Origin of the sequence: Chryseomicrobium palamuruense (assembly GCF_042649045.1) — a bacterium.
Lineage (GTDB): Bacteria > Bacillota > Bacilli > Bacillales_A > Planococcaceae > Chryseomicrobium > Chryseomicrobium palamuruense.
In genome coordinates this window covers 1-57671 of the sequence record NZ_JBHSEF010000025.1, presented here as the reverse complement: position 1 = coordinate 57671, position 57671 = coordinate 1, and the positions used below count along the sequence as shown (strand labels likewise).

Here is a 57671-nt window from a genome sequence, read left to right as displayed (position 1 = left end):
AGCTCTATCAATTCAATCAATGAAACTGATATCTAGCAGTTTGGTGATAGCCGTTAAACAAGGTGAAAACATAGATGCGAGAGCTGACATGTTGATGGCGAGTACGATAGCAGCAATGGCTTTTAACTCCACCAGACTCGGCCTTGCTCATGCTTTAGCAATTCCATTAGGAGCTCATTTCAAAATTCCTCATGGAGTTGTTAACGCTATGTTATTGCCGAGTGTTATGAAATTTAATCTTGTTGGTAATATCGATAAATTTATTGAAGTTGCAAAGATATTCGGAGAGAACTTAGACGGTTTATCTAAGAGAGACGCAGCTGAGCGTTCTGTAAAGGTCATAAAAAGACTAAATGAAGATATTGGTATTCATTATAGGCTTTCAGATTTTGGAGTCGAGGAAAAACATCTTGAAATGATTGCTCAGGAAGCTATGGAATCTGGGAATGTTCCAATAAATCCGGTGAAGCCGACTATTGAAGATTTAAAAAATCTATGTCGTGAAGTGTTGTAAGCGCTTTAAACATATAAGGAGGAAATAATGTGACTCAGAATGAATCCAAAATGCTTGCTTGGTTAAAAAATAACGCAGGTGAAAACTACGGGAATTTTATCAATGGACAATGGTCAAATTCATTAAGTAAAGAAACATATCCCATTTACGCAGTAGCCAACAAAGAATTACTTCTAGGTAATTTTCCAAAATCAAATGAAGCAGATGTAGAAAATGCAGTATTGAGTGCGCAAAAAGCATTTAACATTTGGTCAAATACTGAGGCATCCACTAGATCAGAAATTCTTTATAAATTTGCAAATCTATTGGAAAAAAATGTTGAAGAACTTTCGTTTATGCTCTCAGCAGAACAAGGGAAAATTATAAATGAGTCAAAGGGTGAGATATATCGCGCTGTAAAAGAGGTTCGCTTCTGTGCAGGAGAAGCCCTTCGTGCTCAAGGCCTGACATTGCCGAGTGAGAAAAGTAAGATGTGGACCTCAACAATAAGAAAACCAATTGGCGTAATAGCAGCAATTGCACCTTGGAATTTCCCTGCAGTTACTCCTATTAGAAAAATTGCACCAGCACTAGCATATGGATGCACGGTTGTTTATAAACCAGCTTCTATAACTCCATGGACTTCAGTAAGAATCATGGATTTATTAAAACAAGCTGGGCTACCTGATGGTGTAGTTAATATGGTTATTGGATCAGGGAGTCAGGTCGGAGAACCGCTAATAAATCATAAATTGGTTAAGGGCATCAGTTTCACAGGTTCCACCGAAATGGGCAAACATATAAATGTCGTCGCAGCTAAACGACTTATAAAAACACAGTTAGAGTTAGGTGGTAAAAACCCTGCAATAGTGCTTGAGGCAGACAAAGTCTCAAACATTGCAAATCAGATAGTGAGTGCTGCTTTTAATACTAGCGGACAGCGATGTACTTCCATAAGTAGAGTAATTGTTTTAGAGAACATTAAAGAACAATTAGTTGAAGAAATAATTCGAGAAATGAAAAAAATCAAAGTAGGTCCTGCATGGGATGAGACGGCCACAATGGGTCCTCTAGTAAATGTTGAACACTTAGAAAGTATTCAAAAGTATATTGAGATTGGTAAAAAAGAAGGAGCTAGATTGTTATACGGAGGTGAGGTCTTATCAGATGGATTCTATTCTGAGGGACCGTACATGAACCCAGCTGTATTTGATCAAGTGACTTCAGATATGAGAATAGCAAGAGAAGAAATATTTGGACCTGTTCTTTCAATAATTGAAGTTCCTACAATTTCAGATGCTTTAGAAATAGCGAACGACAGTGAATATGGATTAGCATCATCTTTATTTTCAAGTAATTTATCTATTGCATACGAATATGCAGAAGGATTAGAAGTCGGTATGGTCCATATTAATCATGGCACTGCAAGTGCAGCCCATGTACCGTTCGGTGGAGCTAAAAGTTCAGGATTTGGAGCATTTTCAATAGGGTATTCTAATTTGGAATTTTTTACAGAATTAAAGGCGGTTTATGTCCAGTTTTAAAAGGTAAGAAATTTCCTTTTAAATAAAAATAAATAAGGGGTGGAGAAATTGAAAAAAGTATTATTTTTATTTCTTTGTTTGGTAGGAATAGCTGTCTTTGCCGTAGGATGTTCATCTAATGATACTTCCAACCAGTCAGCTAATAATCAAGGAAACGATGGTCAATCTAATGATACCAATGGGGAAGCAGTAGTATTAAAATTGGGCCATGTTTGGCCAAGTTCAGAAATTCATACACAATCTGCTGAAAAATTTGCTGAAGAGGTCGAAGAATTATCAGACGGTAAATTGAAAATCGAAATATATGGTGACAGTACTCTCGGAGCCGACAAAGATTTATTAGAGGGTCTTAAAATTGGTACTGCAGATATCTGGGCTGGTGGAGCAGGTGTACTTTCCGGAGCTTCTGATACGGCAAATATCTTTACAGTTCCATTCTTATTTGATACACAAGAGCATTTCGATAAAGTCTATGATGGTGAAGTAGGACAAGAAATTTCAGATAAAATTGCTGAAGAATCAGGATATAAAGTAATCTCTTATTGGACACGAGGAGCACGTTGGTTAACCGTTGACAAGGAAGTGCATACTCCTGAAGACATGGCTGGCTTAAAGATTCGTGTGCCTGATAGTCCTGTATTTGTAAAATCATTTGAGCAACTGGGAGCAGCTCCTACTCCTATGGCATTCGGCGAAGTTTTCACTTCACTTCAACAAGGGGTAATTGATGGTCAAGAAAATCCACTTTCTTTGATTTACAACTCTAAATTTAATGAGGTAGTGGACTATCTAGTTAAAACAGAACATGTCCGTGAACCGATTGCGGTAGCAATTAGTCAAGAAAAGTTCGATTCTTTAAGTCCCGATCTACAAGAGGTATTATTAACAGCTGCCTCTGGAGAAGCAAAGAAATTTGCTTATGATGAGGTGACTCAAGGAGATACTGAATATTTACAGAACCTGCAAGATGCAGGAATGACTTTAATTGAACCAGACATTAGTGCTTTCCAAGCAAAACTAGAAGGTTTTGTTGAAGAAAATTTCCCTGAGATTTCTGATATTTATGAAACTATTAGAAATGCTAAGTAATTAGATAGTGAAAGGGGCAAGCCCCTTTCATTATCTTATGGGAAGGCTATATATTACCTATAGCCTTCGCATAAGATAAAAAGTTTTATAGGGGGAGCGGGAATGAAAAATTTCGTAAGAGTCACAGACAAAATAAACCAAATAATATTTAACTTTTTAGCAATATTACTTGGTGCTGTTGCATTGCTTACATTATATCAAGTTTTTGCTAGATATATCTTAAATTCACCATTAACGTGGTCTGAAGAAATAATTAGGAGCTTAATGGTATGGATAGTCTTATTAGGTACCGCTATAGCTTTAAGAAAAGGATTATTGATTTCAGTTGAGACTGTTTTACATATTGTTCCTAAAGGGATAAAACTAATTCTTAATACCATTATTATCATCTTAAATTTTGTCTATATGTTTTTATTACTTAAATATGGAATTGAAATTATGCAATCTTTACATGGTCAAACCTCAGGTGCATTAGATTTACCTGTTAACCTGTCATATGCTGCTATTCCAGCAGGAGCTCTCTATTCATTAATTAATTGTTTAGTTGTAATTATCGAATTGATTTCTAAAGATTCTAAAGGAGACGATACCCATGATAGGCCTATTATTTCTTAGTTTACTAGTTTTATTTTTTCTGGGCTTTCCAGTAGCTTTTGCCATGGGCTTATCGTCAATGATTACAATGGTTAATGATGGAATTTCTGTCCAGGTTGCAGTGCAACGAATATTTTCAACTTTAAACTCTTTCCCCTTAATGGCAATACCATTCTTTATACTAGCAGGCAGTTTAATGGAGTATAGTGGTATCTCTCAAAGATTAGTTAACTTTGCGTATTCTTTAGTAGGAAAGATAACCGGTGGATTAGCTTTAGTTTCGGTAGTTACTGCCATGTTTTTTGCGGCAATATCAGGATCAAGTGCTGCTACAGTAGCTGCCGTTGGTAGTATTCTTATACCATCTATGATAAAGCGTGGCTTTCCTAAACCGTTCTCTACTTCGGTGCAGGCCGTATCGGGTGAGCTTGGTGTAATCATACCTCCATCGATTCCTATGATTATCTTTGCTCTTTCAGCTGGAGCATCTATTTCCATCGGAGAATTATTTATGGCAGGAGTAGGACCGGGAATACTGATTGCATTCTCTTTAATGGTTACGATATATTTCATTTCGAAATACAAGGGGTATGGGAATTCGAACCTTGATCCATTATCTGATCAAGCCATAGAAGAAGCTGAATTGATGAGTACAAGTGGAAGAATTAAAGCTTTTAGGAGTGCTATTTTGCCCCTTCTAATGCCCATAATAATTTTAGGGGGTATATACGGAGGTATATTTACTCCTACTGAAGCTGCGGCTGTAGCAGTAGGTTATGCTCTATTTATAGGCCTAGTCATTTACAGAACTTTAAGTATTAAAAACCTAATGGAAGTCTTGCGCAGTTCAGTATTATCAACCTCTATCATTATGTTTATTATCGGTAATGCTGGTTTATTTGGTTGGGTATTAACAGCAAAAAGAGTTCCAGATTTAGTAGCAGAGTGGTTCTTATCAGTTTCTACTAGCGCAGTGATCTTTTTAATATTAGTAAATTTACTTTTACTACTCGTTGGTATGTTTTTAGAAACTGGTGCTGCTATTGTAATTATGGCTCCTATATTAACCCCAGTAGCAATTCAATTTGGTGTTGATCCAGTGCATTTCGGAATAATCATGATAGTTAATTTGGCTGTAGGAATGGTTACTCCACCTATCGGTGTTAACCTTTTCGTAGCTTGTCAGGTGGCGAATTTAAGGATCGAACAAATAATAAAGCCTCTTTTACCTTTTTATGTAGTCTTATTAATAGATATTATTCTTATATCTTATTTGCCAGGCATCTCTCTATGGCTACCAAATATTTTAAAGTGAGTGGGTAACAAAGTGAATATTATTATAGCTCCAGATTCATTTAAAGGCTCGGCTTCAGCAATAAACATAACAAAGAAAATCTCAGAAGGAGTAACTCGGGTATATCCTCATGCTTGTATTAGAGAAATCCCATTAGCCGACGGAGGTGAAGGAACTTTAGAAAATATGGTTTATTCAACCAGAGGGAAGACAATCTCCATCGAAGTTCATGATCCCTTAATGCGAAAGATAAGGGCAGATTACGGAATACTAGGTGATCAAGAGACAGTGATTATCGAAATGGCCCAAGCCTCAGGGTTAACACTATTATCAGAAGAAGAAAAAAATCCTTTAATGACCAGTACGTTTGGAACAGGTGAGTTAATTAGACACGCTTTAGATATGGGCTACAAAAAATTTGTCATCGGTCTAGGTGGCAGTGCAACAAATGATGGAGGCATGGGATTACTCCAAGCTTTAGGGGTCAAATTTTATAATTCTAAGGGAATCGAACTTGGTGATGGTGGGGAAAACTTAATTAATCTTTCGCATTACGATAGTAGTGGTTTAGATAAAAGATTACTGGATTGTTCTTTTACTATAGCTTGTGATGTTACCAATAAATTATGTGGTCCAAATGGAGCTAGTGAAGTTTTTGGTCCTCAAAAAGGCGCTAGTCTTGCAGATATACAAATTCTTGACGTTGCTTTAAATAGATATGCTGAGGTTATAGAAAAACAACAAGGAATTAACGTAAAAGAACTTACGGGTGGTGGAGCTGCTGGAGGACTTGGAGCAGCACTTATGGCCTTTTTTAATGCTTCTGTTAAATCAGGTATTGAAATAGTAATGGAATATTTAAACTTTGAAGACATAGTTAAAAATTCAGATCTTATAATTACGGGTGAAGGAAAATTGGATGCACAAACATTAGGAGGTAAAGTAATCAAAGGAGTAAGTGATGTTGGGAAAAAATACAATATCCCAGTGATTGCATTGTGTGGTGAAGTAGAATTAAAACCTTCAAAATTTGATGAATTAGGGCTGCTATCGGCCTTTCCTATTCTTCCAGGTCCATGTTCTTTAAATGACGCCATATTAAACACTTTAAAATGGATACCATATAAAACAGAAGCAGTACTCAGAGTCTTAAAATATGTCATCATACCACCGGTTAGGAGAAATCACAATGAAACCTAAAGTATTGATAACAAGAAAATTACCAGAAGAAATAATAAAAAAAATTAGCGAAGTATGTACAGTGGAGTTGTGGGAGGAAGAAGAAACACCTATACCACAGGAAGAACTAGAAGAAAAAATGATCAATGTGGAGGGTGTGCTGTGCTTACTCACAGAAAATATTGATAAAAAATTAATTGATGGCTCACCCAAATTGAAAGTAATTAGTAATATGGCAGTGGGTTTTAATAACATTGATATTGAGGCAGCTAAGAAAAAAGGAATCATAGTTACTAACACACCCAATGTTCTAACAGAGACAACAGCTGATTTGACTTTTGCACTGCTTATGGCAACCGCAAGAAGGTTGATTGAAGCATCTACATATTTACGTAATGGTGAATGGAAGACTTGGTCACCATTACAATTAGCAGGTCAAGATATATATAATTCTACCTTGGGCATAATAGGAATGGGCAGAATTGGAGAGGCTATTGCGAAACGAGCTCTTGGATTCAATATGAATGTTGTATATTATAATAGATCACGTAAATTAGATATTGAGAAATCATTGGGAGTTCAATATAAGGAACTGGATGATTTGTTGAAAGAATCCGACTTTATTGTAGTAATGACCCCTCATACACCTCAAACAACAAACCTTATTTCTGAAAGAGAATTTAAATTAATGAAAAAAAGCACCATACTTATCAATACGTCAAGAGGAGGCATTGTTGATGAGAAAGCTTTGTATAATGCACTAGTTAATAAGGAAATTTATGCGGCAGGATTAGATGTATTTGAAACAGAACCTATAAACCTTAATGATCCTCTACTTACATTACCTAACTTGGTTGCACTTCCCCACATAGGGAGTTCTAGTATAAATACTAGATACAAGATGGCAAATCTTGCAGCAGAAAACTTAATAGCTGGTGTTTTAGGAAGCCGGCCAAAGCATGTAGTGTCATAGTTTGATAACATAGAGATTCTATTCAACTCCTGTATAAATATTTAATGAAGAATAACTATTTGATTTATACAGGAGTATTAATACAGAAAGATCAAATAATAAAGTGATGCATAATTTGGAATTCTCTTAAGGATTATACACATTATTTTTTATATAAAGCCTCTTAAACTATTATCACTCCATTTATTAATCGCATGATTCTCTCTCCAGCAATTTACTCAAATAAAGCCACGTCGTCTCTATACGCTCATGCCCGAGAAATCGCATAATATCATAATTTTTAACACCCTAAAAAATGCGAGATAATCGCAAATGCGTGTCTTAGAAATTGAGTGATTTGTTTATTTTTATGAACATGTGAAGCCTTTGTAATCTCCTTTTCAAAATACTGACTGAAGTAAGAAGCACTAAAGCGATTTCCCCTACTGGTAGTGAATAGAGGGGACAGCTCGTGACTCGATTCAATCGAAGGCACTTCTCATGAAGTCCTTTTCTTCTCAATGGATTCATATATTTTGGGACGAAGGGATAGATTTCTCCGCTTATTCCCCTTTCCCCATTACAGTTAAGTAACACGTATTTGTATCCTTACCCATCTTGAAGCCCCTGATACATAATTAACAAAACTCCTAATTCCTCATACCAGTCGTCGCAAGTGTCAGTATGTTAGAAAACATCACTAGGTGGTTCTCTGAAAAGTAATAAGTCATTAGATTAATCCCATCAGACGGCCTATGTCTCTCTCCGGTTTGTCATCCTTCCGCACACTCACTTGTAGCTTACGCAAATGTACAGGTTCTTTGATGTACCCCGCTTTATATAGATACTGAAAGGATAATTTGATGATTGTGGACTTACGTACCAGTGTTGAGGCAGGATTTCTCCCTTGTCCTTCACATGCGGACTTTCATTTTTTAGCCACTCCTGATATCTCTCCAGATATCTCTCCAGATATCTCTCCAGATATCTCAGCTCGATTGATTTGAAAAGACTTCCTTCTATTATAAATAGTCGATGTCTAGACCGATCTCATTTCTGTATTTCAAAAGATGCCCTGACAAAAGGTCATGCCCTTGCATCGATCGATGAGTACATTTACTTCTACAACAAGAGGCTGCATTCGAGCTTGTACTATATGACACCCAGACAGTTTGAGATGAGCCATATCTTGAGCGAGTAGAAAAAGTTTGAACAAGGACTACAAAAATTGGCTCATAATTTAGCCATTTAGTGTCCGTTTTTATTGCGGAAGTCTAGTTTGGTAATCCGCAACATGAGCGGACTAAATCGTTCTTAAGTAAAGTATTATAAAGAGAAGGAGGTGCCTCATAAAGGGGTGCCTCCTTTTTCACATTCAGATTGCCTGTAAATAAGGTATACTTAAACCTAGTATATTGAAAAAGGAGCACAAGCCATATGAAGCGGCCACTCGTTGAACAATTGCATCACTTTGCTGAAAAAAAGGCCATGTCCCTGCACGTTCCGGGGCATAAAAACGGGTATTTCAGCACCCTACCGAAAGCCCTTCGCGGCAGCTTGGCGTATGATGTGACGGAGCTGGAGGGCTTAGATGATCTACACGCTCCAGAAGGTGTGATTCGTGAAGCTCAGGAACTGCTCTCTCAATTCTACGGTAGTGAGGCCAGCTATTTTTTAGTGAACGGCTCGACTGTCGGAAATCTGGCGATGATGCTCGCTGCGACAAGTCCTGGAGATCAGGTTCTGGTCCAGCGCAATGCCCACAAATCAGTGTTTCATGCGCTTGAGCTTGCACATGTCGAACCGATATTTATTACACCGGAATGGGATCAACGTACAGAAACGGCAAGCCATGTGTCTTATGAAAGCATCGTCCGAGCATTGGAATCCTATCCCTCCATTCGGGCGGTCGCACTCACGACACCTACATATTTCGGTGTCGTAGCGGACCTGGTAGAAATTGTGAACTACTGCCACTCACGAGATATCGTGGTCCTTGTCGATGAAGCACACGGTGCACATTTTCAAGGGTCGGAACACTTTCCGCTATCTGCACTAGAAAGTGGCGCAGATGTCGTCGTACAATCTGCACATAAAAGTTTACCTGCGATGACTATGGGGTCATTTTTGCATATCAACTCGACACGCGTATCGAAAGACCGCTTAGAGCATACGCTAAGAATGCTTCAATCGAGCAGTCCCTCGTATCCGATTATGGCGTCGCTCGATGATGCGCGCGCATATGTGGCGAGTTTTACTGCTCGGGATTACCATCATTTGATGGATAAACGGGCGTTATTTTTAGACAGTCTGCAAGGAATTCCAGAGCTAGACATTGTCGAAGTGGATGATCCATTAAAGCTACTGATCCGTGTAGGTCAGCATGCTGGGCATCAAGTGAAAGAGGCGCTGGAAAAACAAGGCGTTTACGTAGAGCTTGCCCACGGAAAACATGTCCTCTGGATGTTGCCTCTGTTGAAATACGGCGAAGATTACCGGTTTGCTGAATTACGTAGTCGCGTGAAGCGTGCGTGTGAATCCTTGAAAGCGGTTCGTCCACAAGCCTTACCCGTTGTAACGACCGTTGATGCAGGGCATCTCAGCCGCTTAGATACGTCACATGAGGTGGTGGTTCGGGCGGAAGGGGAATGGATTTCCTATACGAAAGCCATTGGGCGAATAGCTAAAGGAGCCATTATCCCGTACCCACCAGGAATCCCGCTTGTCGTACCAGGGGAACGATTTACAGTAAAGACATTGACCCAATTAGAAGAATGTCTGATGGGCAAAGCCTCCTTCCAAGGAGTTCACCGCTTAGCCGAACGTCAGGTGTATGTTATGGAGGAACGCACGTGAAACAAGGATATTTTTTAACGATTGAAGGTCCGGACGGGGCTGGAAAAACAACCGTCACGCAACGAGTGGCCGACCGACTTATCAAAGAAGGCTATGATGTGTTAATGACGCGTGAACCTGGTGGCATTCCGATTGCCGAACAGATTCGGGAAGTGCTGCATGATACGAAAAATACAGCGATGGATAGCCGCACAGAAGCATTGCTCTATGCAGCAGCTCGCCGTCAGCATTTGATTGAAAAAGTAAAGCCCGCGATTGAAGCAGGAAAGATTGTCATCTGCGACCGCTTTGTTGATAGCTCCTTGGCTTACCAAGGCTATGCACGGGGACTGGGGATTGACGAAGTCTGGTCTATTAACCAGTTTGCAATTGAAGGCTTCTTACCGACGCGTACCTATTTCTTCGACATTAATCCGGAAGAGGGCCTGCGACGCATCGAAGCTTCAGATCTTCGCGAGGTCAACCGACTGGATGAAGAAGGCCTCGCCTTCCATAAAAAAGTCTACGAAGGATACCACATCCTCATGGAAAGATTTTTTAATCGAATTGTTCGAATTGATGCAGGAAAAGGGATTGAGGAAGTCGAAGAAGAAATGTATACACACATTCGTCAGGAGTTAACTATGCTATACTAAAAGAAAGTGGAGGTGGAGTCCATGAAATTAGTCGTCGCAGTTATTCAGGATCAAGACAGCAACCGTCTGTCAAATGCCCTGACGAAAGCTAAATTCCGTGCAACGAAACTTGCAAGTACGGGAGGCTTCTTGCGTTCAGGCAACACAACCTTTTTAATCGGAACTGAAGACAATTTGGTACCAACTGTACTGGATTTGATTCGTGATAATTGTCGCGCACGTGAACAGATGGTCGCACCGGTTTCCCCAATGGGAGGCAATGCGGATTCTTATATTCCGTATCCGGTTGAAGTGGAAGTTGGCGGAGCAACCGTATTTGTTCTACCGATTGAACATTTCCATCATTTTTAACGCTGAACGAAGTGCCGTGTGACGCATTATGCGTGCACGGCTTTTTTAAGTGAAAAGTGGAGCCGACTGTTCTAGGAGGTGCAACTAGACATCACCGGTTGCAAAGCGCTTCACTAACACACGTACATAAGGAGGCGACCCACCATGGAATGGCGCGCACATCAAGCCCCCGAGCTTCAGCCACGGCTGGTTGCCCAGGTCACACGAATGAAAGAGAATGACCGATTAGGTCATGCCTATCTTTTCACCGGCGAATCAGGCAGTGGAAAACTCGCTTCTGCCCACTATTTGATTCAACTCACCCTATGTGAAGCTGGTGAAAATGTTCCATGTGAAACATGTCGAGCTTGCCGATTGGTCAAATCGGGGAACCATTTGAATGTTCATCACCTTGAACCGGATGGTCAATTCATTAAACGAGAACAAGTTGATCAGCTCATTCATGAACTCAGCAAGACTGCTCGGGAAAAAGGACGAAAGTTTTATGTCATTCAAGAATCGCACCGGATGAATGCCTCGTCTTCAAATGCTTTACTGAAATTTTTAGAAGAGCCGACCAGTGACGTGACCGCTCTCCTGCTGACGGAGCAACCCCATGCCCTACTTCAGACGATTCGATCTCGCTGTCAACAAATGACGCTGCAACCGATTTCTCCGGACCTTGTCAAAGAACAATTGATGGCGCAGCAAGTCTCAGAAACTATGGCTTCGACCGTCAGTCGTCTGGTACCTTCTGTTGAGGAAGGACTTGCTCTAATAGAGGAAGAGGAGTTTGGACTTGCACGAAAAGGCGTGTTAAAATTAATAGAAGCACTCGAACGCGGAACGGCGCATGCCTTGGTGCAGGCGCATGAACACGTGATTCCTTTGCTGAAAGATAAAGAAAAGGCAGACCGGATCCTAGATCTGTTGCTTTTTGCTTATCGAGATATCATTGCCGTCAAAGCAAATCCCATGAGTACATGTACGTTTCCAGATAAAAAAGCGTTTTGGGAACAACTCGCGATGAAAAGTACGTTTGAGCAACTGACTTATCAGCTTGAACACATCATGAAAGCCAGACGACGCCTTCATCAGAATGCGAATCGTACACTGTTAATGGAGCAGCTAGTTATAGAGCTGCGGGAGGTTAGTCCAGTTGTATAAAGTTATTGGTGTCCGCTTTAAAAAAGCGGGTAAAATATATTATTTTGACCCAGGTAATTTCATTTGTGAACTGGATGATTACGTCATTGTCGAAACGGCACGCGGTGTCGAATTCGGGAAAGTCGTCATTCCAGTTCGGGAAGTGGATGAAAACGATGTGGTGCTGCCACTTCGTAAGGTAGTACGTCCTGCTTCTGCAAAAGACCTTCTGCAAGTAGAAGAAAACAAGTCGGAATCTCTTCAAGCACTCGCGCTTGGGGATGCGAAGATTCGTGAACGGGAACTCGAGATGAAACTTGTCGATGTCGAATTCACATTTGACCGCAACAAAATCATTTTCTATTTTACTGCAGAAGGACGTGTTGATTTCCGAGACCTAGTGAAAGATTTGGCCTCTGTCTTCCGCACACGTATAGAGCTCCGCCAGATTGGTGTTCGTGATGAAGCCAAGATGCTTGGTGGAATTGGACCTTGTGGCCGGATGCTCTGTTGTTCGACGTTTTTAGGAGACTTTGAACCGGTCTCGATCAAGATGGCCAAAGATCAGAACTTATCCCTCAACCCTTCTAAGATTTCTGGGTTATGTGGACGTCTGATGTGCTGTCTGAAGTATGAAAACGATGAGTATGAACAGGCGCGTGCCCTGATGCCCGATATGGGTCAAAAAGTGAACACGCCCGAAGGAAAAGGAAAAGTCGTTGGTCTGAATATTTTAGAACGTGTATTGCGTGTCGAATTATTTGAAGGACAACGCGTTCTGGATTATTCCTTAGAAGAGCTAGTGCAACACTCGTAACCTGTAGAGATGAATGGGGTGATCTGTGATGGACCGTAATTTTTTGGAGACGATTGTTGCGTTTGAAGAGCAATTGAAATCCACGCAAGAGCAATTCCGTGCGTTAAAAGAGTTTGTTGCCATCATGATGGAAGAACATCAGACACTCCAGCAGGAAAATCGCCATTTGCGTGAACGATTGGATGCAATCCATGAAGAGGAAGCAAAGCAGCGAGAGGAACAAAAGCCTCCTGCACGAAAAGATGTCGGCGAGGGGTACGATAACCTCGCGCGACTCTATCAGGAAGGGTTCCATGTCTGCCATCCGCAGTTTGGAAGTCCTCGAAAAGAACTTGATTGCATGTTCTGCTTAGCATTTTTAAATAAGGACAATTAAGGGCAGCTGATACCGTAACCGGTGTCAGCTTTTTTCAAATGAATCAGGAGGAATTCCACGATGGAATGGTTACAAGGAGACGAGCGGCTCGATTATCTGCTCGCTGAAAATCTACGCATCATCCAGAGTCCGTCGGTATTTTCGTTCTCACTCGATGCTGTGCTGTTGGCGCGATTCGCTGCTGTACCGAAGAGCCGTGGAAAGGTCGTGGATTTGTGTACAGGAAACGGCGCCATCCCGCTATTTTTGAGTGCACGAACGAAAGCGCCGATTCTCGGAATTGAATTGCAAGAACGACTCGTTGATATGGCGACGCGAAGTGTCGCGTACAACGAGTTAGATGGGCAGATTACGATTCAGCAAGGTGATGTTAAAGGCATTGCGAAAATTATTGGCTCGGAAAAATACGATGCGGTTACCTGCAATCCGCCATATTTTCCGGTTGAAGCGGCATCAGACAAGAAACTATCGGAACATCAGGCTATTGCCCGCCACGAGATTCACTTGTCACTCGAAGAAGCGGTGGCGAATGCAAGCTCGTTACTAAAGCAAGGCGGAAAGGCTGCGTTTGTTCACCGCCCTGCTCGTTTGATCGAACTTATCGATGCGATGAAAAAGCACCGTCTTGAACCGAAGCGTATTCAATTCGTGTATCCGAAAGCGGGACGTGAGGCAAATATTTTATTAATAGAAGGAATCAAGGATGGAAAGCCGGATATCAAAGCCCTTCCTCCCATCATCGTATATGAAGAAAATGGGGAGTATACAGCGGAAATTAAGGAGATTTTATATGGAGATGAAAAATAGTCATTTTTTCTATGTTTTACGTTGTCAGGACCAGTCCTTTTATGCAGGGTACGCGAGAGATGTAATGCGTCGATTGGAGGAGCACAATGCAGGAGTTGGGTGTAAATATACACGTGTTCGACGTCCTGTAGAACTGATTCATGCGGAAGGATTCGACACAAGGTCGGAAGCAATGAAAGCGGAATATGCCTTCAAACAATTGACACGTAAACAAAAAGAAGGCTATTTGGAAAGGAGCCAGCACTATGCAAACACAATCCTCTCAAGCATTTGAACACTCTGCCGCACTCTATTTAGTCGCAACACCGATTGGCAACCTAGAAGACATGACATACCGGGCCATTCGCGTATTAAAAGAAGTCGACTGGATTGCAGCAGAAGATACACGAAATACGAAAAAACTTTGTCATTATTTTGAGATTGATACGCCACTTATGAGTTATCATGCCCATAATGAAGAGGCAGGTGGAGTTAAAATTATTCATCTTTTAAATGAAGGAAAACGTGTGGCTCTTGTCAGTGATGCAGGCATGCCATGCATCTCGGATCCCGGGGATGACTTAGTGAAGAAAGTACTCGAGGCAGGCTTTGCTGTCATTCCGGTTCCGGGTGCGAATGCGGCACTTACCGCTTTGATTGCCTCTGGCATTACGGCTCAACCGTTTACTTTTTATGGGTTCTTGCCACGTGGAAAGAAAGAGCGGAAAGAATTTCTTGAAGAGCTATTGTCGCGTTCAGAGACATCCATATTTTATGAAGCCCCGCATCGGTTAAAAGAAGTGTTGAATGCGATGAGTGATGTGCTTGGGGAAGACCGAAAAATTGTACTGGCACGAGAACTGACCAAGAAATTTGAGGAATTTATTCGGGGCCCCCTTCGTGACGTCCTGGCATGGGCAGAAGTACATGAGATTCGTGGAGAGTTTTGTATTGTTATTGAAGGAACTTCCGCTGAAACCGTAGAAGCCAATAAAGCAGCAGAATGGTGGGAAGAACTTGATGTGAAGCGTCATGTCGAAACCGTAATGGTCCAGCAGGACATATCCTCCAAACAAGCTATAAAAGAAGTCGCGCAAGCCCGCCAGCTGAATAAGCGCGACGTGTACGCCGCGTATCATTTAGAAGAGTAAAAAAGAGCTGCCTCTCTGAAATGGAGAGGCAGCTTATATCAATTGGAGGAATACGCTTATTTCGTTAAGTTCGATTGGATTTCTTTGATCAACTGTTCTGCGCCTTCTGGGCTTAAGATCAGTTTACCGCCAACAAGACGTAGGTTATCGTCAGAAACTTCACCCGTTACTGCACACGTCATGTTTGGAAGGTATTTTTTAAGGATGATCTTGTCGTCATCCACATAAATTTCTAGTGCGTCTTTCTCTGCAATTCCTAATGTGCGGCGAAGTTCAATTGGAATAACGACCCGTCCTAATTCGTCAACTTTACGTACGATACCTGTAGATTTCATTTCATTGTTTCCCCTCTCGGAATATAATTCGTCATTATTCGACAAATTGTCTTGGTTATGGATTTTATCATACCAACAACTCCCAAAAAGGTCAATTAAGTAAAATTCATAATATACCTATAAAGTGGTAATATTATGATAAAATTTAAAAAATGATAATAATTTTATTATACTAATTTCTATAACATTCCCAATCAAGACTCAGAATGAGCAAGTTCAGGGAAAAAGTGGATTTGTCGAATTATGTTCTAATGATTTGTCGACAAAGTATTTTTCCGCGATAATTGAATCACGTATGTGAATTCGATACAATGAACAATAACGAAAACAGTGGAGGCGCATACGCATGACTGAGGAAAAGAAGACTTTTTATATTACAACCCCGATTTATTATCCGAGTGGAAAGTTCCATATTGGAACGGCCTATACAACCGTTGCCTCCGATGCAATGGCCCGCTACAAACGTTTGCAGGGCTATGACGTTCGCTTCCTGACAGGTATGGATGAACACGGACAAAAGATTCAAGAGAAAGCAGAAGAAAATGGGAAAGCGCCACAAGACTACGTTGATGAAATCGCCGATGCCGCTAAAAAGGTATGGGAGATCATGGACATTTCCTATGATGATTTTATTCGCACTACAGAAGATCGACATAAAACGTCTGTCGAAAAGATTTTCAGGCGGTTCCTTGATAATGGAGATATTTATAAAGGGGAGTACGAAGGCAATTATTGTACCCCTTGTGAGTCGTTCTTTACAGAGTCGCAGCTCGTAGACGGCAACTGTCCGGACTGTGGTCGTCCGGTGAAGAAAGTGAAAGAAGAATCGTATTTCTTCAATATGAAGAAATATGCGGATCGTTTGCTTGCGTATTATGAAGAAAACCCAGGTTTTATCGAGCCGGAATCTCGTAAAAACGAAATGATTAATAACTTTATCAAGCCTGGTTTAGAAGACTTATCGGTCTCACGTACCTCGTTCGACTGGGGCATCCGTGTTCCTGGAGACCCGAAACACGTCATTTACGTGTGGGTAGATGCTTTGTCAAACTATATCACGGCACTTGGTTATGGTTCAGAAGATGATGCGAACTTTAAAAACTACTGGCCAGCCGATGTCCATGTCGTTGGTAAAGACATCGTTCGTTTCCATACGATCTACTGGCCCATCTTCTTGATGGCACTTGACCTGCCACTTCCGAAAAAAGTCTTCGCACACGGCTTTATTATGATGAAAGACGGGAAGATGTCGAAATCAAAAGGGAATGTCGTGTATCCGGAAATGCTCGTCAAGCGTTACGGTTTAGATGCAACACGTTACTTCCTACTTCGTGAATTGCCATTTGGCTCAGACGGGGTGTTTTCACCGGAATCTTTTATCGAACGTACAAACTATGATTTAGCAAACGACCTCGGGAATTTATTAAACCGGACGATTTCGATGATCAATAAGTACTTTGACGGGGTCATTCCAGTCGAAGAAATGGGAGAAACGGAATTCGACAAAGCGCTCCATGACTTATTTGCGGAAACGAAGCAAAAAGTAGAAACCAATATGGATAAGATGCAGTTCAGCATTGTCCTATCGGATATCTGGGCATTCATTTCTCGTACGAACAAATATATAGATGAAACTCAACCTTGGGTACTTGCAAAAGACGAGGCAGACCGTAAGAAACTTGCATCTGTCATGGTCCATTTAGCTGAGAGTCTTCGTCTGACAGCAATTCTTGTTCAACCATTCTTAACAAAGAATCCGGTGGAAATTATGCGCCAGCTTGGACTGACAGAAGAAGCTCTTGCATGGAGCGGACTTGATGCGTTCCACGGCATTCCGGTAGGAACAAAAGTGACGGAAAAAGGCGTTCCCATCTTCCCTCGTCTTGATATGGAAGAAGAGACCGTTTATATCCGTGAACAAATGCAAGGTGGAGCAGCACCTGCTGCAGAGGAAGAAGAGACGCCTCAAGAAGTTCCAGATGTGCCGGAGATCACGATTGATGATTTTATGAAAATCGATCTTCGTGTCGCAACGGTCACAGCATGTGAACCCGTTCCGAAAACATCAAAGCTATTAAAGCTTCAACTCGATCTTGGCTATGAACAGCGCCAAGTGGTATCAGGAATTGCCGAGCATTATAAGCCGGATGACATCGTTGGTAAAAAAGTCATTGTCGTGGCCAATTTAAAACCTGTAAAGCTTCGCGGGGAATTGTCTCAAGGGATGATTTTGGCCGGTTCCAAAGATGGGTATCTGACACTTGCAGAAGTGGATGAGAAACTTGAAAACGGGGCACAAGTTAAATAATTCAATTCAATCGAAGAGCCTGCCAATTGTGTAGGCTCTTTTTCACAGTTCAAAAAGGAGGAAATGGAATGAACTTTATCGATACCCATGTGCATTTAAATGCAGATCAATATGATGAAGACTTAGCAGAAGTGATTTCAAGAGCACGTGAGAAAGGTGTCCAGAAGATGGTTGTTATCGGATTTGATACAAAAACTATCAAGCGAGCCATTGCGATTGCAGAAGCGGATCCGGATATTTATGCAGTCGTCGGCTGGCATCCGGTTGATGCAGTGGATTGTACAGAAGAGGATTTAACGTGGATTGAAGAACTTGCGAAGCATGACAAAGTGGTAGGCATTGGGGAAACGGGTCTCGACTATTATTGGGACAAATCGCCGAAGCACATTCAGCAAGAGGTTTTCCGGAAGCAGATTCGGCTTGCTCAGCGTGTCAACTTGCCTCTTATCATTCACAACCGAGACGCGACAGGGGACGTGATCCGTATTCTAGAAGAAGAGGAGGCGCACCTGACAGGGGGCATTATGCATTGTTTCGGAGGCAGTGTCGAGACGGCGCGTCGTGCCATCGATATGAACTTTATGATTTCTCTAGGGGGGCCTGTCACGTTCAAGAATGCGAAGACGCCGAAGGAAGTCGCGAAAGAAATTCCGCTTGAGCATTTACTCATTGAAACAGACGCGCCGTATTTGGCACCACACCCGTTCCGAGGAAAGCGAAATGAGCCTTCCTATGTACCTCTTGTGGCAGAGGAAATTGCACGCTTGAAGGAACTTTCGGTAGAAGAAGTAGCAGAGGTCACGACAGAAAATGCAGAAAAGTTTTTTGGGATTTGATTAAAAAGTAAACAACGCCTCCATACTGATTGTAACTACCGGATGTCACAAATTAGACAAAGAGGTCAGACTTTATAGCTTGACTTTTATCTTGAACTCTAAGTATAATCATCCGAGTGAATAAGGAGGCGTTTTTCATGTCAAATAATCCCATGAAAAACCTGTTCTCTAACTCATTGAGGAGCAAGAATACGTGGATGACGATTGTCACTCTACTCGTATTTTTTGCAGTCGTTTCTTTCATTTTATTTGAAGGGACGAAAAAAACAGTCGCTTTGACTGTGAACGGACAACAACAAGAAGTAACAACACATGCAGATACAGTAGGCGAACTTCTCGAGGAACAACAAATCGAGGTAGCAGAAGCCGATCATGTATATCCCTCATTGAACACTTCAATTGCACAAGATTTAGCAGTGGAGTGGGAACAGGCACAAACCATTACGATCTTGGTCGATGGCGAAAAACAAACCATTGATACAACAACGGATCGTGTAAAAGATATATTAGCCGAAGCAGGCGTTGAAGTAACTGAGTATGACCAAATTGCACCTGCCGCAGACGCGGAGGTCGGACAAGAAAATGAAATTTCAATTGCAAAAGCCTATCAGGTCAAACTGATTGATGGGACGCAGGAAAAAATCGTTTGGTCCACTTCGACTACGGTCGCTGACTTTTTAAAACAAAACAGCATTCAGCTCAATACCCTCGACCGAGTCAATGTCGATATGGAAAAGGTGGTGACACCTGATACCTCTATCCAGATTACTCGTGTAGAAAAAGTCACCGATGTAGTGGAAGAAGACATAGCGTTTAAAACTCATACACGAAAAGACGATTCGCTACTGAAAGGCCAAAATAAAGTGGTGCGTGCAGGTAAACCTGGTAAGCTTGCCAAGACAGTAGAAATTACTAAAGAAAACGGCAAAATCATCGATCGTCAAGTTGTGGAAGAGCAAGTGAAACAAGAGCCACTGAGCAAAGTGGTTCACGAAGGAACGAAGGTGGTCGTAGCGGCCGCTACACAGACAGCTGCCAAGTCTTCATCGCAACCTGTTTCACGTAGTTCTGCTCAAGAGCCAGCTGGTCGTGAATTCTATGTGACGGCAACTGCCTACACCGCATATTGTACGGGGTGCTCAGGCATTACAGCTACCGGTATCGATTTAAGATCTAATCCAAATCTAAAAGTAATCGCTGTAGACCCACGGGTGATCCCACTCGGCTCAAAAGTATGGGTAGAGGGGTATGGGTATGCCATTGCGGGAGACACAGGTGGCGCCATTAAAGGGAATAAGATCGATATTTTTATCCCAACCAAAGACCAAGCCCTTGCTTTTGGACGAAAACAAGTTCGCGTGAAAGTTATAAATTAATTACCAGACCAGCTCTTCCTTGCGATGACAGGGAGAGCTTTTCTGCGTACAATGGAAGAAAAGGAGGAAACGTGGTGAACATACGGGAAATCATTGTCGTCGAAGGAAAAGATGACACGGTCGCTATCAAGCGAGCGGTTCAGGCGGATACGATCGAAACCAATGGCTCAGCGTTATCGAAAGAGACGCTCCGAGTGATTAAGCGCGCACACGAGACCCGTGGGGTGATCGTCTTTACCGATCCAGATTATCCGGGTCGACGCATTCGAGCGCTCATTGAACAAGCTATTCCCGATGTCAAACATGCATTCCTTCCTAAAAAAGAAGCCATCGCGAAAAACGGCAGTGGGGTAGGGATTGAACACGCAACCAATGAAGCGATTCAACAAGCCCTGCGTCACGTCTATACACCAGAGGAACGCCCGGCAAACCGTTTTACAAACCAACATCTGCTCAATGCGAAACTGCTTGGGCATCCGGATGCTGCTGCGAGACGGGAACGTTTAGGCGACATCCTACAGATTGGCTATACCAATGGCAAACAATTACTGAAACGACTAGATGCATTCCGCGTGACCGAAGAAGAATGGCAGCATGCCCTTCAGGCACTGGAGCAGGAGGAAACTAGATGAAAGATATCGCAACCCCTGTACGTACACAGGAAATTTTAAAGAAATATGGCTTTTCATTTAAGAAAAGTCTTGGCCAAAACTTTTTGATCGATCCAAACATCCTTCGTAATATCGTTTCCCATGCGGACCTTACAAAAGAATCGGCAGCGGTTGAAATCGGACCAGGAATCGGTGCGCTCACAGAACATTTAGCGCGTGCGGCAGGCAAAGTGGTGTCATTTGAAATCGACCAGCGTCTTTTGCCAGTTCTAGAAGATACGCTCTCACCATATGATAACGTGAGGATTGTTCATAAAGACATTCTCGAGGCGGATACCGAAACGATTTTCAGTGAAGAGTTAAGTGAGTACAAAGATGTCATGGTCGTTGCAAATTTACCGTACTATGTGACGACACCAATTCTTCTCAAGCTTCTGCATGACCGTCTCCCGATTCGAGGCATGGTTGTCATGATGCAAAAAGAAGTGGCGGACCGTATTACAGCAAAGCCAGGTACGAAAGAGTACGGATCCTTATCAATTGCGATCCAGTACTATATGGATGCTGAAGTCGCAATGACGGTACCAAAGACGGTCTTCATGCCACCTCCGAACGTCGACTCTGCAGTCATTAAACTGACACGCCGTAGCAAACCAGCCGTGCAAGTAAAAGATGAAGACTTCCTATTTCTTGTGAGTCGAGGGTCATTTGTTCAACGCCGTAAGACGATTTTGAACAATCTGCAAACCTCTCTTCCTGACGGTAAAGCCCATAAAGAAGAAATTCTGAAAGCTTTAGAAGATGCTGGGATAGAACCGTCTAGACGCGGAGAAACCCTATCCATTCAAGAGTTTGGCGTACTTGCCGATGCTTTGTATGAATTTTTTTATCCGCTGTGGAAAAATGAAAATAAATAATCGTTGACACTCGGAAGTGTGATTGTTAAAATAATATTTTTTGACAATTTAATGACATTGTGTTACACTAAATACTAGTGAGGTGTATGCAGAATGCCAAAAACATTAGCGGATATTAAGAAATCGTTAGATTGCCATTTAGGCAAACGCTTGCAGCTTCGTGCCAATGGCGGACGTAAGAAAACGGTTGAACGTGCAGGAATCTTGCGCGAAACGTACCACGCTGTATTTGTGATTGATTTAGATCAAGAAGAAAACTCATTTGAGCGCGTATCATATAGCTACGCAGACGTCTTGACTGAGGCTGTAGAAATCTCTATTTACGACGATGCCAACAACTTGGTAGCCGTTAAGTAATTTGTTTTCATTTATGATTCATACATAAGAGTACCTCTTTCCTTCAGGAGAGAGGTGCTTTTTTGTATTAAAAGTGGAAAAGGCTGATCCAGAAACGCCGAAAAAATTAGGCGGACCCAAAGAGGCGTTCTGTGCCTCTATGGGGGCGAATGATTTTAGAGTGTGTTTCTAGCCTTGGCAACTAGACAAGAAAAGTGGAAAAGGCTGATCCAGAAACGCCGAAAAAATTAGGCGGACCCAAAGAGGCGTTCTGTGCCTCTATGGGGGCGAATGATTTTAGAGTGTGTTTCTAGCCTTGGCAACTAGACAAGCTCTAGGTACCAGTGTTTTTTGTGTTAAACTAAGAACACATTACTTCGCAGCATAGGCTGCAGCGAAAGGATTAATCGGTATGTATTATGTAAAGGCACCTGCCAAGATTAATTTAACACTTGATACACTTTATAAACGAGACGATGGCTACCATGAGGTAGAAATGATCATGACCACGGTCGATTTGGCAGACCGCATTGGATTGGAGGCGCGTCAGGACGGACGTATTGAGATTGTATCTGTCGATCGCTTCATTCCAAATGATGCGAAAAACCTTGCCTATCAGGCAGCAGCTTTATTAAAGGAGACCTATAATGTCTCTGAAGGCGTTTCTATCACGATTGAGAAACATATTCCTGTGGCTGCAGGACTTGCAGGAGGCAGCTCTGATGCAGCAGCGACGTTACGAGGACTGAATCATATCTGGAACCTTAACTTGAGCCTAGATGAGCTTGCAGAGCTCGGGGCACACATTGGGTCCGACGTTCCGTTTTGTGTTTACGGTGGGACCGCTCTTGCGACAGGACGCGGAGAGAAGATTGAACATTTGTCCTCGCCGGCCGCATGCTGGGTAATCCTGGCGAAACCGATCATCGGTGTCTCGACTGCTGAGATTTACGGACAGTTAAATCTTGAAACGGCCTATCATCCGGATACGCAAGCGATGATTCGTGCGGTGAAAGAAAAAGATTTTTCACTAATGATTGAGAACCTAGGCAATACTTTAGAAGATGTCACATTAAATCTTTACCCTGAAGTGCGCGAGTTGAAAGAGCAGATGAAGCGCTTTGGAGCGGAAGGGGTGTTGATGTCCGGTAGTGGCCCTACGGTGTTTGGCATCGTTCAACAGGAATCTCGTGCACAGCGTATCGTGAACGGATTGCGAGGGTTCTGTGACGAAGTATATTGTGTTCGCTTGCTTGGAGACCGGGAAGAGTTGCCTAAAGGCGTATAATTATGGTACGTTTACTGTAAATTATTCGGAATTGGAGGAAATCACGTGAAGTGGAAACGCAGTGAACGGTTGGTGGACATGACCCAGCACTTACTTGAACGTCCCCATCGTCTTATTCCCTTAACGTATTTCGCATCTCTCTACGATTCGGCAAAGTCTTCGATTAGCGAAGACCTGACGATTGTCAGTGAAACGCTCGAAGCACGCGGCAAAGGTTATCTATTAACAGTTCCGGGCGCAGCAGGCGGTGTGAAATACATACCTAAATTAGGGACCGCAGAGATTCATGAGATTGCAGAAGAATTGAAGCAACGCATGTCTCAGTCAGACCGACTGTTACCTGGCGGTTATTTGTATATGACGGACCTACTTGGAGACCCGGAACTGATGAACCGTATCGGCAAGGTATTCGCATCTGTCTATGCGGATCAGAAGATTGATGCCATCATGACGGTAGCAACAAAAGGTATTCCGATTTCACACGCCATTGCCCGTCATTTGAATGTTCCGGTGATTGTTGTACGACGCGACAGCAAAGTGACTGAAGGACCGACCGTGAGTATTAACTATGTATCAGGTTCTGCACGCCGTATTCAAACCATGGTGCTATCAAAACGCAGCATGGAAAAAGGAAAGCGTGTGTTGCTAACGGACGACTTTATGAAAGTCGGGGGCACGATGAACGGAATGAAGAGCCTGCTAGCGGAATTCGATGGGATTCTTGCCGGCGTAGCCGTACTGATTGAGGCGGAGCACACCGCTGAAGTACTTGTCGAAGAGTACGTCTCTCTATTAAAATTAAAAGAAGTCGATGAGCGCCAAGGCACCATCGTCTTAGAAAATGGCAACTACTTTGAGAAGGGTGGAAACGAAACATGAAAGTCGTCGCAACTACTAAAGCGCCAGCAGCCATCGGACCTTACGTACAAGGGATGGTCGTGAATGGCATGTTCTATAGCTCAGGTCAAATTCCATTAACAGCGGACGGAGAACTCGTTGACGGGTCGATTGTCGAGCAGACCGCTCAAGTTTTCAAAAACTTAGAAGCGGTTCTAGAAGAAGCAGGCTCTTCTCTTCAGCACGTCGTGAAGACGCTGGTCTTCTTAAAAGACATGAATGATTTCGTGGAATTTAACGAAGCGTATGAAAAACATTTCGGAGGTCATAAACCTGCGCGTTCCTCGGTGGAAGTGGCACGCCTACCGAAAGATGTAAAAGTAGAAATTGAAGTCATTGCTGTTGTCGCAGAATAGCATAGAGATTTAGTGAACCGTCATCTCTTTATGAGACGACGGTTTTTTTGTATATTTAAGAGCTTTTCTAAAATAAGTTAGACTATTGCAAATTTTTTTAATAAACTTAAAGGAATTGTTACACTTTTATAGAAATTTATAAAAGCACGACAAGTACAACTTAGAATGAGGAGTGGTGACAACCGTGGAAGTGACGGACGTTCGGTTACGAAAAGTAGAGACAGAGGGCAGAATGCGAGCGATCGCATCGATTACATTGGATCATGAATTTGTTGTTCATGATTTGCGTGTGATTGACGGCAATGCAGGCTTATTCGTCGCGATGCCAAGCAAACGGACGCCAGATGGCGAGTTCCGTGACATTGCGCATCCAATCAATGCGACTACACGCAACAAAGTGCAAGATGCCGTACTCACAGCCTATCATCAAGCAGACGTACAGCCTCAAGCGGACCTCGCGCCGTTAGCAGCCGAACAAAGCTATTCCTAATAGCTTTGTTTTTTTATGTCTCTAGATGTGGAACGGCCTGCTCCAGAAACTCCGATAAAATTGGGCGTGCCCAAAGAGGCGCTCTTTGCCTCTATGGGTGCGACCGATTTTTGAGTGTGTTTCTAGGCCGTGGAACTCGATACCATTTAGATGTGGAGCAGGCTCGTTCAGAAACCACTCGCTCTCAACCTGAGCGAGCGTTCACCTTACAGCCATTGAGTTTCTCGTGACAAAACATTGGTTTGTTGTAACAAAACCACAATTTCATCTACCAGAGAATCGATTTGTCGTGACAAACTCATATTATGGAAACTAATCCCCGTGTAATTCACCTCTACATCTAAACCTCCTATCTACCCAAGCCCTTCCTAGAAAGACCTTCCCCACTTCCTCCCTTAAAATCGAAACGTACTAACATAATGTTTTCTTGCAATTTTGTCAATAGAGAAATTGTTGAAAAATGCAATTTTATGGGCTATAGTCAAAAGAGAAATGGACATGGAGGATGACGAATGGATAATTTATTTGCAGTCGTATTAGCGGCTGGTAAAGGAACACGAATGAAATCATCTTTATATAAAGTGCTACACCCTGTGTGTGGCAAACCTATGGTCGATCACGTGGTCGGCAACATGGAAAAGCTTGGCGCAAAAGAAATCGTTACAGTGGTTGGCCACGGCGCTGAAATGGTACAAGATACACTTGGCGACCGTTCCACATATGTCGTGCAAGAAGAGCAACTTGGGACAGCTCATGCTGTGCAGCAAGCGGAACGTGCACTCGAAGGTCGCGCCGGAACGACCATCGTCATCTGTGGCGATACACCGCTCATCACACCTGAGACCATCGAACAACTGATGCAGACGCACAAAGAAGCAGGAGCGAAAGCAACCATCCTGACAGCGATTGTGGAGGATCCAACTGGGTATGGCCGTATTTTACGCGGCAGTGATGACCTGGTGACAGGTATCGTCGAGCAAAAAGATGCAACACCAGAACAACAAAAGGTGCAGGAAATCAATTCTGGCACATACTGTTTTGACAACAAAGCCCTGTTTGAGGCGCTGAAAAAAGTCGACAATAATAATTCGCAAGGGGAATACTACTTAACGGATGTCATCAGCATCTTGAAAGATCAAGGTGAAGCAATTGCTGCATTCGCAGCAGCAGATGCAGACGAGCTTCTTGGTGTGAATGATCGCGTGGCACTTTATCAAGCAGAAAGCTATATGCGAAATCGTTTAGCACTTCATCACATGCGTGAAGGTGTGACCATCATTGATCCAGCCTCTACTTATATTGGAGCGAATGTTGTCATTGGTTCGGATACGGTATTGCTTCCGGGTACTATGCTTGAAGGCAACACCGTCATTGGAGAGAAGAGCACGATTGGCCCGAATACGCATTTGAAAAATGCACAGGTTGGCAATGAGACAACGGTTCATTCTTCTGTTGTCATGGACAGTAAAATAGCAGACCATGTAACGGTAGGTCCGTTCGCGCATATTCGTCCGGGTTCAGATCTTGGCAATCATGTGAAGATCGGCAACTTCGTGGAAGTGAAGAAAGCGACCATTGATGAAGGTTCGAAGCTTTCCCACTTGACGTATATGGGAGACGCGGAAATTGGCAAGAATGTCAATATCGGTTGCGGTACCATTTCCGTCAATTACGATGGCAAAAACAAGTTCAAGACGACGATTGAAGACAACGCATTTATTGGTTGTAACTCGAACCTTGTTGCTCCTGTCACTGTTGGAAAAGGTGCCTATGTTGCTGCTGGAACAACTGTGACGAAAAATGTAACAGAAGATTCACTGGCTATTGGTCGTGTAAAGCAGGAAAATAAAGAAGGTTACGCTAAACGTATTAAATAAAACCCAATCTACCACACTCAGGAGGATTACCATGCCCTATCAATACGCAGGTTCAAAGTTAAAGATTTTCTCACTAAATTCGAATCCGGAACTCGCTGAAAGTATCGCGAAAGAAGTAGGAGTTCCCCTTGGAAAATTAACGGTTACACGCTTCAGTGATGGAGAAGTGCAAATTAATATTGAAGAGAGTATTCGCGGAAGTGATGTATTCGTCATTCAGTCGACATCATCACCAGTGAATGAAAACTTAATGGAACTGCTTATTATGTTAGATGCATTGAAGCGTGCGTCTGCACGTACAATCAACGTCGTGATTCCGTATTACGGGTATGCACGTCAAGACCGCAAAGCACGTTCACGTGAGCCGATCACGGCGAAGCTTGTTGCGAACTTGTTAACATCAGCAGGTGCAACTCGTGCCATTACGCTTGACCTGCACGCACCACAGATTCAAGGGTTCTTCGATATTCCAATCGACCACCTTGTGGCTGTCCCATTATTATCGGATTACTTCTTAGAGAAAAACTTTGATCCTTCTGAAATCGTTATCGTTTCACCAGACCATGGTGGCGTAACACGTGCACGTAAGATGGCCGATCGTCTAAAAGCGACGATTGCGATCATCGATAAACGACGCCCACGTCCAAATGTGGCAGAAGTTATGAATATTGTCGGGAACGTAGAAGGCAAAACAGCGATCTTGATCGATGATATCATCGATACAGCAGGAACGATTTCAATTGCCGCTGCGGCGCTGAAAGAAAATGGCGCAAAAGATATCTATGCATGCTGTTCTCACCCAGTACTTTCTGGTCCAGCGATGGAACGTATCGAAAATTCTGTAATTAAAGAATTGGTTGTAACAGACTCCATCAAACTGGACGTTGAACATAAATCTTCTAAAATTGTGGAACTTTCTATTGCCAAATTGCTTGCAGATGCAATTGTACGTGTCTACGAAGAGAAATCAGTAAGTACATTATTTGATTGATGAATGTTTAAATACTTGTGTCACGGGGTAAACATTTAACTAGTATAACTAGGAGAGTGAATGACTATGACAAAGGTAGCAACACAATCACGCGAATCAAAAAAAGGCAATACATCATTACGTGCGAAAGGTTTCGTACCAGCCGTAGTCTATGGATATAAAACAGAAAGCACGGCAATTGCTGTGGAAGAAATTGAATTAATCAAAACGTTACGTGAAGTAGGACGTAACGGAGTTATGAAATTAGATGTCGATGGAAAAACAATCAACGCTGTTTTAACGGATTACCAACAAGATCCAATCAAAGGACATCTTGTCCATGCAGACTTCTTAGCCATCAACATGACAGAAGAGTTAGAAGTATCTGTTACAGTTACGGCAACGGGCGACGCTGTCGGTGTGAAAGAAGGCGGGTCGTTAACGCAAGTAAACCGTGAAGTAACGGTGAAGGTAAAACCATCCGATATTCCGGATCATATTGAAGTAGATGTGAGCGAACTCAACATCGGCGATACATTAACGCTTGGGGAAGTTCGTGAAAAAATCGACTTTACTGTATTAGAGGAAGATGATCACACCTTATTCTCTGTTGCTGCACCACGCTCGGATGAAGAGTTGGAAGAGTTAGATGCAGAAGAAACAGATGCAACGGATGTTGAAGCAACGGAAGAAGCACCTGAAGAAGAAAAAGCTGAATAACAATTGTACAGGGGAGGAATTGTCAGGAATGGCAGTTCCTCTTCTTTTTTAGTACACTAAGAGCATTACGTATGGAAATGAAGAGGTACAGCTATGAAAATGATCATTGGCCTGGGGAACCCAGGTAAAAAATATGAACAGACACGTCACAATGTTGGTTTTATGGTGATTGATGAACTCTCGAAACAATACGGTGTCGAACTGAATCAAACGAAGTTTCACGCATTGTATGCGATTGCCCATACCCCAAAAGGAAAAGTGCTTCTCGTCAAACCTTACACGTATATGAATTTATCGGGGGAAGCGGTGGCACCTCTCATGAACTATTTTGATGTCGATCAAGAAGACATCGTCGTCATTTATGATGATCTGGACTTAGGAACGGGGAAGCTACGCCTTCGTCAGCGAGGCAGCGCAGGAGGCCATAACGGCATCAAATCGCTTATTCAACATCTGGGTTCACAGAACTTTAATCGCATCCGAATCGGAATCAATCGTCCACCAGCGGGCATGAAAGTTCCGGACTATGTCTTAGCAAATTTCCGAGACGAGGAACATCCGGATATTCAGCAAGCGATTGATCAGAGTGCTAAAGCGTGTCACAGGTTCCTAGAAAAACCGTTTTTAGAAGTCATGAATGAATTTAACGGCGCATAAATCGAAGGACGCCTGCCTATACTGAGGTAAAGGTGGTGAGGTCGTTTGATTCGAAGTCGTTGTAAACATTGCCGGCAAGAGACCGCGGCGATTCCTTATGAAGCGTTTACAGATGTGCTGGCACAAGTGAATCAGTCAGGTTCGAGTTGGCAACCAGAACTTATGGAAGAACTACCTGGAGCATGGGTGGTGGATGGGGTCTGCTTACCCTGTCGTCAAGCAATGGAACAAAACCCGCTCTACTTTACATTAAACAAGTGGATACAGTGAGTGCTTTGGAATCAGCTCCAAAGCCTTTTTCTGTTTCTGATGGAGGCTACCGCTATGCAAGCTTTACTCGAATTGTTACAAGAGGAGAAAAAAGTCCGGGACTGGGTTGCCAGTCTGAAGTCGGGCGTGGATCATCAGCTTGTGACAGGCCTGACGGGCAGTGCACGCACACTCGTAGGTCAGCAATTATATAAAGAAACGGGTCAATCGGTGCTTATTGTAGCCCCGAACCTTTTGCATGCCCAAAAAGTGAAAGATGACTATGCGCGTGTTGTCGGAGAGGGTCATGTGCATCTCTATCCGGCAGACGAATTGATTTCTGCAGACCTTGCTGTTGCGAGTCCGGAACTGCGTGCAGAACGCATTGAGACGCTTGATAAAATGGCAAGAGGCGAAAGAGGAATCTATGTCATTCCGGCAGCAGCTTTTCGTAAAAAGCTGGCACCTGTAGAGGAGTGGCAAGAGCTCGCATTTACGATTGAAGAAGGAACTGAACGGGAAACATCCGAACTTGTTCAGGCTTTAGTGGATCTTGGCTATACAAGACATGATATGGTGTCTTCTCCTGGAGAGTTTGCCGTTCGCGGGGGCATCATGGATATTTATCCGCTTCAGGAAGAAAACCCGATTCGTATCGAATTTTTTGATACTGAAGTCGATACCATTCGCACGTTTTCAGCAGAAACCCAGCGTTCTATGGGTCGCTTAAAAGAAATCCGTATCCTTCCGGCCTCGGATTATTTGTGGTCGACTGAAAAGCGCTTAATTTTACGAGAACGTTTGGAAGATGCGCTTGAAGATTCGATGAAAAAAGTACGTAAACCAGAAGTGAAACAGCTCTTCATGGACAGTATTTCACGGGATATCCAGCTGCTTCATGACGGCTTGCTTCCGGACGGAATTACGAAGTACTTGCCCCTGATGCAAGGATTTACGTCGGAGCTGCTCGACTACTTTGACTCAGAAGGTCTGGTCATTTTTGATGAACTCGGACGTATTCAAGAGACAGCAGAGACATTAGAGCGGGAAGAAACGGACTGGTTTTTGGCGCTTCTCGAAGAAGGCATGATTGTTCACCGGGCCAAACCGAAAACGTCTTTAAAAGCGGTCATGCAGTCGATGGAGCAGAAGCGTATTTATTTTTCGCTCTTCTCGCGTACCTTTGGTGGAATTCCGATCAAATCGACGCTCAGCTTCTCCTGTAAACCGATGCAGGAATTTCATGGACAAATGCATCTATTAGCAGGAGAGATGGAACGCTGGAAGCAAGGCGAGTTCCGTGTGTTTATTTTAGCGGATGGGAACGAGCGTCTGAAGAAGATTCAAGACGTTCTCGAAGATTATGAGATGTCTTCACAGATCATCCATGCAGAAGCGAAAGTCACAGAATCTGGTGTCTATTTACTAGATGGCGATTTGGAGGCTGGATTTGAATTGCCGCTCCAACGTCTCGCGGTAGTGACGGATGCCGAACTCTTCAAATCTCGTCCAAAAAAGCGAGCGAATCGTCAGAAGTTATCAAATGCGGAACGCATCAAGAGTTACTCCGATATTAAAGCCGGTGACTGGATTGTTCATATTCATCACGGGATTGGGAAGTACATTGGGATTGAAACGCTCGAGATGAACGGCACGCATAAAGACTATTTGCACATCCGTTACAAAGGTGATGACAAATTGTTTGTGCCGGTCGATCAAATTGATTTGATTCAAAAATACGTCGCTTCCGGAGAGAAAGAACCGAAAGTGCATAAGCTCGGTGGAACTGAGTGGAAAAAGACGAAGACCAAAGTATCAAATGCTGTGGAAGACATTGCGGACGAGCTGATCAAGCTGTATGCCAAGCGTGAAGCGGAAATTGGCTATGCGTTTGAGCCAGATAGCGATCTTCAACAGGCCTTTGAAGCAGCTTTCCCTTACGAAGAGACCGAAGACCAGTTGCGGACGATTGAAGAGATCAAGCGCGATATGGAAAAGGCACGTCCGATGGACCGCTTAGTATGTGGAGATGTAGGTTATGGCAAGACTGAAGTCGCAATTCGTGCTGCATTTAAAGCCGTTATGGACGGCAAACAAGTGGCGTTCCTTTGTCCGACCACGATTTTGGCGCAGCAACATTTTGATACCCTTCTCGAACGCTTCGCAGACTTTCCGATCGAAGTGGGCTTACTCAGCCGCTTCCGGACGAAAAAGCAACAGACAGAGACGATAAACGGTCTGAAAAAAGGGACGGTGGATGTGGTTGTAGGCACGCACCGCGTGCTATCGAAAGACGTACAGTTCCATGACCTAGGCCTGCTGATTGTCGATGAAGAGCAACGTTTTGGTGTGAAGCATAAAGAAAAGGTCAAGCAGCTGAAGACATCCGTCGATGTTATCACGTTGACGGCAACGCCGATTCCACGGACACTGCATATGTCGATGATCGGTGTGCGTGACTTATCAGTCATTGAAACACCGCCAAAGAACCGTTTCCCGATTCAGACGTATGTCGTGGAATATAACGGGGCCCTTGTCCGGGAAGCGATTGAGCGTGAAATGGCACGCGGAGGGCAAGTGTTTTTCTTGTATAACCGTGTGGAAGACATCTCGCGTAAAGTCGAAGAAATCCAAAGCCTTGTGCCGTCTGCTCGTGTTGCCTTTGCACATGGTCAAATGACGGAATCGGAACTGGAATCGATACTAATTAGCTTCCTGCAAGGAGAATACGATGTGCTCGTCACGACGACCATCATCGAGACAGGGATTGATATTCCCAATGTCAACACGCTGTTTGTACACGATGCGGATAAGATGGGGCTGTCTCAGCTGTATCAATTACGTGGACGTGTCGGGCGTTCGAACCGCATTGCGTATGCGTATTTCATGCATCAGCGCGATAAGGTGTTAACGGATGTGGCTGAAAAGCGTCTACAAGCCATTAAAGAGTTTACAGAGCTCGGTTCCGGATTCAAGATTGCGATGCGAGACTTATCGATCCGAGGAGCTGGAAACTTACTCGGTTCCCAGCAGCACGGTTTCATTGATTCAGTTGGATACGATTTGTATACGCAGCTCTTAGAAGCGGCTGTGGACCGCAAGCGAACTGGAAAAGAAAAAGAAGTGGTGCAGGAAATCGAAATTTCCGTGCCATTTGATGCGTATCTTCCGGAGTCGTATATTCCGGATAGCTATCAAAAAATTCAAATGTACAAGCGGATTAAAGCCGTGGATGAAGAGAAAGACTATGAGGACTTGTACTCAGAGCTATTGGACCGTTTTGGAGAAGTTCCTGTGGAGGCGGACAATTTACTACGCATTGCGCGCATGAAAGTATGGGGCCGCATGAGCGGAGTAGAAACCATTAAAGAACAAAACGATGAGATTCTCGTGCGTTTCGGGGCACAGGCATCCAGTCAACTCGACCCTGCGGTCATTTATGAAAAATCGATGGAATTCGGCCGCCAAGTCAATTTTGGCGTTGACCAAGGACAGTTCGTGATGAAAGTGGCTTTAAAGCGCGTGAAGCACGATCCACTGGATGTCCTTGAAAAAATGATGAAACTTTCCTCAGAAGCAGTTCGCCAAGCTTCGTAATTGCACGATTGCATAATCCGCTTCCTTTCGACCCATACTATGGCAGAGTTGATAAACGAAGGAAGGATGACATCGAATGAAAGCGACGGGCATTGTAAGACGCATCGATGATTTGGGACGCGTCGTAATTCCGAAAGAGATTCGGCGGACGTTACGGATTCGTGAAGGCGACCCACTGGAGATCTTTACGGACCGTGACGGAGAAATTATTTTAAAGAAATATTCACCCATTCATGAACTAGGGAACTTTGCAACGGAATACGCAGAAGCCTTATACGAAACACTCGGAACTCCTGTGATGATTACGGATCAGGACGAAGTGGTCGCTGTGGCAGGCTTATCAAAGAAAGAATACCTGAAGCGCCGCATCGCCAGTTTGACGGAAGATGTGCTGACGGAGAAAAAGAAAATCATCGAAAAACACGAAGAGTCTGTGGAATGGGTTCCAGGAGTACGAGAGACAGTGCGCTCTTACGGAGTGGTGCCGATTGTCCTGGACGGGGATGTGATCGGTGGATTATTTATCTTATCTAGAGTGCATTATATCGGTGACCCGGAAATGAAGGCGCTCGAAGCGGGCGCGAGTTTCTTGGCAAAACAAATGAATGGCTAAACCAAGCGGCTGCACCTTTTGAGGTGCGGTCTTTTTGATGGACAAACTTTGCTATAATAAGACCAAATGAACTGGAGCAGGTGTATAGGAAATGGCCACACAGTGGAAGATGTCGAGTTATATGAAAGGTGCGGCGATGCTGACGATTGCAGCTCTGCTTGTCAAAGTGTTGAGTGCCGTTTACCGTGTACCGTTTCAAAATATGGTGGGTGACGAAGGATTTTATATTTATCAGCAGATTTATCCGTTGATTGGGATGATCACGACATGGACGTCTGTCGGGTTTGCTATCGCGCTAGCAAAACTTCTTTCCGATTACACGGCCCGTGAGGATGTTGAGAGTGTCCAAAAAGTAAAACGGGTCGGCTTTTTTTACATAGGCACCATTTCCATCGTGTTCTTTTTGCTCCTCGCGCTCAGCGCGCCGATACTTGCTGAAGCGATGGGGGACCCTCGTTTGTCACGCTTGATTCAAATCGGGGCAGTGGTTATTTTAGCGATGCCGTTCCTCGCGCTCTTAAAAAGTATCTATCAAGTGACGGAACGACTGTCCCCGCTCGCCTACGCGCAAGTGGTGGAACAAGCAGTACGAGTTGGCTTTATCTTGGTCGGTGCTCACTTTGTGCTGTCGTTTACTGGGGATCTCTACGCAACCGGAGCAATGGCGTTACTTGGAGCGACCGTTGGAGAAGTAGCAGGAATTCTGCTTCTCGGCTTTTGGCTGACAGCGAAAGAGCGAAACGTATGGCAGAAAAGTACTTCGACTGTCTCCACGCGTTCGATCATTCGTGACCTCACTGTCATCAGTATCAGTGCGAGTATCAGCAGCTTGTTTTTCCTGATGCTCCAGCTAGTGGATTCGATGACAGTGTTAAATACGCTTATCGGAAACGGCATGGCCCTCCAAGAAGCGAAAGAAACGAAAGGAATCTATGACCGGGTGCAGCCACTCATCCAAATGGGGATTGTGGTATCGACGTCTCTTGCATTTGCGCTCGTGCCGCTCATTGCTAGTAAAATGCAACAGAATACAGGGCGCGGCGCGATACCATTTATCCGTTTGTCTTACCGTGTCGCGCTTGTTTTCGGAAGTGCCGCCGCACTTGGCTTGGTGGTAACGATGCCATACGTGAACGAGATGCTCTTCCAGACCCGCGACCTTTCTACCGTGCTCATGGTCGGAAGCGTACAGGTGCTGTGGCTTTCTCTTCTGCTGTTATTTATGTCCATCCTTCAAGGGGCTGGGCGAATTTGGCGTCCGACGGCTTGGCTCGCTATTGGAGTCGGGGTGAAATTGAGTGCGAATCTATGGTTCGTAGGCGAGTTTGGTATACTAGGAGCAGCACTTTCCGGAAACCTGGCCATGCTCATTGCGCTCTTTGGTGTGACGTTTGAACTGAAGCGCACATGGCCGAACGCACTCGCGCCACTTACCTTTTACCTTCACCTTGGAGGTGCGCTCCTTGCTATGGCCGTGGCCGTCATAGGGTTTGCTCGTATCGCAGATGCTGTCATCTTGGACGCATTGCCAAGTCGCATACAAGCCATGGCGATTGCGCTTATCGGTGTGGGGATTGGCGTAGGCGTATTCTTGAGTCTTCTTATGAAGCTACAACTGCTGCAGCCAAAAGAGTGGTATTTGTTGCCGTTCGGGCGTCGTTTGGCCTATCTGCAGCTTTGGTTAACCCGCAAGAAAGGATGAAACACATGACAACGATAACGATTGTAGGGCTTGGAGCCGCAGAACTGGATCAGCTCCCCCTCGGGATTTATAAATTTTTGAAAGCCAGACCTGAACTGTATGTACGTACGGATGACCATCCGGTTCTGGCAGAACTTGCAGATGAAGGCGTCACCTATACAAGCTTTGATGATGTGTATGAGAAGCACGACGATTTTCAGCAGGTCTACCGAGAAATCGCAGATACACTCCTGCGTCTGGCAGACGACAAGGAATCCATCGTCTACGCCGTTCCGGGTCACCCGCTTGTTGCGGAACAGACTGTGCAACACTTGATTGAAGCGGAACGGGAAGGGCGTGTCACGCTGACCATTAAAGGTGGGCAAAGCTTCTTAGACCCTCTTTTTGCAGCTGTTCGCGTGGATCCGATTGAAGGGTTTCAGCTTTTAGATGGCACGGCGTTGCATCGCGATGACGTGCATATGAACCAGCACATTTTTATTGGACAAGTCTATGACGCCTTTAGCGCATCGGAAGTAAAGCTGACGCTGATGGAAAAATATCCGGATGATTATCCAGTAACGATCGTCACAGCAGCTGGTTCCTCAGCGGAACACGTACGCACGGTGCCGCTCTATGAACTTGACCGCGACATGGAGCTGTCGAACTTAACGACGGTTTATGTCCCTCCGGTCAACGAACGAGCAGACCGCTATAAAGAGTGGCAGACGTTTCGTGAGATTGTCGCCATTCTTCGCAGTCCGGAAGGGTGCCCTTGGGACCGGGAACAGACGCACGAGTCGCTCCGCCGCTACGCGATTGAAGAAGTGTACGAGCTCGTCGAGGCCATTCGTCTCGAGGATGATGAAGCCATTATCGAAGAGCTCGGAGACGTCTTATTACAGGTCTTCCTGCATGCGCAGATCGGGGAAGACGAAGGCTACTTCTCGATGGAGGACGTACTCGCAAGCATCTCCGCGAAAATGGTCCGTCGCCACCCGCATGTTTTCGAGGACGTGACGGTGAACTCGTCCGGGGAGGTCCTGACGAACTGGCAAGCCATTAAAGAAAGCGAAAAGCCGAAAGTCGACAGTCTGCTCGACGGACAACTGCGTCACGATTCATCTCTGTTAACATCGTTTAACTATCAAAAAAAAGCGGCGACGGTGGGTTTTGATTGGCCGGATGTGGCAGGTGCTTGGGACAAGTTTAACGAAGAGGTAGCAGAGTGGAAAGAGGCGATTGCAAAAGGCACCCCGGATGAGCAACTGGATGAGCTCGGGGACGTGTTGTTCACACTCGTCAACTTGGCACGCTTCCTTAAGCTTTCACCCGAACTCGCCATGCAGCAGGCGAACCAGAAATTTGAACGTCGGTTCCGCTATGTCGAGGCTTCTGTAAAGAAGGGACAAGGAACATTTACTGCATATTCATTGGATGAACTCGATGCCTTCTGGCAGGAAGCGAAACAGAAAGAAAGAGGGGAAATAGAATGAGACTGGACAAATATTTAAAAGTTTCACGACTGATCAAACGTCGGACGCTCGCAAAAGAAGTGGCGGAGCAAGGGCGTATTGAGATCAACGGGAAAACGGCAAAAGCGAGCAGTGTTGTGAAAGCGGGCGATGAGTTGCGCATCCGTTTTGGTCAGAAAGTCGTCACCGCACGTGTGGAAAGTATTCGTGAAAATGCGAAAAAAGAAGAAGCGGCAATGATGTTCACTATCTTAAGTGAGGAACGTCTTGCGAAAGTCGAGCCACAATTTATCGACGATACGGAGTAGCCCCTGGGCATACTCCGTTTTTCTTTGTCATAAAGTGAAGGGAGCCTGAAAGGAGAGAAAACATGACCTATACACAAGACTCCCCCATTCCTACAATGACAAGTAGTGAACACCACATTTCTCTACGTAACCGGAAACGCATGGATGTCACAGCTGTTAAGGCAATGGAGCGATTTGATACGGAAGAATTCTTTGTTCGTACGGGTCAAGGATTCCTCACCATCAAAGGAACAGACCTCCGAATTGTTCATTTGGACGTCGATAAAGGGATGCTGTCGCTTGAAGGCCTTGTTGAAAGTTTGCACTACAATGAGGATGGCGGGAAAGACGCCACGAAAGGCATTCTGCAGAAGCTCTTCGGATGAGTCCAGTAGAACAAACAGCACACCTGATCCTCTGGGTGGCGAGTGGCGTCGCCATGCTCGCATGGCTCGACTGCATCTGGTGTCGGTTCCAAGGTCTGTCCCGTCGCCTACGGAAGCGCTGGCTTCCATGGGCCCTTGCTGCCGGCATCTTGATTGCCACGGTGTTCTCTGTCTACATGACAATTTTTTGGGCAGATGGCAGATGGCGCATCTATGATTTGTTGGCACAAGGGGCAGGTGGCTTGCTCTACCGGCGAGAATTGCAGATTCCGCTACGACAGTTAGGTAGAATAGGAGATGTGGTCCTTCTGCGCCCGATTTGGTGGATTATCCATGTTACTGTGACTTTTGTTCGGCTAGTTGTGCGTATTCATGTGAAAGTGTTGGCATTTTTCTGTCATTTGGCCTATGTGCCCATCCGAAAAATATTTCCAAGTGCTCTTCAAAGTCGTGTTGGTTTTATGTATAATATAGCCAACCGACGGACGAGGAGGAAATTTGATGGGCGAAAATCAACGAACAAGCCAGCTTGAACAACAGATTTCATCGATTAATTCCGAATACGTACGTTCCATGGATCAGAAAAAGAAGCGCCAGCGCGCACAACTCGTGCGTCTTTATCGTCGTCTCGGTGTCTTCGGCGTTATGGCCGCACTGGTCATCGGATTCTTGGTACATTCGCTGTGGAATAGCCAGCAAACTTTAGCTGATAAGCACGAAGCCAAAGTAGAAGTCGAAGCTTCACTTGCGAAGACACTTGAAGAGCAAGAAACGCTAGAATTACAAATTGCCAAGTTAAATGATGATGAATACATTGGAAAACTTCTTCGCAAAGATTATTTCTTATCGGATGAAAATGAAATTATCTTTACCCTACCAAAGGATGAAAAAGACGAAGAAACCAACGAGTAAAAGAGTGCCATGATTGACACTCTTTTTTTGTTGGTTATAATTAAAGATAACGTGGCGTAGTGCGTCACAGTGTAAATTTTAAGGAGGAGCATTTTTTTTATGTCAATTGAAGTAGGCAGCAAGGTAGAAGGTAAAGTAACAGGGATCACAAACTTCGGAGCATTCGTAGAACTTCCTGGTGGCAAGACAGGTCTTGTCCATATTAGTGAGGTCGCAGATAACTACGTAAAAGATATCAACGATCACTTAAAAGTTGGCGATATGGTAGAAGTGAAAGTGATGAACGTCGAAGCGGACGGAAAAATTGGATTATCCATCCGCAAAGCAAAGCCACAAGCTGAACGCCCTGAACGTCCTGAGCGACCACAGCGCCCAAGAAATAATTTCCGATCAAATGATCGTGAGCGTCAGCAACCAAAAGAGAACTTTGAATCAAAAATGTCACGTTTCTTGAAAGATAGTGAAGAGCGTCTTTCTACACTTAAACGTGCAACAGAATCAAAACGCGGTGGCCGCGGAGCAAAAAGAGGCTAATCTTGTTGTCTGACTACGCATAAAAAGTGTTCACATATAGATTGTCGTATGACCGCCTTTCCTCATTTATGAGGAAAGGCGGTTTTTGTGTGGAGCAGAATGGGGGTAGGTCTTGCTAGGAAGGGATTGGGTAATGGAGTGTGTGAGGTAGAGAATCTGAACAATTTGAACATTGGGCACGAGAATGGACCGGGCAGATGGTTGAAATGGACCGGGTACGCAGCTTAAATGGGCCTTTTAACAACATACTCTGTTCAATTGTTCTGCAATGGACCGGGTGTCATGCTTGAACGGACCGGGTAGAGGGTTGAAATGGACCGGGTATGTGGCTTGAATGGGCCACAATGATATTCGACAGAATTTCAGGGCGAGCCTGCTTCACATCTAGAAATAAAAAAGCACCAAACCACATATAAAATGTGACTCGGTGCTTGTGATGACCCCTACGGGATTCGAACCCGTGTTACCGCCGTGAAAGGGCGGTGTCTTAACCGCTTGACCAAGGGGCCGATATAAAAAGGATGGCGGCAGAGGGGATCGAACCCCCGACCTCACGGGTATGAACCGTACGCTCTAGCCAGCTGAGCTACGCCGCCTTGTTTTTTTCGGACAATTAGTATCATACAAGTGCAGCGAAGAGATGTCAATAATGTTTTTTAAAAAACATTCGAAACGCGTCGAAACATTTTCTCTTCCACCCGCACAGCCTGACAAGATTCTCTGTTCTCACCCGGTAAGCTTAAGCTATGCAAAGGGGGAGAAAGATATGCGCTTTATTTCACTACAGCAACCATGGCAGCACGCTTCCTTCTGGAAGGCGCGGCTTGCGGAGAAAGAAAAATGGTTGATGGTCGGTTTCTTTTTATGGTTATCATTCTTTTGTACACAAGTGGTGCTGTTTGATCAGACCGTGCCGTTCTTCCTTCCGGTGTGGGCGCTCGTGTCAATCCGTTATCCAGCGTATAAAAGATGGACGGTGGTCGGTGCACTGTTTGGTGCCTTGACACTTGGGGTGGGGCAGGGCCTGATTCATCTGCTGCAGGTTTTGGTGTTTCATGTACTTCGGCCGCTTCCGCTCACCGCACGCATTGCTGTTGCATCTCTCGGTGTCCAGAGCATCTGGCAGCTCGTCTCGTATCAACGGAACGTGCCGCTCGATATCTGGCTCGCCGTCGGTTACGAGGCGCTGTTGAGTGTCATCGTCACCATCCTATTGTTCCGCGTGTTCTATCCGCTTCCACAAATGTGGCTCGAAAAATGGACGACGGAACGCATTATCGGTGTGATGATCCTGTTCGCACTGATGCTGACAGGGATGCAGTACTTACTGATTGGGTATTTTTCCGTGCCGATCGTTCTGATGCAGCTCGTCCTATTAACAGCAGGGGCAGTAGGTGGAGTCGCTTTATCGACACCGCTGGCCGTAGCAGCTGGCCTATTGCTCGGACTCAGTACGCTTTCGTACAGTGGCATGATGGCCGTCTATGCACTAACCGGATTGTTTGTAGGACTCCACCGGCGAGCAGGAAGGCTGTGGCAGGCACTGTCGATGCTCGGGGTACTGGTATTCTTTCGGTTTTATGACACCACACTGCCGATTGATGAGGTGATGCTATCTTCCACTGTACTCGCGACCTTATTCTTCTTTGCGCTTCCGAAGTCGTGGATCATCCAGTTGCAGCAGCTCATGAAACCAAAGGAAAATCGTCACGCGGAACAGCGCATGGAGTGGTTAGAGGCTCGGTGGAAGCGGCATATGAAAGAAGCGCAATCGTTTTTCAAATATGTGGGAGATGTGATCCGGAGTGAGACGGCAGCAGCTACGCAGTCACCGGAGCAGAGTTTGCCCCTTCCTTGTCAGACGTGTTACCGGAAGGTCGGGTGTTATGCAAAAGGTGACATGCATGACGTGCTCGAGCAGTGGCACCGCAAGGAAGGGCTTCAGAAACGGCAGACCGAACTGCTCATCATGAAGCAGTGTGTGAAGCCAAAGACGTTGCTCCAGTCTTTAGAGGCAGACCGACAACACCGCCTCCTCAGTCTTCACTATGACCATGCAAGACAATTATTCGCATCGAAACTAGATGGTCTCGGAGAAGAAATCGAGCGTTTTGTGGGAGCACTTGAGATTCCGGCGGGGGAACAGGAAGAGCACCTTCACCGCCTGCTTCAGATGCAACAAATTCCGGTATGGCAAATGGATATTGTCAGTTCGACGCGTGGACAGCGCAAAGTGATCTTATCCCTCAGTGAAGCCTGTACGATAGAAGAAAGTGACGCCATTGTGGCGCTTGTCAGTAGCTGGGCAGATGAACCGATGTATTGTGCGGAACGAAAGATGCTCGCAGAACCTTTCGAACATCAAGAGTTGACGATTTGCTCATCGGTTTCCTATCGCATCACGGCAGACGTTGCGGCAACTTCAAAAGATGGAACGATTCGCAGTGGCGATCAGCATTTCTTGTTTCCGGTCCATGAAGGGTTGTTTGCGGTTTTACTTGCAGACGGAATGGGGCACGGAGAACTTGCCACGAAAGAGAGTGGCTGGATGATGGACTGTATGAAGCAGGCACTGTGGCAGAAGATGGACGCCGAGACGGCACTACACTTCTTGCATTACATCACGGGCCTACGGATGACGAGCGATGTGTATGCCACGATGGACCTTGCCCTCATTGATTTACAGCTCGGGAAACTCCACTCCTGGAAAGCGGGTGCGATGGCGACGTATATTGTGCGAGGGTCCACGTGTGAACGGCTAGATCATCAGACAGCACCCCTTGGGTTCTCCAATGAGTCAGCCCTAGTGGAACAGAGTTTACTTCTAAAGGATGGAGACACCATTTGGATGGTCTCAGACGGCATCTTTGCAGAACATGTGGAGATGGACGAACAGGAAGAGGTCTTTATGTCGTGGTGGACAGAAGAGCACCCAACGGCCTCTGTGTTCCTCGATTGGTGCGCAAAAAGCTTTGGCAAAGCGCAAGACGATCAGACGGTCATTTGTCTACACGTGACAAAACGCATGCCGACATGGTCGCTTTTTACTCCCCGACAAGTATCGCGCGTGGTAAACTGAACAAAAAGGGGGAGCTAGCATGGAGCAACAAGTGAACGACTTTCTAAAGCGGCATCAGATGACACATCCGGGCAAGCGTCTTTTGCTCGCGTGTTCCGGCGGTGCGGATTCTGTGGCACTCGTCCGCAGTTTACATGCTCTTGCAAAGACCTATAACTGGGAGCTTGGAATCGTCCATGCAGATCATCAGTTACGCGGTCAGGCGTCAAAAGATGACCAGGCATTTGTGGTAGCGCTAGGTGAGTCGCTCGAGATTCCGGTCTATGCAAAGGCTCTTCCTGTTCCGGAACGATTGCAACAAGGAGGCAATACACAACAGGTGTGCCGTGAAGAGCGGTATGCCTATTTTGCCTCCATCTTACATACATATAATTTTGACGTGCTTGTCCAAGGACACCACGCAGACGATCAGATCGAGACCGTGTTGATGCAGTTGACGAAGGGGTCGGAAGAGGCGGTGCTCGGAATTCCGGTTCAGCGGGTGTTCGATGGAAAGGGGATTATGCGTCCTCTTCTTGGCATCAAACGTACAGACATTGAGCAGTACTTAAGAGACATCCATCAAGCTTACCGGGAAGATGCGAGCAATGAAAGCGACGCTTATACGCGCAATCGATTCCGTCATCACGTGGTGCCACTCCTCTATAAGGAGAATCCGGCACTCGACCGGCAAATCGGCCGTTTTATCAAACGACAGGAAGAAGATGAAGAGGTTCTTTCGCAGCTTGCCGAACTACGTTATCAAGAATTGGTGAAACGTTCACAAAATGGTCACGTTACCCTTGATGGGAAAGGATTTCGGACACTTCCGATTGCTTTACAAAGGCGTGTGATTCTTTTACTATGGAAGTACTTACAACCAAACACGCAACCCCTTTCTTCGCAGCTTTTAGCAACCATTCTTCACGCGAGTACGTCCACCCACGGAACACAGCACATCTCCCTGCCGCAAGGCTACCAGCTTACCCGTTCATATGATGATCTCCAGTTCGCCCAGAAGACGAAGTCAAAGACATTAGCGGAACACGTGCTTATGCCGGACAGGTGGGTCTCGGTTTCCGACACGATAAAGGTTTTATTAACCCAATCGGACGAGCTTCATCCCGGAGAGCGCTGGTATGTGCAAATCGACGAAGAAGACTTTCCACTCGTCATTCGTGGGCGGAAAGCAGGAGACCGCATTGATTATGGCACCTACCAAAAAAAGGTCGCCCGTATTCTTATCGATCAGAAGATACCGCTGGAAAAACGCGATAGCTGGCCACTGCTTGTCTCGCAAAAGAATGGTATACTAGGACTAATCAGCCTCTCCTATGGAAAGCTGCTGAATAAACAGACGAAAACCCCTTGGGTGATTTGGATAAAACAGGAGGATTCCACATGTTAGAGAAGGATATTCAAGAAATACTATTAACGGATGAGCAAATTCAAGAAAAAGCAAAAGAACTTGGTGCGGTTCTATCGCAAGAGTACGCAGACAAGTTTCCTCTTGCCATCGGAATTCTTAAAGGCGCGATGCCGTTCATGTCTGATTTAATGAAGCATGTGGATGCTTACGTTGAAATGGATTATATGGATGTGTCGAGTTACGGGAATGCGACCGTTTCTTCAGGAGAAGTAAAAATCGTCAAAGATTTGAACACAAGTATTGAAGGTCGCGACATCATCATCGTGGAAGACATCATCGATAGCGGAAAGACGCTTAGCTACCTGATCGACCTTTTCAAATACCGTAAAGCAAAATCGATTAAAATTGTGACGCTTCTGGACAAACCATCTGGACGTAAAGTGCCACTCGAAGCAGACTACGTTGGATTCTTGGTGCCAGACGCATTTGTGGTCGGCTATGGTCTCGATTACGCGGAAAGATATCGTAACTTACCATACGTTGGCGTACTAAAAAAAGAAGTCTATTCCTTCTAATTTGGAAACAACTTGATTCAAAGGCATTTCATTGTACGTGCTAAATTTACTATGATAAGATATTTTATAGTTTTTTGAACGCCAAGAAAGTAGAATTACTTTCTTTTTATCACCTCAAAAACAACACCATCCCGCCTCTGCGGGATGTGATTTTTTTGATTAAGTCCGTGAGGAGGCTAGGAATGAATCGAGCACTGCGCTACGCGATATTATATTTGCTGATCTTTTTTGTGATCGTTGGGATCTTTGCTACGTTTAACCAAAGCGGAGCGCCGACGAAAGAATTAACGACTGATAAATTTATTCAAGCTATGGAAAATGGCGAAATTAAGGAGTTCACATTACAACCTGTAAACAATGTCTATGTCATCACAGGGGAAATGGTGGATGCGGAAGAAGGCGAGACATTTAACGCTCGTATTCCGTCGAATGGCCAATTCACAGAGCAAACACTTGGTGAGCTTGCTGATCAAAACAACATTGTTTGGGACACAGAAGAAGCGCCTCAAACAAGTGGTTGGGTACAGTTCTTGACAGGACTCCTGCCATTCCTGATCATCATTATTCTGTTCTTCTTCCTATTAAGTCAATCACAAGGCGGCGGAAACCGCGTGATGAACTTCGGGAAGAGCAAAGCAAAACTGTATGACGATAAGAAAAAAGCGAAATTTGAAGACGTTGCCGGTGCAGACGAAGAGAAAGCGGAACTTGTCGAAGTGGTCGATTTCTTAAAAGACCCACGCAAATTCGTTGAGCTCGGTGCCCGTATTCCAAAAGGGATCCTCTTAGTAGGTCCTCCAGGAACAGGGAAAACGCTTCTTGCTCGTGCGGTTGCCGGTGAAGCAGGCGTCCCATTCTTCTCGATTTCCGGTTCGGATTTCGTTGAAATGTTCGTCGGTGTCGGGGCATCCCGTGTACGTGACCTTTTTGAAAATGCGAAGAAAAATGCTCCGTGTATCATCTTCATTGATGAGATCGACGCAGTCGGTCGTCAACGTGGTGCAGGTCTTGGCGGTGGTCACGATGAGCGTGAGCAAACATTGAATCAATTACTTGTTGAGATGGATGGTTTCGGTGCAAACGAAGGCATTATCATCGTTGCCGCAACGAACCGACCAGATATTCTAGATCCTGCCCTTCTTCGTCCAGGACGTTTTGACCGCCAGATTACTGTAGGTCGTCCGGATGTCAAAGGCCGTGAAGCAGTACTTAAAGTACATGCACGTAACAAACCTTTAGCAGAAGGCGTCGATTTAAAAGCCATCGCCCAGCGTACACCAGGGTTCTCAGGGGCTGACCTTGAAAACTTACTTAACGAAGCCGCACTCGTGGCAGCGCGCCGAGATAAAAAGAAAATTGATATGTATGATATTGATGAAGCAACCGATCGCGTCATTGCAGGTCCAGCCAAATCCACGAAAGTTATCTCTGCGAAAGAACGCAAGATTGTCGCGTTCCATGAAGCAGGACACGTGGTTATCGGGTTGACGCTTGATAATGCGGAAACGGTTCACAAAGTAACCATCGTCCCTCGTGGACAAGCAGGTGGATATGCTGTGATGCTTCCAAAAGAAGATCGTTACTTCATGACGAAACCAGAACTGCTCGACAAAGTCTCTGGACTACTTGGAGGCCGTGTAGCAGAAGACATCGTCTTCGGTGAAGTGTCAACAGGAGCGCACAATGACTTCCAGCGTGCTACCGGTATTGTCCGCAGCATGGTCACAGAGTACGGGATGAGTGACAAGCTAGGCCCGATGCAGTTTGGTCAGTCACAAGGAGGCAATGTCTTCCTAGGACGCGACTTCAATTCGGAGCAAAACTACTCGGATGCGATTGCGTATGAAATTGACCAAGAGATGCAGAGCATGATCAAGGAACAATACGCGCGCACGAAAGAGATTTTAACAGAGAAACGGGACCTCTTGAACTTGATTGCTGAGACGCTACTCGAAGTGGAAACACTCGATGCTGCTCAAATCATCCATTTGAAAGAGCACGGTACACTGCCTGAACGTCCATTTGAAGAACCTTCTGTAACGGGAGAAGAAACACCTGATGTAACGGGTGCGCCTTCAGATCCATCAACAGGAGACCTTCCATCGGAATCAGCACCGTCTGATACGGATGCAGGAAACCCAATTCAAGAAGACCGGAAGTAATGAAAAAGCGTAGGCGCCTCCTTGGTGCTTACGCTTTTCTCTATCTCCACCTGCTATGGTATGATTCAAAGTGAAATGAGGGACGGCCATGATTTTAGTGATGGATATCGGGAACACCAATATCGTTTTAGGTGTCTACGAACACGATCGTTTGAAGCATCATTGGCGCATGGAAACCGACCGGATGAAAACAGAAGATGAGTATGCCATGCAAGTCAAAGCGCTGTTCCAACATGTGGGGCTGTATTTTGAAGACATTGATGGCATCATCATCTCCTCTGTCGTTCCGCCGATCATGTTTTCACTAGAAGCCATGTGCTCCAAATATTTTAAACAAAAACCAATGGTTGTTGGTCCGGGCGTCAAGACAGGTCTCAACATTAAGTATGAAAATCCACGGGAAGTCGGAGCGGACCGTATAGTTAATGCCGTTGCAGGCATACACTATTACGGAATGCCGCTGATCATCGTCGATTTCGGTACAGCGACAACCTACTGTTATATCAATGAACAGGGACATTATATGGGAGGCGCCATTGCACCCGGCATTGGCATTTCCACAGAAGCCTTGTTTTCCCGCGCCAGTAAACTTCCGCGCATTGAACTGACAACACCGGAGCACGTGGTCGGAAAGAACACCGTCTCAGCTATGCAATCAGGCATCGTCTATGGCTATGTCGGCCAAGTCGAAGGACTCGTGAAGCGTATGAAACAGTCAGGAAATGCGGAGGCTAAAGTCGTCGCAACCGGCGGACTTGCTCCTCTGATTTCTGCGGAGACCGACATCATTGATCACGTGGATCCGTTTTTAACACTAAAAGGACTATATTTAATCTTTCAACGAAACGAGAAAGTAGGAATGAAACATGAGTGATTATTTAGTACGCGCTTTAGCATTTGATGGACAAGTACGTGCCTTTGCTGCACGTACAACAGATATGGTAGGAGAAGCACAACGTCGCCACGATACATGGCCGATCCCTTCAGCGGCACTCGGTCGTTCGATGACAGCAGCTGTCATGATGGGGGCTATGCTAAAAGGGAAAGACAAATTAACGGTGAAGATTGAAGGGAACGGACCGGTTGGACCGATCATCATCGATGCCAATTCACATGGGGAAGCCCGCGGGTATGTGACCAATCCACACGTACACTTTGACTTGAATGAAAAAGGAAAACTGGACGTTCGTCGTGCGGTTGGAACAGAAGGCGCCTTGACAGTCGTAAAAGATTTAGGCATGCGTGATTTCTTCACTGGCCAGGTGCCAATCGTCTCCGGAGAGATTGCGGAAGACTTCACCTATTACTACGCGACGTCTGAACAAGTACCGTCATCTGTTGGGCTGGGTGTACTTGTGAATCCAGACAACTCGATCCTTGCTGCAGGTGGATTCATCATCCAGTTGATGCCAGGAACTGACGACGAGACGATTACGGAAATTGAAGAGCATCTTTCCAAAATGGAACCAGTATCGAAACTAATTGAACGTGGTCTTTCTCCGGAAGAGCTACTAAAAGAAATTCTAGGGGAGCACAATGTACAAGTCTTAAGCCAGCAAGATGTAACGTTCAGCTGTAACTGTTCGAAAGAACGATTTGGTGCTGCCATCATTTCTTTAGGTCCAGATGAAATTCGTGATATGATTGAAGAAGACGGCGGCGCAGAGGCGCAATGCCACTTCTGTATGGAAAATTATCACTATAACGTGGACGAATTGGAGACAATGATTGATGAGGCCAAACGACCGAACTAATACGGCTAGACCGAAACGTCATTTAAAAACAAAACCTGTCCTGATTGTGCTAGGTATTTTGTTGCTGGGGAATTTGCTGTGGTTTATTGCCTGGCTCATTCCGAACGGCGCATCAACTAACGAGACAGTCGCTACGGTTGACGGGGAAGACATTACGCACGATGAATGGGTGGCGGAGATGGAAACACGCTCTGGGCGTGAAGCACTTGAAGCACTTGTGAATGAACGCGTGATGGAAGCAGCTGCCAAAAAGCATGCGATTAACGTGTCGGATGAAGAGCTAGCGCTTGAAATGTCCTTGTACCGTTCAGCAACAGAAGGAACGGACCAGACCTTCCTCGGTCTAAATGAAGAACAGATGGAGAAGAAAGTCCGTGCGCGCATCATTTTGGAAAAAGTTCTTGCGAAAGACGTGGTCGTGGAAGAAACGGCGCTGGAAACGTATTACGAAGAGAATCAATCCCTTTATGAGATTCCGACTTCCTATGATGTGAAAGCGATTTACGTGGCAACGATGCAAGAAGCGGAAGAAGTAAAGTCTGAACTCGACAACGGCTCTTCTTTTGAAGGACTGGCCCGAGAGCTCTCCATTGACCCAAGTTCTGCAGCACTTGGAGGCACCGTCGGCTTTGTGAATTCCAATACAACCGCAGTCGATGCGAACCTCGTGCGAGCTCTTCCAGATCTCAAGGCAGAAGAAATAAGTAGTCCCATTCCTTTAACAGATGGGCGATTTGTAGTGGTTCAAGTGCAAAGCATACTTGAGGGTTCATCGTTTAGCTTTGAGGATGTGAAAGCGCATATCCAGCGGGAACTCGCTCTCGAGCAACTTCCACAATCCGTCACACCACGCGCATTTTGGGAAGAATTTGCTGCGAGTTGGCAATATGGTGACGGAGGCTAAAATTTGACAGTCTTTTTACTAGATTGCTATCATACACTTAATACCTATCAAAAAACTAGGAATTAGGAGTGAGGAAATGGCACGTACAGCACATTCAATTACTGAACTAGTAGGGCATACACCGATTGTAAAGTTAAATCGTGTAACAAACGAAAACGATGCGGAAGTGTATGTAAAGCTTGAATATTTCAACCCAGGAAGCAGTGTCAAAGACCGTATTGCGCTTGCGATGATTGAAGCCGCAGAAAAAGCAGGCGACATCAAACCTGGAGATACACTTATTGAACCAACAAGTGGGAATACAGGAATTGGTTTGGCAATGATTGCTGCTGCGAAAGGCTATCAAACAATTCTTGTCATGCCAGATACGATGAGTACAGAGCGTCGCAACTTGCTTCGTGCATATGGTGCTGAACTTGTATTGACACCAGGAGCGGACGGTATGAAAGGTGCGATTGCGAAAGCGGAAGAACTTGCTTCTGAGAATGGGTACTTCATGCCACAACAGTTCAATAACGAAGCTAATCCGGAAGTCCACCGTCTGACGACTGGTCCTGAAATCGTGAAGGCATTTGATGAATTGCACGGGTTCGTCTCAGGGATTGGAACAGGCGGAACGATCACAGGTGCAGGGGGCGTCTTGAAAGAAAGTTTCCCTGGCATCCACATTGCTGCAGTCGAACCAAAAGATTCTCCAGTGCTTTCTGGTGGGTCGCCTGGTCCCCACAAAATTCAAGGGATCGGCGCAGGGTTTGTTCCGAAGGTGCTGGATACAGAAATCTATGATAGCGTCATCCAAGTATCAAATGAAGATGCCTATGCGATGGCTCGTGAAGTGGCGAAAGCGGAAGGAATTCTCGGTGGCGTTTCTTCTGGCGCAGCCATCCATGCGGCACTCGAACTTGCGAAGAAACTCGGAAAAGGCAAGAAAGTCTTGGCAATCATCCCGTCAAACGGAGAACGCTATTTGAGTACACATCTTTATAACTTCGAAAACCAATAAATAACCGTGCAAGACCGTCCAAATGGGCGGTCTTTTTCCTTTTCTAACGCCTCGAATACAGGTACACTTAAAGCACATTCTGGTGAAAAAGGGGCAACCTCAGTGATTCAACTAACCAATACTCGCACATTTTCAGCATCTAAAGATGAATTTTATTATGGCTATCAGGAGCTTGCGAAAGAAGCAACTCGTCATGCCTTATTTGAAAGCGCTCGTGGTGGGAATCAGAGCATCGCAGCGTTTACACCGTTTGCAAGCGTCTGGTCCATTCCGGAAGGTCTTCATATCGAGTGGAGCACGGGAGAAACCGAAGAGCGATCCGGAGAATCTTTAGCCCTGATTGAAGAACTAGTTCGTGATTATCATATTGCATACAACCCGGATTTACCGGACTTCCAAGGCGGTGCTCTTGGATTTGTTACATACGATTATGCACGCGTCATTGAAGTTCTACCGGAAACGTCTAAAGACGACTTGCGTATTCCGATGAACTTCTTCTATCTGTTCGATCACTGGGCCGTATATGACGTCCACACGGAAGAAGTACGACTTATGAAGCTTCCTCAAGCGGAAGTCGACTTAGATACCTGGCACCAGGAGTGGCAACAAGCCATTGAACGAGGTATTCGTGAGCGACTTTTCGAAACAGGGGCTGCACGGGAAGTCGTTCAAGACGACAGTACCTTGCATGTGTCGATGAGCGGTCCGGAATTTGAAGAGGCCGTGCGCCGCATTCAAGAATACATAGCACAAGGTGACGTCTTCCAAGTCAATCTTTCCGTGCGCCAATCAAAAGAGCTAGGCGTCGAGCCGCGCGTCATGTACGAAGCGCTGCGCACATTCAACCCGTCTCCTTATATGGCGTATATTCAAGCGGATGACTTTGTCGTCGTCTCAGGTTCACCTGAACTCCTTGTGAAGAAAAAAGGAGACGAACTTTCGACCCGTCCGATTGCAGGAACACGCCCACGTGGAAAAGACGAAGCGGACGACATCGCTCTTGCGCAGGAACTGATCGATAATGAGAAAGAGCGTGCCGAACACGTGATGCTCGTAGACCTCGAGCGCAATGACTTAGGGAAAGTCGCAACGTATGGCACGGTAGAAGTAGATGAGTTTATGGTCATCGAGCGTTATTCACACGTCATGCACATCGTCTCGAACGTCAAAGGGAAGCTCGGTCCGGATGTGTCGAACGCAGAAATCGTTCAGGCGATGTTCCCAGGAGGCACGATTACAGGCGCGCCGAAGATTCGTACAATGGAAATTATCGAGGAACTCGAACCAGTCCGCCGCGGACTCTATACAGGCTCCATCGGCTGGTTTGGCTATACAGGTGACTTGGAATTCAATATCGTCATCCGTACCGCATTTGTGCAGGACGGGATGGCGCATATCCAAGCGGGTGCTGGAATCGTCATTGATTCCATTCCGGCAGCGGAATATATCGAGTCGCTGAACAAAGCAAAAGCATTATGGCAGGCCAAAGCAATGGCGGAAGGGACGAAACAGCCATGATTTTGATGATTGATAACTATGATTCTTTCACATATAACTTAGTGCAGTACATGGGAGAGATGGGACGCGAGATTCGTGTCGTGCGTAATGACGAGATTTCATTATCTGACATTGAGTCCCTGCAGCCGGAAATGATCGTCGTATCTCCGGGGCCGTGTACACCGAACGAGGCGGGAGTCAGTCTTGATGTCATTACACATTTCGCCGGCAAAGTTCCGGTTCTTGGCGTCTGCCTTGGTCACCAATCGATTGGACAAGCGTTTGGCGGCAAGGTCATTCGTGCCGAGCGGTTGATGCACGGGAAGACGTCGCCGGTTCATCATGATGGCAAAGGCGTTCATGCGGATATGCCGAATCCGTTCCGGGCGACGCGCTACCACTCGCTGATTGTGGAAAAAGAAAGTCTTCCGGACTGCCTCGAAGTGACATCTTGGACAGCGGAAGGGGAAATCATGGGGCTTCGCCACAAAGACTACGCGGTCGAAGGCGTGCAGTACCACCCCGAGTCCATCATGACGGAAGAAGGTAAGAAACTGATTCGCAACTTTATCGAAACGTACTGCGAACCGAAGGAAGTGTCAGTGTAATGGACTGCTGGAAAAACGGCGACTATCTTTTAAAAGAAGACGTGACAATCTCCCCGTATGACCATGGTTACTTGTATGGTCTCGGGTTCTTTGAGACGTTTCGGACGTATAACGGGAAGCTATTCTTATGGGATCAACACTGGGAGCGCCTCGAACGGGCGCTTTCAACGTTTCGCATCCGGATGCCGTACACAAAAGAGGAAATTCGAGAAGTGGTGACGGAACTGACGAAACAGCATGAGGGCAAAGACGGCTATTTTCGTTTCAATGTCTCAGCAGGGGTACATGATATCGGCTTACAGCCGACGTCGTATGAAAATCCAACGGTTCTGATGATGCGCAAAGAACTTCCGCCGGTGGTTCGAGGAAAAGAAAAAACGGCGTGCTGGATTCGGGTGGCACGCAATACTCCTGAAGGCACGGGTCGTCTGAAGTCGCATCACTATGCGAACAATGTGCTCGCGCGTTTTGAACTGCCTTCTCTTGCCGAGATGGAAGGGTTGATGTGTACAGCGGAAGGCGTGGTCGCAGAAGGGATTACGTCGAATGTGTTTTGGGTAAAGGGCGGGGAGTTATTCACTCCGTCACTAGATACCGGGATTTTAGATGGCATCACACGCCAGTGGGTTATCGACTATGCGGAGGCGCACGATCTGCACGTCCGGATTGGACGCTTCCTCCAAAAAGAGGTCGAAGAAGCAGATGAAGTGTTTGTAACGAACGCCGTGCAAGAAATCGTCCCGATTCGTGCGGTCGAAGATCATCATTTCCCGGGAAATGATGGCGAAATGTATCGAACATTGCATGCAGCGTATGTATCGGAAATAGAGAGTGAGGATGCAAAAGCCAATGATGAAGCAATTTGAAAAGCATGGTGTACGACTCGATTTTGAGAAAGAAACGGTCATCATGGGTATTTTAAATGTAACCCCGGATTCATTTTCAGATGGGGGCAAATATAATGAAGTCGAACAGGCTGTAGAGCGGACAAAAGAAATGGTGGCGCAGGGGGCGAAGTTTGTTGATATCGGCGGGGAGTCCACGCGTCCTGGGTATACGCGAATCTCAGATGAAGAGGAAATCGGGCGAGTTGTGCCGGTCGTTCGTGCGATTCGGGAAGCAGGGGTTCCCGTTCTCTTATCGATTGATACGTACAAGTCGACTGTAGCGAAAGCCGCGCTTGATGCAGGTGTCGATATGTTGAATGACATATGGGGTGTGAAGAGGGATGCAGGTCTTGCCACACTTGCTGCCTCGTACGGAGTGCCAATTATTCTGATGCATAACCGAGATACGGCTGAGTATACCCATTTCTGGTCAGAGGCAAAAGCGGACTTAGAGGAGTCCATTGCCATTGCGAAGTCACACGGTGTGACGGATGAACAGATCTGGCTCGATCCAGGTATTGGTTTCGGCAAGAATACGACGCACAACATTTGGATGATGCAGCACCTAAAAGAGTTAGTCGCGATGGGTTATCCGGTCCTCCTTGCGACGTCTCGGAAAAGTCTCATTGGAAATGTGTTGAAGCTTCCGGTGGAGGAGCGTGTAGAGGGGACTGCAGCTACGGTGAGTTATGGCATCGACAAAGGTGTGCATATGGTACGTGTGCATGATGTGAAAGAACTTGCGCGAACCGTAAAAATGATGGATGTGTTGGCCGGCAAGGCGACGTATGAGGAGGAAAACTGATGGATTATATCTATTTAAACGATATGGCGTTTTACGGGTATCACGGAGCGCTTCCGGAAGAGAACGTGCTTGGGCAAATGTTCCGCATCACGGTGACGCTTGCGACAGATTTAAAACAAGCGGGTGAAACCGATGATTTGAAGGCGACAGTCAATTACGCAGAAGTGTATGAACTGTGTAAAGAAGTGGCGGAAGGGAAGCCATTTCAGTTGATCGAGTCGGTTGCTGAAACTATTGCGTCGCGTATTTTAGAGACCTATTCTCCGCTAGTCAAAGGATGCAAGGTACTCGTAGTGAAACCGACGCCACCGATTCGCGGGCACTATGATTCCGTGGCTGTAGAGATTGCGCGGGGGACACTATGAACCGCGCGTTCCTATCAATCGGGTCAAATATAGGTGACCGCTTTGCCTTTTTACAGGAAGCGGTGCGTGCACTGATGGAAGCGTCTTCTGTTACGGTCGATTCGGTTTCCTCTGTCTATGAGACCGACCCGGTTGGCTACACCGATCAAGCGGCCTTCTTGAACATTGCAGTTGGTGTGACGACACATTTAACTCCACATGAGTTGCTTGAGATGTGTCAGCAGGTGGAGGAACAGCTTGGCCGGAAACGGGTCATCCGCTGGGGCCCCCGGACGGTAGACCTTGACATTTTGGTATATAATGAAGAAAATATAGAATCGGATGTCTTACAGATTCCACATCCGCGCATGAAGGAACGTGCATTTGTACTTATTCCATTGGCATCGATTTATCCGCACGAGGAGATCACACAGCTCGCGGCACAATTCGATTCCGAGAAAGAGGGCATTCGCTTATGGAAAACAGTAGATGGGGCCGACGCATTCGTGCATACCGAAAGTTAAAACGCATCAGTCAGATTGAATTGGCAAAAGAACTAGAGGTAGCTCCTGCCACGCTTGGAAAGATGGAGCGAGGGGTGAAGGAACCTACTGCCACGCAATGGACGAAAATTGCCCACGTGCTCGGTATCGCAATAGACGAATTAAAAGGGCAAGAGGAAGGTGAAGAAAGTGACACTTAAACCGACCAAACCATTTCGTATTGGCTACGTCGAAATGGACAATCGCGTCGTGTTGGCACCAATGGCAGGAATCAGTAATTCGGCATTCCGCCTGACGGTGAAGGAATTTGGAGCAGGACTTGTTTATGCAGAGATGATTAGTGATAAAGGGATCGTTCAGCAGAATGAAAAGACGTTAAGCATGTTGTATATTGATGAACGGGAAAATCCACTGTCTCTTCAAATCTTTGGAGGCGAAAAGGAAACGCTCGTTGCAGCAGCGAAATATGTGGACCAAAATACGACGGCAGACATCATTGACATCAATATGGGCTGTCCAGTCAATAAAATCATCAAGTGTGAAGCGGGCGCCCGCTGGTTACTTGACCCGAACAAAATTTATGAGATGGTATCGGCGGTAGTCGATAATGTCACCAAACCCGTCACGGTGAAGATGCGGATCGGATGGGACGAGAAGAATATCCTTGCTGTAGAGAATGCGCAAGCGATTGAACGTGCCGGAGGAGCTGCAGTAGCTGTCCACGGACGTACGCGTGAGCAAATGTATGAAGGCTACGCAAATTGGGACATCATTCGTGATGTGAAGCAGGCGGTGTCAATTCCGGTCATTGGAAACGGGGACGTGGAAAGTCCGCAAGATGCGAAGCGTATGCTTGATGAGACCGGTGTAGACGGAGTAATGATCGGACGTGCAGCACTCGGTGACCCGTGGATGATCTATCGTACAGTAGAGTACTTAGAGTCCGGTGACCTAAAGCCGGAACCATCTGTTCGTGAAAAAATCGATGTGTGCTTGTTGCACTTTGAACGCCTCGCGCAGTTGAAAGGCGAGAAAGTGGCTGTTCGTGAGATGCGTAAACATGCTTCGTGGTACTTAAAAGGTATCCGCGGAAACGGAACGGCTCGGACGATAATCAATCAGATAGAAGATGCAAACGAATTAAAAGTATACTTGAACCAGTTCGCGGAGGAGCGCATGGCTTCTCGTGAAGAAGTTGTATCTGTATAACGGGTAAGCTATCACCTAGGCGTGGTAGCTTTCTTTATGCCAAAAGACTGAATTCCCAGACTTCAGTTGGTGGAGGTGAAGTTTCAAGGAAAGTTGTGTACAATGAAGCTATTGCAATCTGGGGAAGAACAGAGTGAAGGAGTGACATTATGTCGAACATCGAAGAATTAAACGATCAATTACAGGTGAGACGCCAGAAGATGACGTCGATGCAAGAGCAAGGCATGGATCCATTCGGATCTCGCTTTGAACGCAGCCACTTAAGTAATGAGATTAAAGAAGAGTTTGAAGGCTATACGAAAGAACAACTCGACGAGACGCCATACGAAGTCATCGCAGCAGGTCGTATCATGACCAAGCGCGGAAAAGGAAAAGCGGGCTTTGCGCACATCCAAGACCTCGGCGGTCAAATTCAGATCTACGTACGTAAAGATGCCATCGGCGACGATGCATATGCTTCTTTCAATACAGCGGATCTTGGCGATATCATCGGAGTGAAAGGGACGGTCTTCCGCACGAATGTAGGAGAACTTTCTATTAAAGCAACAGAATTTACGTTCTTAACGAAATCACTTCGACCAATGCCGGAGAAATTCCACGGCTTAAAAGACGTAGAACAACGCTACCGTCAACGCTACTTGGACTTGATGACAAGTGAAGACAGCAAAAAGACATTCATCACACGTAGCCGTATCATTCAGTCGATGCGCCGTTATCTAGATAACGAAGGATTCTTAGAAGTTGAAACACCAATGATGCATTCTATCGCGGGTGGAGCAGCGGCTCGTCCGTTTGTTACACATCACAATGCATTAGACATGGAACTATACATGCGTATCGCGATTGAACTTCACTTGAAACGTCTGATCGTAGGTGGACTTGAGAAAGTCTACGAAATCGGCCGCGTCTTCCGTAATGAAGGAATCTCGACGCGTCACAATCCGGAATTCACGATGATCGAGCTGTATGAAGCGTATGCCGATTACCAAGACATCATGAACCTGACAGAGAACTTGATTGCGCACATCGCACAAGACGTGCTAGGGTCAACAATTGTTCAGTACGGAGACGACGAAGTAAACCTTGCTCCAGGTTGGAAACGCTGGCACATGGCAGACGCTGTAAAAGAAGTGACAGGCGTCGACTTCTGGAAAGACATGACGAAAGAAGAAGCACATGCACTTGCGAAAGAGCACGGCGTAGAAGTCAAACCTTCTATGGAAGTGGGACATGTACTCAACGAGTTCTTTGAACAGAAAGTAGAAGAACTTCTTGTTCAACCAACTTTCATCTATGGACACCCAGTGGAGGTATCTCCGCTTGCGAAGAAAAATCCAGAAGACGGCCGCTTTACAGACCGCTTTGAATTGTTCATCGTGCGCCGTGAGCATGCGAATGCCTTCACGGAGTTAAATGATCCGATTGACCAACGTGAGCGTTTTGAAGCGCAGCTTGTCGAGAAGGAAGCAGGGAACGACGAAGCGCATGAAATGGACGACGACTTCATCGAGGCACTCGAATACGGTATGCCACCAACAGGTGGACTCGGTATTGGTATCGACCGTCTTGTTATGTTACTGACGAACTCACCATCAATCCGTGATGTTCTATTGTTCCCGTTGATGCGTCATCGCGACTAATCAAAACACATTGGCACTCCCTCTATTTAATGGAGAGAGTGCTTTTTGTTTTTCACGCGGGAGTTGCGTGAATTGTTTTTCTTCTTATAGAAGAGTATTGTCAGGCACAAGATGTGGGCTGAATGAAAGTAAGTGCGACTAAATGTTGAACTTAGGAAACTTTGTTGAAAAAAGATGAGATAAAGTGCTTGTTTCGTGCCTGGGGCCGTGCTATAGTAATCAAGTTGCTAAATTACGAAACACATCGAGAAAACTTTTTTGAAAAAGTAATTGACATCTAGATTCGTAATTTGGTATTATATTAAAGTCGCCAAAACGAGCGATGCAAGAAAATGAACATTGAAAACTGAACATGCAAGACGTCAAGATATACAAGTCGCCGACCCGACCCCCGTTGGGCGCG

Annotated in this window: 59 protein-coding genes and 2 tRNA genes (1 of these 61 running past the window's edge); 58 read left to right on the top strand and 3 right to left on the bottom strand. The window is 45.4% G+C overall.

The features are described from left to right. The 17 genes from ACFO0S_RS12350 to rsmI all read left to right on the top strand — a co-directional run. On the top strand, positions 1-514 hold the end of the coding sequence (locus tag ACFO0S_RS12350) for an iron-containing alcohol dehydrogenase (protein ID WP_378142401.1). The gene continues 647 nt to the left of window position 1, outside the view; only the last 514 of its 1161 coding nucleotides appear in the window; its start codon lies beyond the left edge, outside the window; the stop codon is at positions 512-514. A 29-nt stretch (positions 515-543) separates the two neighbouring features. Beyond that, complete coding sequence (locus tag ACFO0S_RS12345) at positions 544-2037, top strand: aldehyde dehydrogenase family protein (RefSeq protein ID WP_378142400.1); 1494 nt, start codon at positions 544-546, stop codon at positions 2035-2037. Positions 2038-2085: 48 nt separating this feature from the next. Then, on the top strand, positions 2086-3126 hold the full coding sequence (locus ACFO0S_RS12340) for a TRAP transporter substrate-binding protein (RefSeq protein WP_378142399.1): 1041 nt from the start codon (positions 2086-2088) through the stop codon (positions 3124-3126). A gap of 102 nt (positions 3127-3228) precedes the next feature. Then, positions 3229-3741 carry a TRAP transporter small permease gene (locus tag ACFO0S_RS12335; protein ID WP_378142398.1) on the top strand — a complete coding sequence of 171 codons (513 nt, stop codon included), beginning with the start codon at positions 3229-3231 and terminating at the stop codon, positions 3739-3741. Next, positions 3719-5035, top strand: coding sequence for a TRAP transporter large permease (locus tag ACFO0S_RS12330; protein ID WP_378142397.1), 1317 nt, complete (start codon positions 3719-3721; stop codon positions 5033-5035). Before ACFO0S_RS12335 ends, ACFO0S_RS12330 begins: the two co-directional genes overlap by 23 nt. A 12-nt stretch (positions 5036-5047) precedes the next feature. Then, the gene (locus ACFO0S_RS12325; RefSeq protein WP_378142396.1) at positions 5048-6214 is read left to right on the top strand and encodes a glycerate kinase family protein; all 1167 of its coding nucleotides are present in this window, start codon (positions 5048-5050) and stop codon (positions 6212-6214) included. Beyond that, on the top strand, positions 6204-7166 hold the full coding sequence (locus ACFO0S_RS12320) for a 2-hydroxyacid dehydrogenase (protein ID WP_378142395.1): 963 nt from the start codon (positions 6204-6206) through the stop codon (positions 7164-7166). Before ACFO0S_RS12325 ends, ACFO0S_RS12320 begins: the two co-directional genes overlap by 11 nt. A gap of 982 nt (positions 7167-8148) precedes the next feature. Further along, positions 8149-8346 (top strand): IS3 family transposase, encoded by a 198-nt coding sequence (locus tag ACFO0S_RS12315; RefSeq protein ID WP_378142394.1) that lies wholly within the window; start codon positions 8149-8151, stop codon positions 8344-8346. A 236-nt stretch (positions 8347-8582) separates the two neighbouring features. Further along, complete coding sequence (locus tag ACFO0S_RS12310; RefSeq protein ID WP_378142393.1) at positions 8583-10001, top strand: aminotransferase class I/II-fold pyridoxal phosphate-dependent enzyme; 1419 nt, start codon at positions 8583-8585, stop codon at positions 9999-10001. After that, positions 9998-10636 (top strand): dTMP kinase, encoded by a 639-nt coding sequence (tmk, locus tag ACFO0S_RS12305; protein ID WP_378142392.1) that lies wholly within the window; start codon positions 9998-10000, stop codon positions 10634-10636. The genes ACFO0S_RS12310 and tmk overlap by 4 nt, the downstream gene beginning before the upstream one ends. A gap of 21 nt (positions 10637-10657) precedes the next feature. Continuing rightward, positions 10658-10987 (top strand): cyclic-di-AMP receptor, encoded by a 330-nt coding sequence (locus ACFO0S_RS12300; RefSeq protein ID WP_378142391.1) that lies wholly within the window; start codon positions 10658-10660, stop codon positions 10985-10987. A gap of 144 nt (positions 10988-11131) precedes the next feature. Further along, on the top strand, positions 11132-12133 hold the full coding sequence (locus ACFO0S_RS12295) for a DNA polymerase III subunit delta' C-terminal domain-containing protein (RefSeq protein WP_378142390.1): 1002 nt from the start codon (positions 11132-11134) through the stop codon (positions 12131-12133). Continuing rightward, complete coding sequence (locus ACFO0S_RS12290; RefSeq protein WP_378142389.1) at positions 12126-12929, top strand: PSP1 domain-containing protein; 804 nt, start codon at positions 12126-12128, stop codon at positions 12927-12929. The genes ACFO0S_RS12295 and ACFO0S_RS12290 overlap by 8 nt, the downstream gene beginning before the upstream one ends. Positions 12930-12954: 25 nt before the next feature. Next, on the top strand, positions 12955-13305 hold the full coding sequence (gene yabA / locus ACFO0S_RS12285) for a DNA replication initiation control protein YabA (RefSeq protein WP_378142388.1): 351 nt from the start codon (positions 12955-12957) through the stop codon (positions 13303-13305). A 60-nt stretch (positions 13306-13365) separates the two neighbouring features. Beyond that, on the top strand, positions 13366-14112 hold the full coding sequence (locus ACFO0S_RS12280) for a tRNA1(Val) (adenine(37)-N6)-methyltransferase (RefSeq protein WP_378142387.1): 747 nt from the start codon (positions 13366-13368) through the stop codon (positions 14110-14112). Beyond that, a complete protein-coding gene (locus ACFO0S_RS12275; protein ID WP_378142386.1) occupies positions 14096-14386 on the top strand; it encodes a GIY-YIG nuclease family protein in 291 nt (96 codons plus the stop codon). The genes ACFO0S_RS12280 and ACFO0S_RS12275 overlap by 17 nt, the downstream gene beginning before the upstream one ends. Beyond that, positions 14358-15242, top strand: coding sequence for a 16S rRNA (cytidine(1402)-2'-O)-methyltransferase (gene rsmI / locus ACFO0S_RS12270; RefSeq protein WP_378142385.1), 885 nt, complete (start codon positions 14358-14360; stop codon positions 15240-15242). The genes ACFO0S_RS12275 and rsmI overlap by 29 nt, the downstream gene beginning before the upstream one ends. 56 nt (positions 15243-15298) lie before the next feature. Here the strand turns inward: rsmI and ACFO0S_RS12265 are convergent, their stop codons facing one another. After that, positions 15299-15577, bottom strand: coding sequence for an AbrB/MazE/SpoVT family DNA-binding domain-containing protein (locus tag ACFO0S_RS12265; RefSeq protein WP_100354555.1), 279 nt, complete (start codon positions 15575-15577; stop codon positions 15299-15301). 346 nt (positions 15578-15923) lie between these two features. Between ACFO0S_RS12265 and metG the strand changes: the two genes are divergently transcribed. The 24 genes from metG (at position 15924) to ACFO0S_RS12145 (ending at position 38950) form a co-directional block, all read left to right on the top strand. After that, complete coding sequence (metG, locus tag ACFO0S_RS12260) at positions 15924-17885, top strand: methionine--tRNA ligase (RefSeq protein WP_378142384.1); 1962 nt, start codon at positions 15924-15926, stop codon at positions 17883-17885. Between the two features lie 68 nt (positions 17886-17953). Further along, entirely contained in the window at positions 17954-18721 is a 768-nt protein-coding gene (locus ACFO0S_RS12255; protein ID WP_378142383.1) for a TatD family hydrolase, read from the top strand. Positions 18722-18858: 137 nt separating this feature from the next. Beyond that, a complete protein-coding gene (locus tag ACFO0S_RS12250; protein WP_378142382.1) occupies positions 18859-20097 on the top strand; it encodes a ubiquitin-like domain-containing protein in 1239 nt (412 codons plus the stop codon). Between the two features lie 74 nt (positions 20098-20171). Further along, positions 20172-20729 carry a ribonuclease M5 gene (gene rnmV, locus ACFO0S_RS12245; RefSeq protein WP_378142381.1) on the top strand — a complete coding sequence of 186 codons (558 nt, stop codon included), beginning with the start codon at positions 20172-20174 and terminating at the stop codon, positions 20727-20729. Further along, entirely contained in the window at positions 20726-21625 is a 900-nt protein-coding gene (rsmA, locus tag ACFO0S_RS12240; RefSeq protein WP_378142380.1) for a 16S rRNA (adenine(1518)-N(6)/adenine(1519)-N(6))-dimethyltransferase RsmA, read from the top strand. Before rnmV ends, rsmA begins: the two co-directional genes overlap by 4 nt. 93 nt (positions 21626-21718) lie before the next feature. Next, positions 21719-21982 (top strand): biofilm formation stimulator Veg, encoded by a 264-nt coding sequence (gene veg / locus ACFO0S_RS12235; protein ID WP_378142379.1) that lies wholly within the window; start codon positions 21719-21721, stop codon positions 21980-21982. Positions 21983-22373: 391 nt separating this feature from the next. After that, positions 22374-23249: a 4-(cytidine 5'-diphospho)-2-C-methyl-D-erythritol kinase gene (ispE, locus tag ACFO0S_RS12230; RefSeq protein ID WP_378142378.1), complete on the top strand. Its 876-nt coding sequence runs from the start codon at positions 22374-22376 to the stop codon at positions 23247-23249. A gap of 45 nt (positions 23250-23294) precedes the next feature. Beyond that, positions 23295-24128 (top strand): pur operon repressor, encoded by an 834-nt coding sequence (purR, locus tag ACFO0S_RS12225; RefSeq protein WP_378142377.1) that lies wholly within the window; start codon positions 23295-23297, stop codon positions 24126-24128. Beyond that, the gene (locus tag ACFO0S_RS12220; RefSeq protein ID WP_378142376.1) at positions 24125-24502 is read left to right on the top strand and encodes a RidA family protein; all 378 of its coding nucleotides are present in this window, start codon (positions 24125-24127) and stop codon (positions 24500-24502) included. The genes purR and ACFO0S_RS12220 overlap by 4 nt, the downstream gene beginning before the upstream one ends. Positions 24503-24686: 184 nt before the next feature. Next, complete coding sequence (spoVG, locus tag ACFO0S_RS12215; protein WP_378142406.1) at positions 24687-24992, top strand: septation regulator SpoVG; 306 nt, start codon at positions 24687-24689, stop codon at positions 24990-24992. A 512-nt stretch (positions 24993-25504) separates the two neighbouring features. After that, positions 25505-26869 carry a bifunctional UDP-N-acetylglucosamine diphosphorylase/glucosamine-1-phosphate N-acetyltransferase GlmU gene (gene glmU / locus ACFO0S_RS12210; protein ID WP_378142375.1) on the top strand — a complete coding sequence of 455 codons (1365 nt, stop codon included), beginning with the start codon at positions 25505-25507 and terminating at the stop codon, positions 26867-26869. Positions 26870-26900: 31 nt separating this feature from the next. Next, on the top strand, positions 26901-27860 hold the full coding sequence (locus ACFO0S_RS12205) for a ribose-phosphate diphosphokinase (RefSeq protein WP_378142374.1): 960 nt from the start codon (positions 26901-26903) through the stop codon (positions 27858-27860). A gap of 66 nt (positions 27861-27926) precedes the next feature. Continuing rightward, the gene (locus tag ACFO0S_RS12200) at positions 27927-28559 is read left to right on the top strand and encodes a 50S ribosomal protein L25/general stress protein Ctc (protein WP_378142373.1); all 633 of its coding nucleotides are present in this window, start codon (positions 27927-27929) and stop codon (positions 28557-28559) included. A gap of 93 nt (positions 28560-28652) precedes the next feature. Beyond that, on the top strand, positions 28653-29216 hold the full coding sequence (gene pth, locus ACFO0S_RS12195) for an aminoacyl-tRNA hydrolase (protein ID WP_378142372.1): 564 nt from the start codon (positions 28653-28655) through the stop codon (positions 29214-29216). A gap of 45 nt (positions 29217-29261) precedes the next feature. Then, positions 29262-29486, top strand: coding sequence for an anti-sigma-F factor Fin (locus ACFO0S_RS12190; RefSeq protein WP_378142371.1), 225 nt, complete (start codon positions 29262-29264; stop codon positions 29484-29486). A 54-nt stretch (positions 29487-29540) separates the two neighbouring features. Beyond that, the gene (gene mfd / locus ACFO0S_RS12185) at positions 29541-33062 is read left to right on the top strand and encodes a transcription-repair coupling factor (protein WP_378142370.1); all 3522 of its coding nucleotides are present in this window, start codon (positions 29541-29543) and stop codon (positions 33060-33062) included. A 76-nt stretch (positions 33063-33138) separates the two neighbouring features. After that, the gene (gene spoVT / locus ACFO0S_RS12180; RefSeq protein ID WP_378142369.1) at positions 33139-33675 is read left to right on the top strand and encodes a stage V sporulation protein T; all 537 of its coding nucleotides are present in this window, start codon (positions 33139-33141) and stop codon (positions 33673-33675) included. 91 nt (positions 33676-33766) lie between these two features. Further along, positions 33767-35377 (top strand): putative polysaccharide biosynthesis protein, encoded by a 1611-nt coding sequence (locus ACFO0S_RS12175; RefSeq protein WP_378142368.1) that lies wholly within the window; start codon positions 33767-33769, stop codon positions 35375-35377. A 5-nt stretch (positions 35378-35382) separates the two neighbouring features. Further along, positions 35383-36852 (top strand): bifunctional methyltransferase/pyrophosphohydrolase YabN, encoded by a 1470-nt coding sequence (gene yabN / locus ACFO0S_RS12170; protein WP_378142367.1) that lies wholly within the window; start codon positions 35383-35385, stop codon positions 36850-36852. Continuing rightward, positions 36849-37139 carry an RNA-binding S4 domain-containing protein gene (locus tag ACFO0S_RS12165; RefSeq protein WP_378142366.1) on the top strand — a complete coding sequence of 97 codons (291 nt, stop codon included), beginning with the start codon at positions 36849-36851 and terminating at the stop codon, positions 37137-37139. The genes yabN and ACFO0S_RS12165 overlap by 4 nt, the downstream gene beginning before the upstream one ends. 62 nt (positions 37140-37201) lie before the next feature. Further along, complete coding sequence (gene yabP, locus ACFO0S_RS12160; RefSeq protein ID WP_378142365.1) at positions 37202-37504, top strand: sporulation protein YabP; 303 nt, start codon at positions 37202-37204, stop codon at positions 37502-37504. Beyond that, positions 37501-38037, top strand: a complete 537-nt coding sequence (locus ACFO0S_RS12155) for a hypothetical protein (RefSeq protein ID WP_378142364.1) — start codon at positions 37501-37503, stop codon at positions 38035-38037. Before yabP ends, ACFO0S_RS12155 begins: the two co-directional genes overlap by 4 nt. Then, positions 38006-38416 (top strand): FtsB family cell division protein, encoded by a 411-nt coding sequence (locus tag ACFO0S_RS12150; protein ID WP_378142363.1) that lies wholly within the window; start codon positions 38006-38008, stop codon positions 38414-38416. Before ACFO0S_RS12155 ends, ACFO0S_RS12150 begins: the two co-directional genes overlap by 32 nt. Before the next feature lie 99 nt (positions 38417-38515). Then, positions 38516-38950, top strand: a complete 435-nt coding sequence (locus tag ACFO0S_RS12145) for a S1 domain-containing RNA-binding protein (protein ID WP_378142362.1) — start codon at positions 38516-38518, stop codon at positions 38948-38950. Between the two features lie 437 nt (positions 38951-39387). Here the strand turns inward: ACFO0S_RS12145 and ACFO0S_RS12140 are convergent. Continuing rightward, positions 39388-39459, bottom strand: a tRNA-Glu gene (locus ACFO0S_RS12140). A 13-nt stretch (positions 39460-39472) separates the two neighbouring features. Then, positions 39473-39546, bottom strand: a tRNA-Met gene (locus tag ACFO0S_RS12135). Positions 39547-39716: 170 nt separating this feature from the next. Here ACFO0S_RS12135 and ACFO0S_RS12130 point away from each other — a divergent pair. The 17 genes from ACFO0S_RS12130 (at position 39717) to lysS (ending at position 57268) form a co-directional block, all read left to right on the top strand. After that, a complete protein-coding gene (locus ACFO0S_RS12130) occupies positions 39717-42029 on the top strand; it encodes a SpoIIE family protein phosphatase (protein ID WP_378142361.1) in 2313 nt (770 codons plus the stop codon). A gap of 19 nt (positions 42030-42048) precedes the next feature. After that, the gene (gene tilS, locus ACFO0S_RS12125; protein WP_378142360.1) at positions 42049-43416 is read left to right on the top strand and encodes a tRNA lysidine(34) synthetase TilS; all 1368 of its coding nucleotides are present in this window, start codon (positions 42049-42051) and stop codon (positions 43414-43416) included. Next, positions 43410-43952, top strand: a complete 543-nt coding sequence (gene hpt / locus ACFO0S_RS12120) for a hypoxanthine phosphoribosyltransferase (RefSeq protein ID WP_378142359.1) — start codon at positions 43410-43412, stop codon at positions 43950-43952. Before tilS ends, hpt begins: the two co-directional genes overlap by 7 nt. A gap of 182 nt (positions 43953-44134) precedes the next feature. Beyond that, positions 44135-46114 (top strand): ATP-dependent zinc metalloprotease FtsH, encoded by a 1980-nt coding sequence (ftsH, locus tag ACFO0S_RS12115; RefSeq protein ID WP_378142358.1) that lies wholly within the window; start codon positions 44135-44137, stop codon positions 46112-46114. Between the two features lie 88 nt (positions 46115-46202). Beyond that, positions 46203-46988: a type III pantothenate kinase gene (locus ACFO0S_RS12110; RefSeq protein WP_378142357.1), complete on the top strand. Its 786-nt coding sequence runs from the start codon at positions 46203-46205 to the stop codon at positions 46986-46988. After that, on the top strand, positions 46981-47868 hold the full coding sequence (hslO, locus tag ACFO0S_RS12105) for an Hsp33 family molecular chaperone HslO (RefSeq protein WP_378142356.1): 888 nt from the start codon (positions 46981-46983) through the stop codon (positions 47866-47868). Before ACFO0S_RS12110 ends, hslO begins: the two co-directional genes overlap by 8 nt. After that, a complete protein-coding gene (locus ACFO0S_RS12100; protein WP_378142355.1) occupies positions 47846-48772 on the top strand; it encodes a peptidyl-prolyl cis-trans isomerase in 927 nt (308 codons plus the stop codon). The genes hslO and ACFO0S_RS12100 overlap by 23 nt, the downstream gene beginning before the upstream one ends. Before the next feature lie 76 nt (positions 48773-48848). Beyond that, complete coding sequence (gene cysK, locus ACFO0S_RS12095; RefSeq protein WP_378142354.1) at positions 48849-49775, top strand: cysteine synthase A; 927 nt, start codon at positions 48849-48851, stop codon at positions 49773-49775. A 105-nt stretch (positions 49776-49880) separates the two neighbouring features. Next, complete coding sequence (locus ACFO0S_RS12090) at positions 49881-51293, top strand: anthranilate synthase component I family protein (RefSeq protein ID WP_378142405.1); 1413 nt, start codon at positions 49881-49883, stop codon at positions 51291-51293. Next, positions 51290-51880 (top strand): aminodeoxychorismate/anthranilate synthase component II, encoded by a 591-nt coding sequence (pabA, locus tag ACFO0S_RS12085; protein WP_378142353.1) that lies wholly within the window; start codon positions 51290-51292, stop codon positions 51878-51880. Before ACFO0S_RS12090 ends, pabA begins: the two co-directional genes overlap by 4 nt. Then, on the top strand, positions 51880-52746 hold the full coding sequence (gene pabC, locus ACFO0S_RS12080; protein ID WP_378142352.1) for an aminodeoxychorismate lyase: 867 nt from the start codon (positions 51880-51882) through the stop codon (positions 52744-52746). The genes pabA and pabC overlap by 1 nt, the downstream gene beginning before the upstream one ends. Then, positions 52730-53572: a dihydropteroate synthase gene (gene folP / locus ACFO0S_RS12075; RefSeq protein WP_378142351.1), complete on the top strand. Its 843-nt coding sequence runs from the start codon at positions 52730-52732 to the stop codon at positions 53570-53572. Before pabC ends, folP begins: the two co-directional genes overlap by 17 nt. Continuing rightward, positions 53572-53937 carry a dihydroneopterin aldolase gene (gene folB / locus ACFO0S_RS12070; protein WP_378142350.1) on the top strand — a complete coding sequence of 122 codons (366 nt, stop codon included), beginning with the start codon at positions 53572-53574 and terminating at the stop codon, positions 53935-53937. The genes folP and folB overlap by 1 nt, the downstream gene beginning before the upstream one ends. Continuing rightward, a complete protein-coding gene (gene folK / locus ACFO0S_RS12065; RefSeq protein WP_378142349.1) occupies positions 53934-54440 on the top strand; it encodes a 2-amino-4-hydroxy-6-hydroxymethyldihydropteridine diphosphokinase in 507 nt (168 codons plus the stop codon). The genes folB and folK overlap by 4 nt, the downstream gene beginning before the upstream one ends. Next, on the top strand, positions 54392-54619 hold the full coding sequence (locus ACFO0S_RS12060) for a helix-turn-helix domain-containing protein (RefSeq protein ID WP_378142348.1): 228 nt from the start codon (positions 54392-54394) through the stop codon (positions 54617-54619). The genes folK and ACFO0S_RS12060 overlap by 49 nt, the downstream gene beginning before the upstream one ends. Next, a complete protein-coding gene (dusB, locus tag ACFO0S_RS12055; RefSeq protein ID WP_378142347.1) occupies positions 54609-55628 on the top strand; it encodes a tRNA dihydrouridine synthase DusB in 1020 nt (339 codons plus the stop codon). Before ACFO0S_RS12060 ends, dusB begins: the two co-directional genes overlap by 11 nt. Positions 55629-55777: 149 nt before the next feature. After that, on the top strand, positions 55778-57268 hold the full coding sequence (lysS, locus tag ACFO0S_RS12050) for a lysine--tRNA ligase (RefSeq protein ID WP_378142346.1): 1491 nt from the start codon (positions 55778-55780) through the stop codon (positions 57266-57268). Positions 57269-57671: the final 403 nt, after the last annotated feature.

Excerpts from the sequence above, each read along its gene's own strand:
- hslO (WP_378142356.1), top strand. The coding sequence starts at position 46,981 with ATGAGTGATTATTTAGTACGCGCTTTAGCATTTGATGGACAAGTACGT.
- ACFO0S_RS12300 (WP_378142391.1), top strand. The coding sequence starts at position 10,658 with ATGAAATTAGTCGTCGCAGTTATTCAGGATCAAGACAGCAACCGTCTG.
- ACFO0S_RS12155 (WP_378142364.1), top strand. The coding sequence starts at position 37,501 with ATGAGTCCAGTAGAACAAACAGCACACCTGATCCTCTGGGTGGCGAGT.
- ACFO0S_RS12220 (WP_378142376.1), top strand. The coding sequence starts at position 24,125 with ATGAAAGTCGTCGCAACTACTAAAGCGCCAGCAGCCATCGGACCTTAC.
- ACFO0S_RS12330 (WP_378142397.1), top strand. The coding sequence starts at position 3,719 with ATGATAGGCCTATTATTTCTTAGTTTACTAGTTTTATTTTTTCTGGGC.
- tilS (WP_378142360.1), top strand. The coding sequence starts at position 42,049 with ATGGAGCAACAAGTGAACGACTTTCTAAAGCGGCATCAGATGACACAT.
- ACFO0S_RS12165 (WP_378142366.1), top strand. The coding sequence starts at position 36,849 with ATGAGACTGGACAAATATTTAAAAGTTTCACGACTGATCAAACGTCGG.
- yabN (WP_378142367.1), top strand. The coding sequence starts at position 35,383 with ATGACAACGATAACGATTGTAGGGCTTGGAGCCGCAGAACTGGATCAG.
- lysS (WP_378142346.1), top strand. The coding sequence starts at position 55,778 with ATGTCGAACATCGAAGAATTAAACGATCAATTACAGGTGAGACGCCAG.
- ACFO0S_RS12280 (WP_378142387.1), top strand. The coding sequence starts at position 13,366 with ATGGAATGGTTACAAGGAGACGAGCGGCTCGATTATCTGCTCGCTGAA.
- rsmI (WP_378142385.1), top strand. The coding sequence starts at position 14,358 with ATGCAAACACAATCCTCTCAAGCATTTGAACACTCTGCCGCACTCTAT.
- ACFO0S_RS12205 (WP_378142374.1), top strand. The coding sequence starts at position 26,901 with ATGCCCTATCAATACGCAGGTTCAAAGTTAAAGATTTTCTCACTAAAT.
- ACFO0S_RS12175 (WP_378142368.1), top strand. The coding sequence starts at position 33,767 with ATGGCCACACAGTGGAAGATGTCGAGTTATATGAAAGGTGCGGCGATG.
- ACFO0S_RS12335 (WP_378142398.1), top strand. The coding sequence starts at position 3,229 with ATGAAAAATTTCGTAAGAGTCACAGACAAAATAAACCAAATAATATTT.
- ACFO0S_RS12130 (WP_378142361.1), top strand. The coding sequence starts at position 39,717 with ATGCGCTTTATTTCACTACAGCAACCATGGCAGCACGCTTCCTTCTGG.
- ACFO0S_RS12295 (WP_378142390.1), top strand. The coding sequence starts at position 11,132 with ATGGAATGGCGCGCACATCAAGCCCCCGAGCTTCAGCCACGGCTGGTT.
- ACFO0S_RS12145 (WP_378142362.1), top strand. The coding sequence starts at position 38,516 with ATGTCAATTGAAGTAGGCAGCAAGGTAGAAGGTAAAGTAACAGGGATC.
- yabP (WP_378142365.1), top strand. The coding sequence starts at position 37,202 with ATGACCTATACACAAGACTCCCCCATTCCTACAATGACAAGTAGTGAA.
- ACFO0S_RS12150 (WP_378142363.1), top strand. The coding sequence starts at position 38,006 with ATGGGCGAAAATCAACGAACAAGCCAGCTTGAACAACAGATTTCATCG.
- ACFO0S_RS12265 (WP_100354555.1), bottom strand. The coding sequence starts at position 15,577 with ATGAAATCTACAGGTATCGTACGTAAAGTTGACGAATTAGGACGGGTC.
- metG (WP_378142384.1), top strand. The coding sequence starts at position 15,924 with ATGACTGAGGAAAAGAAGACTTTTTATATTACAACCCCGATTTATTAT.
- ftsH (WP_378142358.1), top strand. The coding sequence starts at position 44,135 with ATGAATCGAGCACTGCGCTACGCGATATTATATTTGCTGATCTTTTTT.
- pabC (WP_378142352.1), top strand. The coding sequence starts at position 51,880 with ATGGACTGCTGGAAAAACGGCGACTATCTTTTAAAAGAAGACGTGACA.
- ACFO0S_RS12255 (WP_378142383.1), top strand. The coding sequence starts at position 17,954 with ATGAACTTTATCGATACCCATGTGCATTTAAATGCAGATCAATATGAT.
- ACFO0S_RS12110 (WP_378142357.1), top strand. The coding sequence starts at position 46,203 with ATGATTTTAGTGATGGATATCGGGAACACCAATATCGTTTTAGGTGTC.
- mfd (WP_378142370.1), top strand. The coding sequence starts at position 29,541 with ATGCAAGCTTTACTCGAATTGTTACAAGAGGAGAAAAAAGTCCGGGAC.
- ACFO0S_RS12275 (WP_378142386.1), top strand. The coding sequence starts at position 14,096 with ATGGAGATGAAAAATAGTCATTTTTTCTATGTTTTACGTTGTCAGGAC.
- veg (WP_378142379.1), top strand. The coding sequence starts at position 21,719 with ATGCCAAAAACATTAGCGGATATTAAGAAATCGTTAGATTGCCATTTA.
- glmU (WP_378142375.1), top strand. The coding sequence starts at position 25,505 with ATGGATAATTTATTTGCAGTCGTATTAGCGGCTGGTAAAGGAACACGA.
- ACFO0S_RS12060 (WP_378142348.1), top strand. The coding sequence starts at position 54,392 with ATGGAAAACAGTAGATGGGGCCGACGCATTCGTGCATACCGAAAGTTA.
- folP (WP_378142351.1), top strand. The coding sequence starts at position 52,730 with ATGATGAAGCAATTTGAAAAGCATGGTGTACGACTCGATTTTGAGAAA.
- pth (WP_378142372.1), top strand. The coding sequence starts at position 28,653 with ATGAAAATGATCATTGGCCTGGGGAACCCAGGTAAAAAATATGAACAG.
- ACFO0S_RS12320 (WP_378142395.1), top strand. The coding sequence starts at position 6,204 with ATGAAACCTAAAGTATTGATAACAAGAAAATTACCAGAAGAAATAATA.
- ispE (WP_378142378.1), top strand. The coding sequence starts at position 22,374 with ATGTATTATGTAAAGGCACCTGCCAAGATTAATTTAACACTTGATACA.
- spoVT (WP_378142369.1), top strand. The coding sequence starts at position 33,139 with ATGAAAGCGACGGGCATTGTAAGACGCATCGATGATTTGGGACGCGTC.
- ACFO0S_RS12200 (WP_378142373.1), top strand. The coding sequence starts at position 27,927 with ATGACAAAGGTAGCAACACAATCACGCGAATCAAAAAAAGGCAATACA.
- ACFO0S_RS12100 (WP_378142355.1), top strand. The coding sequence starts at position 47,846 with ATGAGGCCAAACGACCGAACTAATACGGCTAGACCGAAACGTCATTTA.
- rsmA (WP_378142380.1), top strand. The coding sequence starts at position 20,726 with ATGAAAGATATCGCAACCCCTGTACGTACACAGGAAATTTTAAAGAAA.
- folB (WP_378142350.1), top strand. The coding sequence starts at position 53,572 with ATGGATTATATCTATTTAAACGATATGGCGTTTTACGGGTATCACGGA.
- ACFO0S_RS12310 (WP_378142393.1), top strand. The coding sequence starts at position 8,583 with ATGAAGCGGCCACTCGTTGAACAATTGCATCACTTTGCTGAAAAAAAG.
- pabA (WP_378142353.1), top strand. The coding sequence starts at position 51,290 with ATGATTTTGATGATTGATAACTATGATTCTTTCACATATAACTTAGTG.
- hpt (WP_378142359.1), top strand. The coding sequence starts at position 43,410 with ATGTTAGAGAAGGATATTCAAGAAATACTATTAACGGATGAGCAAATT.
- folK (WP_378142349.1), top strand. The coding sequence starts at position 53,934 with ATGAACCGCGCGTTCCTATCAATCGGGTCAAATATAGGTGACCGCTTT.
- cysK (WP_378142354.1), top strand. The coding sequence starts at position 48,849 with ATGGCACGTACAGCACATTCAATTACTGAACTAGTAGGGCATACACCG.
- ACFO0S_RS12250 (WP_378142382.1), top strand. The coding sequence starts at position 18,859 with ATGTCAAATAATCCCATGAAAAACCTGTTCTCTAACTCATTGAGGAGC.